The following is a 57,671-nucleotide window of genomic DNA, read 5'->3' as shown; positions in this document are numbered from 1 at the left end:
ACTGAATAAATTTCCCCGGTTAAATTACTGCCTGGAACCGATTCCAGTGTAAACGCAATCTTTTGGCCTTCTTTCACCTTATAAATATCTTTTTCAAAAACCATTAGATCGGCATGAACATGTTCATTATCAACTACCATAAACATACTGGTCTGAGGGTCTACATATTGTCCTACCTGTACCAGTACTTTTTCAATATAACCTCCAATTGGGCTTACTACCGGAATATATTCATATAATTCACCGTCTCTAACCTGGGAAGCATTTAGGTTTAACTGGCGTAACTGTGATTCATACCCCCGCACTTCACCTTGTACAGACTGGTAATCTGATTGGGTTTGTTGAAAAGATTTTCCAGATCCTACCTCTGCTTCATATAAACGTTTCTGTCTTTCAAATTCCTTTTCCAAAAATTGCATCCTACTATATGCATTAATATAATCAGACTGCATTCTGGTTAAATTTGGGTGAGAAAGATAAGCCAACACCTGACCTTTATTTACCTTATCCCCCTCAATAACCTTTATAGAAGTTATATTACCGCCTAAAATTGCCGTAACGGTAGCTTCATATTGTGGCGGCACTTCTAACTGGCCATTGGCTTCCACAATACCCGACAAAGCTTTTTTAGGCAAGGTATCTACTTTAATCCCCAGACTATTGAATTTCATTTCTGAAAGATGTACCGAACGCATCCCACCTTCTTCTTCACCGTGTTCTTCATCTCCTTCCTCACCGTGATTTTCACCTTCTTCGGTATTAGTAGTTGCAGTTTCACTGGAAGCATCTTCCCCTGCCGCAGGATTTTCTTTACATCCAAAGAATATGCTGAGCGTTAAGGCAAGCATTAGAATATTTATTGATCTTGTATTCATATCGATTTTCTTATTTTAATTTTTAATTTGAATTCTTAAGGTAATATTCCAGTTGGTAGCGGCTGTCGAGATAATCGTTAAAAGCACTCCAGGCATTTACCTCGATTCTAATGGCATCTCTTATATTTTGGAGAAATGTCACATAATCGATAGCGCCTTCCTTAAAGGCCAGCACTGATCCACCTTGTTGCTCTTTGGCCAGCGGAAGTGCTTCATCCCTATAATAATTCCATGAGTTTCTCCATTTGATGTAGTCTTCACGCATATTTTTATAGGCGGTTTCCAGTTCGATTTTATCCTGATAAAAGTTTTGCTCTGCAATCTGTCTATTTACTTGTGCTTCCTGTGTACGGCCTAATTCCGGCCCAAAAAACAGCGGAATTTGAATTCCTATTTGATATTGGAAGAAACCCGATTGCCCGGCTATTTCCTGCCTACCGTACTGACCCTGAAATTTGGGCAAAAATTCAGATTTTCGTTCTCTGGTAACCGCTTTGGCAACATCTATCCTTTGTTCCGAAACCTGCAGCAACGGATGATTTTCAAGCGACTCTACCAGAAAGTTTAAAGGTTCGTCTAAAGTTTCAACAGGCAAATCTGGTACATCATAGATTGTGTCACTAACGAACCATAGGTTTAAACGCTGTATTGATTTCAGGTAATCTCGGTACGATTGTTCCAGCTGTATTTTAACCTCATTCCCCTGATTTGAAGTAGCAAGATACTCCAGTTTAGAGGTAGCTTCTGTTTCATACCTGATTCGTGCTGCTCTTTCAATGTCTTCAAAAATTGAATCCATTTTCTTATATACCCGATACCTCTTTTTACTTGTATAAACTGAAGCCCAGGCCCTGCTTACTTCACGTTCCACTTCTAAGGTATTTAGTTCTAAAGCATTTTCAGCAAGGGCCACCCTTTCTTTCTGTAATTTCAAACGGGGAGCTATTCCAAAAACATCTATGCCTTGTTGTTGAACACCAATTTGGGTATAGATCCCATCAGAGCCATTTCCTACCTCTTCTTTTCCTGTAAAGATTTGGGTATTCCCAAAATCATAGGCGGTTTTACGCAATACTTCCTCACTTTCAATTTCAAGTTGGGCAGCTTTTAATTGTGGAAAGTTTTGGATTGCCATTTCTTTAGCCTCTTCCAAACTAATAGTTTGTAAAGAATCCTGTATTGGATTTTCCGATGACATTTCATCAGATTGTGCATTTACGGAAAAGGTTCCGCCTAACATCAAGCCAATTATCAAAATTGTGGCTAAAGATCGTGAATTGGAAGAACCAAGCTTGTTCTGTTCCTTTTTCTCTCGTCTCTTCTCTACAAATGTATAAAGGACAGGAAGAACAACCAGCGTAAGTAAGGTAGCTGTAAGCATGCCACCAATAACAACCGTAGCAAGGGGTCGTTGTACTTCAGCTCCTGCTGACGATGAAAAAGCCATCGGCAGAAATCCAAAAATATCTGTTGTTGCTGTTAACATAATGGGACGTATTCGTTCTTTGGTTCCTGTAAAAATTCTATCTTTTATACTGGTTACCCCTTCTTCTTTTAAGGAATTAAACCTGTTAATAAGCACCAGCCCGTTTAAAACGGCAACCCCAAACAATACAATGAAGCCTACACCAGCTGAAATACTAAACGGCATATCTCTTAACCAAAGAGCAAATATTCCTCCAATAGCCGCCAGTGGAATGGCTATATAGATCATAATTGATTGGGAAAAAGATTGGAGTGCAAAGTACAGAAGCACGAATATCAGAAATAGAGCGATGGGCACTACTATTTGTAAACGCCCTTTTGCTCTTTGAAGGTTTTCAAACTCCCCACCATAAGTAATGTAATATCCTGGAGGTAAATCTAACTCTTCATCCAATTTTTGCTGGATGTCATTTACCACAGATTCCACATCCCTCCCGCGGGCATTAACTCCCACATAGGTTCTTCTAAAGGTGTTATCCCTGGAAATTTGCATAGGACCCGGTACATAACTAATATCAGCTACTTCCTTAATCGGAACCTGGGTTCCATCCGGCAGATCTATATAGAGGGTACGTAAATCATCAATGCTTTGGCGGTGCGCCTCATCAAAACGTATTACCATATCAAACCGCTTTTCCCCTTCAAAGATCACTCCGGCCGTTCCTCCGGCAAAAGCTGCACTTATATAATCGTTAATCTTTTCAATGTCCAATCCATATTGCGCAATTTTTTTACGATTAAACCGCACCGTCATTTGTGGAAGACCAGATGTTCGTTCAGGGTTCACATCTCCTACGCCCGGTATAGTCTGTATTATTTCAGCCATTTTATCAGCTTTTTCAGCAAGAAGGTCTAAATCTTCGCCATATAATTTTACCGCAACATCTTCCCTGACCCCGGTAAGCAGTTCATTAAAACGAAGCTCTACAGGCTGGCTAAAAACCAGGTTGACTCCCGTAAGTTCTTCATTAAGTTTCTCTTTGATCTTTTCTATCAATTCCTCTTTAGAACTTGCCGAAGTCCAATTATCCATATCCTTCTCTAATACAATAAACATATCGGCAATATCCATAGGCATTGGATCAGTAGGGATATCGGCAACCCCAATCCTCGCTACGGCGGTTTCTACTTCCGGGAAATTCTCAAGAAGGATATCTTCTATTTTTGTGGAAACATCGATTGTTTCACTCAACCCACTTCCAGGCCTGATTAACGCCTGCATGGCGATATCCCCTTCATCAAGTTGAGGGACAAATTCCCCTCCCATTCTGGAAAAGATAAAACCGGCTACTATAAGTGAGACAACCGCAGACCCCAATACTATGAACTTCAATCTTAAAGCTCCTTTTAATAAAGGCATGTATCCTTTTTGAATCCCTCCAATAATTTTATCACTAACTTTTTCCAGCCAGCGTTCAAACTTTCCAAACCAGTTCTTTTTATTCTGAATTGGTTTCATAAATAAAGCAGACATCATAGGGACATAGGTAAGGCATAAGAAAATAGCACCTATCATGGCAAAACCAAAAGTAAATGCCATTGGCCGAAACATTTTCCCTTCTACCCCCGTTAGAAAAAGAATGGGCGCAAATACGATAAGAATGATAATTTGTCCAAAAAAGGCGGAACCCATCATCGTACTTCCGGCATCATAGGCTACTTCATCCATTTTAGCCTTATTAAATTTTATTTTGCCGGAACGCATCCGTTTTTGTATTTCATATACCGTACCCTCAATGATGATCACAGCACCGTCTATAATAATTCCAAAGTCAATAGCTCCCAAACTCATTAGATTGGCCCAGACATTAAATTGCTTCATTAATATAAAAGCAAAAAGAAGTGATAAAGGAATGGTAGTCGCTGTTATAAGTCCACCTCTTAAGCTACCTAATAGTATCACCAGGGCAAAAATCACGATTAAAGCACCTTCCAGAAGATTCTGGGTCACGGTACTCGTAGTTCTTTCAATTAAAACACTTCTGTCAAGGAAGGGTTCTATTGATAAACCTTCAGGCAAAGATTGTTCTACCGTCTCCATACGATCCTGAACATTTGCAATTACTTTATTAGGATTTGCACCTTTCAACATGAGCACCATACCGCCAACAGCTTCACGGCCGTCCTGGGTAAAAGCACCATAGCGTACCTGGCTACCAAACTGGACCTCTTCAGCTGCATCTCCAATTGTTACAGGTACTCCATTTTCATTCTTGATAACAATAGATTTTATATCATCTAGTGACCTGATTAAACCCTCACCACGGATAAAATTGGCCATATTATTTTTTTCTATATATGCACCGCCTGTATTAACATTATTTTTTTGCAGGGCATCGAAGACTTGGGAAATAGAAACGTTTAACGCATTCAGTTTTTCGGGATTAATGGCAATTTCATATTGTTTTATAGAGCCCCCAAATGAATTTACCTCTACTACACCTTCGACGAGGGTCATTTGACGCTTTACGATCCAATCCTGGATGGTACGCAATTCCGTAGGGGAATAAACAGTGTCATACTCTTTTTGGGGCTTTATCGTATATTGATAAATCTCACCCAAACCTGTAGTAATGGGCCCCATAGCGGGACTTCCAAATTTTTCAGGTATTTGGTCCCTGACTTCGTTCAGTTTTTCCTGAACCAGTTGACGGGGTTTGTAAATGCCCATATCGTCCTCAAAAACAATTGTAACCACGGAAAGGCCAAACCGGGAAACAGATCGTATTTCCGTAACCCCGGGCAGGTTCCCCATTGAGAGTTCTACAGGATAGGTTACAAATTGTTCAATATCTTCTGTTGCAAGATTAGGTGATTGGGTGATCACCTGAACCTGGTTGTTAGTAATATCTGGCACCGATCCCAGGTTGACGGTCATCATGGACCAAATACCCGTCCCTATCAGCGCTAAGGTAAGTAGTCCAATAATAAATTTATTATTAATGGAAAATGCGATTATCTTATTAATCATATAAATAAAAATTTAATTCAGTTAAAATTCTTGATAATAATTTTGTGCCTAACAAAATCTATCAATAGGACCAAGGATCTAGTATGAGAACCAGGATTTGGTCAAAAAAGGATATAATTATCCTTTAAAAAAACTGAATTATGCCTGTGGTGGCTGTAAAAAGGAAAGAATAGGTTCTTCCACTGAGCTGTCAAAATGGACAAAGGCTTTTGATGGAATTTCAATAATCAAAGCCTTGAAATTTGAAGAACCGAAATCTACTGTATGCACATGGCAGCAATGACAACTACAAAAAGGAGGGCATAAATCTGCTACTTTATCATGTGAATGGTCGATATCTAAATTCTGCGTAGCAACCACTGTTACTTCTGAATCAGAAATCACTTGTGAAGTATCACTATCATTACAGGCTAATAAGTTAAGCCCGAATATATATAGAGATAATATGACAGCGATAATTTTCACACTACAAAGATAAAAAAAAATCAATGCACAGATTGTGCAAAAAGAATAGGAACAGATTTCAAAAGGTTTATCACATAATTTGATAATAATTTCAATTAAAAAATTACCAAGATCTTATACTGAAGAATTAGAACATTGTTTTTTAATAAGCTATTTAATGAAATAGAGAATTATACAAATCCTTCAAATTACTAAGTTACACTTCGAATGAGATAGGAAATATCCCCAAATAATGTTAATTAACATTATTTTCTATTCAAATTTGGCTTTCCAAAAATGTTGTACCTATGTTGTACCCAGTCCATAAAAAAAGGCCTTACATTTCTGTAAAGCCTTGTCATTGCTAGTAGCGGGAACTGGACTCGAACCAGTGACCTTCGGGTTATGAGAATAGGGACAATGCTGAACTGATCCTGCCCTGGCCGAATTAAAGAAATCCTCGCATAGCAAAAATATTAGAAGAGGATATGGGTTATGTGCGCGTCAATTAAATGAAGGAGTTTCCAGGATCTATAGCTCAATGGAAAATTCTATGTTGCCTTTGCCCGAATACAAAGAGGAAAATGGAAATGTATATTTAAGCCTAAGAAATAAAATAAGTGAACATTCGAAAACAATCCACGATAAAGTAGTTTTGAAAATTCAAAATAAGTCGAGTTCCTTTAATCAAACCCAAAGAAAAATTTTAGGCTATTTATTTAGAAATCAAAAATCAATAAAAGAGGACTTAGCCAATTTTTGTAATACGCATATTAACACCATTTCTCACCATTTAAATTATTTTATTGAGGAAGGAATTATCACAAGATTAAGTGAAAAACAAAGAGATCCTAATGCTCTTTTTACTCTTAAGAAACATTAATCCTACTTTAAGCAACGCAAAAGAAAATTTGTTTTTTCCTTATTTTATGGACTATTTCAAAACTTAAGTAACACTCACCTTAAAATAAGCAACAACTTTCTAAATTGATATCTAAATTAAGCCTTCAGGTTTTCCTCTTTTCAAGAATCATTACTGCCCTTACTAAAGGATAAGTTAATTCAAAAGTATAAGAAATTATATATTGCTGCCTTACCCATATCAGAGTATCTGAACATTCCCGCTTTTTGTAAAAAACCATTTTTAAAGGAAGTAAAACTTCCGAATTGAATTCAAAACCAGGCCAATTTTTGAGCTGCCAGTTCCACGCCATGAGCTATAAATTAAATATTACAGCTTAACAGACATCAAAAATATAAGCTATAAAAGTAAGTTTTATAACTCATTGAATCATTAACGGTTAGCAATAGCTAGTCTAAAAATTTTATACATAAATATAAGTCCATATTTTCAGAATCCCTAGCAAATCGAAATAATTACTCTTATTTTCTATGGTTAAAAGTTAAATTTTGTTAAAGCGAGACCAATCCGGTGACCAATTTTTATGCAGCCCTGGAACAACTTATAAATAGAAGGATTTTAAAAATTTGGTCGTTCCCTCCGACTCCACCAAAACACTCCCGAAACTCTAGGAAATTTCGGGAGTATTTTTGTTTTATACATTCCTGATTTTATTTACTACAGTTACCTTCAATAATATCTTGCCTACTCGGATTATATAAATTAGACTCTATAGTAAGGTTACTAATAACATCTATATAGGACTTTAAGATACAGTAATCACTTAAGTTTTTATTATTATTTAAAGTTAGATATCTTATAGATTTTAAGTTTTTAAACCCATCTATTACTTCTAAATTCTTATTTTGATGAACTGAAATATCCAATACTTCCTTGAGATTCTCAAAACCTGCCATTGATCTAAAATTGTTATTATTGTAAATATTCATCCCTCCTAGCTTTTGCAAATTTTGAAAACCACTTATAATTTCTAAATTTGAATTATCATTAAGGGCTATATTTCCTTCCATAGAATCAACTTTATTGAATCCGCTAACGGAAACCAGATTGCTACAGTGTTCTATTTGAATACCATGAAGAGTAGTTAAATTTGAGAGATCCTTAATATCACTAATTACATTAGAATAACTTAAATACAGAAAGCCTGCCTCTGTTAAACTTTCTAAACCATCTAACGATTTTAGATTAATATTATTATTTATTCTAAATGAATATCCTACAGAGGCCAATTTTTCAAGACCTGAAAGAGAAGTCAACTCCCTATTATAACTTATCTCTATTTCGTCTTCTACTGTTTCTAAATTATTTAAACCTGTTAAATCAATAAGTTGATCGTTATCTGATATATATAAATTATATTCAATATTTGTTATATTCTCAAGCCCCTTAAGGCTTCTAATCCCCGTAGCTGCAATGGTTATATTTCTGACATTTTTCAAATTTTTAAATGAAGCTATAGACCGAAGACTAGGACTATCTTGAATTTTTAATCCAGCTCCTATATTAGAAATATTGTTAAAACCGGTAAGGCTATTTAGAGATTTATTCTTCATTGTAAAAAAATCGCCTCCTATTTTTCTCAAGTTCTGAAAGCCTAAAACTGTTTTTAGGTTTTCATTGTCATGTATTTTCAAACTCCCATACACTTCAGTTAGTTTATTAAAACCATCTATAGATATTAAATTTTCATTTTCAGAAATTTCTAAATCTCCATCTACTTTTTCAAGATTGCCAAAATCTGGCAGTGCAATTACAGACTTATTATTTATGATTTTTAATTCATAAAATGTCTTTAAATTTTGAAAAGCATCTAAAGAATTTAAGGCATTATTATCTCTAATTAGAATATTCAAATTCATATTTTTAAGACTTTCTAACCCTGATAGTGATGTGAGCATATGGTTTTTTTCTATATAGATAGAACCATCTTTTATTTCGGTTAGATTGATTAACGCAGCAATAGATTTGAGCTTAGAATTGTCGTAAATTTCCAAACCTCTATTTATATACTCCAAACTCTCCAATCCTTCTAAAGAAACTAAATTATTATTATATTGAAGTCTTAGATAACCGCCTATAGACTTTAAACTATTAAGACCAGACAAATCCGTTAAACCTTCATTATTATATATATCTATATCGCTCTCTGCATTCTTTATTTTATGAAAACCTTCTAGGCTAGTAAGTGATGGGTTTTCTCCCACAACTAAAACATCTGAAAGAGATTCGATATTTTCAAATACCTTCAATGAACTTATCATTCTATTGTTTCTAATAATGATAGCCTGAGTTTCTTTTAAATTCTCTAAAGCAGCTATAGAATTTAAAACAGGATTACTTTCAATGGTAATACTCCCCATCTTTTCAATATTTTCTAAACCATGGAGAGTTTCCAAATTTTCATTATTTTTTAAAGTAACGTAGCCTTTAATTTCGGTAACCGTTTCTAAAAAAGATAAGTCTTTAATTTGCCTATTACTTATATAAACATCCCCATTAATTTTAGAATAGCACCCCATTGTGAATTGATCTATATCCTCCAGATTTTCAATATTAATATTTTTATCATATACCGCTTTGCCACAATCAGTTGTAAAGGTTTTAACTTCGGAAAGTTCACTTTCTAAGGTTTCACAAAGCGTTTTTAAATATACGTCGTAACTCTGGTTCGTTGACAGACCATTTATTGTATAAGGATTTGTAGAAATGATTTCTTTTTTCCCCTGCCCTGGAGTAAAACCATTCTCTCCATATTCTATTTCAATATTTAATTCATTTTCATCTGGATCCCATTGCACAACTGCAGAGCCATCTGTAATCTCTGCAATACTAATATTCCGAGGTAAATCACATGTTGCTACTTCTTCTTCCTGTCGACCATCTTCCCCTGGCGAACATCCAAAAAGCATATTTGCAAAAATAAAAGTGAACAGTATTTTTTTCATATTTGATATCAGAATTAATAAAAATCGACAATAGTTGAATCTCCCTCTCTAGCCTGATAATAGATATATATAGGCGTTGGAATATCTTCATATTTCGCATGATAAGAAGGAAACATGCTATAATTATTTGTAAGTGGAACTCTTAATTCCGTTTTATCTGAGTTAAGTTTTACGTAATGCCCATTGTAGGCATACACCCTACCATTATGTGCGCGGATCAAAACTCCGGGAGCTAAGTTTTCTCCATAAATAATTAATGTGTCACCTCTTACAAAACGTTCTTTATTAACGCCGGTAATCTTTGGAACATCTCCAGAAACTATATCAAACTCTCGTCTATAAGTGCTGAGTGTTTCACCGCTAACTTTGTATTTGAGCTCATAATTATCTACCGAAACTATGTTTTCTGGAAAATGAATTAAAAAATTATTTTCTACACCCAAGAGATCTTCACGATCGTAAGTTTCGTAATTGGAATATTCTAGCACATAAGAATTTTTATCATTCTCAAGTACCAGAGAAGAATTAGGGAGATTTAAGTTAATATTTAATCCGCTAATGAGCGGGATTGCATTACTATAATATATAGTCCTCAAAGAATTAAACCCTATTAGAAATGGATTGTATTGATAATCTACAGTAGATCCATCTTCAGCAATAACCGTAAATATTGCTGGATAACTATAATTAATAAAACCTTCTTCGTAACTATAAGTAAGTGAAGCGCCCTCAGAAATTTCTATATCCACTAATTCTCCTCCCGCATTTAATGGCAGAGTGATATCTATAATTTTATCAACTTGGTCTATCACTGCCTCGTAATTCTTACCCTCGAATTCCATGCTCACACTTAGTATTTCTTTATCTTCAGATAGTGCTCTGGTGTTCGAAGTTATTACACGATAAGTAGATTTTTCACCGTTTTGAGCTGTAACCGTATAATCTACTGGATTCATAAAATCTTGTGGTATTTCTGGATCAGGGCTTATTGATGCAAATTCCGATATTTCAATATCTGCAACTAAATTAGACTCTCTTTCGAGACCTATAGTATTTATTGATATTTCCTTTGAAAAATGATTAACCTGTCCCTGATAGTTTTGACCATCTACAAACAATTCAAAACTTAATATTCTGTTCTCACCACTTTTAGGCTCTTTATCCTTCGAACATCCAAAAATTATCATGAGCGTACAACACAAAATGATTCTGAAAAAACAAAGTGCAACTCTATTTTCACTCTGATTTTTTAACATAATTTTAAAATTTTCCAAATATACATTTTTATATAACCCTTGGGATTAAAAATAAAAAATATAAGGAATCCTGAATTCAAAATTATTTATTTTTTCAAACAATCCTTTAGATAAGGTAGTAACATTAACTTTAAGATATTGCATCTGGAACTAAACTTTGAGGTATTATTGATTTTCAATCAGTTATAAAATGTTTGAAAAATAAGCGAAATAATTTCTTTTTTACATATATTTAACATCTAGGAATAAGCCCATTTCCAAACAATATAAGCACTTAATATTGATTCTAGATTTTCGCTTCACTTAGTTTTTTCGATAAAATCTAAAATAGCGTAATAGAAGGAATTCGAAAATATATGAAAAAGCATCAAGTACTTTTTGCGGTTCTACTTTTTACTGTATGTAATTATAATTTAATAGCACAGCAATACGTGGGAACTTTTAATTCTATTGACGAAATAGTTTCACTAGGAGATAAAGATTATTTCGTAGCAGATGATGGCATACATGGTAAAGGACTCTGGAAAACCGATGCTACGCCTTACGGCACATCGATGGTAAAAGATATTCTAGAAGGGAGCTATGGTAGTGATCCGGAAAATTTATTTGTTTTCAAAAATCATATCTATTTTTCTGCAAATAATGGTATTACTGGCCATGAACTCTGGAAAAGCGACGGCACTAAAGAGGGAACAGTTTTATTAAAAGATATACATCCTTCACATCGTATTGGATCCAATCCAAGAAACTTTACAGTCTACAAAGGCGAACTTTATTTCACGGCATCCAATAAGTACAATAATGGCCCTCAAAAGCTATATAAAACAGATGGAACCTCTAATGGAACAAAACTTGTTTATGCTGACAATAGTTCCAGTTTTGCAAACTTAACCGTAGCCAACAATTTATTATATTTCTCTAATGGCCAAATATTATATCAATATGATGCAAATACGAATAATGCAAAAAAAATAGATATTGATGAATATTATTCGGTAGCAGAATTAAACAGTTTTAATGATAATCTCTATTTTATAACTCACACATCCTATCGTGGTAACATAAGACTTTATCGTATCACAGGATCAGGAGATGTTATATTATTAAAAGAATTTAAACAAAACAAATACGGTAATCAGGACATTCATGACTTTACAAATGTGGGAAATCTTGTTTTCTTTTCTAAAACTGAAGATGATGGCTCTAGCGATTATAAAAATACGCTATGGAAAACCGATGGATCTCCAGAAGGCACCGTGATAATTAAAAGTTATGATTGGCAACGTCATATCTACGGCTCCAGAATTTCTAACTTTATAGAGTACAAAGGAAAACTGTTTTTTAATGGAGGTCGAGAAAATGAGTTTGCCCTTATGCAGTCTGATGGTACAACTGAAGGAACTGTAGCTGTTACGAACGAAAATAAAGTTAATATCAATTTCGATAGTAGGTTTGTAAAAGCGAATGGTCTAATTTACTTTGCTAGCGGTCGTAATGTCTGGTATTCCAATGGTTCTGAAACCAATACAAAAAAAATATCCAATCTTACTTTATCTCGTAAATCTACCGGAGAATTATATTACCTAAAATCTAACGGTCAAGATGTATATTTTAGAGCAAGCTTACCTAACTTACCTAATAATAACTATTACAATCGTAGTGCTTTATATTCTACCAAACCTGGCGCTAATTTAACGGTCTCCAGTAAGTACACCACATTTAATAATGAACAAAAATTAAATTTAGAATCTAAAATCGACAGTGTTCTGAAAATTCAATTTCAACTAACCAATAATGGAAATAGTATTCTTACTTTCTCTAAAATTGAAGTTATAGGAAAAGCATTTTATTTAGATGGCAAAAACCAGCAAAAAAATTTAGAAAATAATCCATCGGGATTTTTTCCCAGGCAATTAGAAAGTGGAAAATCTGCTTATTTTAATCTTTATTATTATCCTGCTGAAAAAGGTCATCATAAAGGAATGCTAAAAATTTTTAGTTCTGATACTCAAACCCCTGAATTCAAAATAAATTTAAAAGCATACGCAAACTCTTCCGAATCAAATGAAAGTTCGGAAACTATGCTTCTTAAAAGAGAAATAACATTTGAACAAAGTAACATTCAACTTTCTTCAAATAGTTTTCGGGAAAATACACCTATATCCAGTATAATAGGAAAGTTTAATGTTAACAAAACTAATGATTACGAATTTAGTTTAATCCAAGGCGATGGCGATTATGACAATTCAGCTTTCAAAATAAATGATAACAATCTAATTCTGAATAAAGATTTTAAAGCGATATATCAAAACACAATAAGTTTAAGGGTAGCTGCTAGAAACAAATCGACAGATGAGATCATTGAAAACATTTTAGTCTTGAGAATTATAGCTGCATCAAATGAGGGTAATACTACAGATAAAGAATGCTCTATAGAAATTGAGAATATTCTGTATAACCTCAACGATGTTGTTCACCTTAAAAATAAGGAGTTTGTCGCTGTAGGTACAAATCAAACTATTTTAAAGACTTATGATGCAGGCGAAACATGGCAAAAAAAACATAAGGGTGACTTTAGAAACCTGCATCAGGTCAAATTCGCGAGCGATAAGATTGGTTATTGCGTAGGAGAACGTGTTTTACTGAAAACTCAAGATGGCGGAGAGACTTGGTTTCCGCTAAATTATCCTGAAGACGATTATCCATATCCAAACAAAGTGGCTTTTATTAATTCGGAAATTGGTTTTTTATATGGCGATGAAGGTAAAATCCTGAAAACTGTTGATGGTGGTAAAAATTGGATTAAAAAAGAGCTTGGCAATGATGATCTTTATTCGGTTTCTTTTATAAACCAAACTACAGGTTATATATGTAGCTCTAATACAAATAAGATACTTAAAACCACCGATACTGGGGAGACCTGGCACTCCATTGATCTAAATATAGATTATAGTTATGGTAGAAAATTTGCTGATATTTATTTTTTAAATGAGCAAAATGGTTATCTATTAAGTAGAGCAGGTGAAGTTTTTATTACTAAAGATGGCGGAAATTCTTGGATTAAAACCAAAAAGAACATAGATGGTACAAGTAAAAAATTATACTTTAATTTAGACAAAACCGGTTATTTATTGTCCAATACAGGGCTATATAAGACCGAAGATCATGGAGAAACGTGGAATAATCTTTTTTATTCCTATAAAATAGATTTTACAGCATTTGCCAATAGTAAAGATGATAATTATTCTATTATAGTTGATGGAGATGATTACTCATTTAATAATGGAATTGCTATCAAAAGTCCTAATAAGGAGTGGAAAATAAGATCAAATATCTCACCCGCTACTGGAAACTACGCAGTTACAGCTTTTGAAGATAATGTTGGAATATATTTATCTAGAAACGAAGCATATCGTACTAAAGATAATGGTTTAACCTGGAGTGAAATAAGTCTACCAAATGAACACGGTATAGTGACCCATGCTGTGATTAGAAAAGGAGTGTACTATGCTACAGGTCGGTATAATTTTTATAAGAGTATAGATCATGGTGAAACATGGATCAAACTGGGAGCTTTAGATTATAGCAGATTTTTTCACTTTATAAATGATCAAACAATAATAGCAATAGGAAAAAGCGAATCAAATGGAATATTAAGATCTGTTGATGGCGGTGAATCATGGAATCTTACCTATGAGGATTTTATTATAGCATATGACCTGGATTTTATAAATGAAAAGGAAGGTGTAGGTGTAGGGCTGAATGGAATTATAAAAACTGTAGATGCCGGGAAAACATGGAGGAAAATAAATATTCCTAAAGGACAAACAGAAACGAGTTCTTTCCTTTATTCGGTTGAATTCTATGAAAACATTGGCATAGCCGGAGCAGAGCAGGGAATTCTGTATAAATCGATCGATAAAGGAAATACCTGGAAAAGAGTTTTTACCACTATTAGCGATAAAACTGAATTTCTATACGCCAAATCGAAGAATGAATGGTATGCTGTAAGTGGCCCAATACTTTATAAAAGTAGCGACGCAGGAGAAACTTGGAATGCTGTTAAAAATATAGGAACCAGTTTAGATAAGTTTTATAAGAATGGTAAGAATTTATATGCAAATAGTACTGATCCTGAAATTTTCAATATTTCTTTGGATAGTAAAAATACTCCCAACATATCAAACATTGACGGGGACCTAGAAGTTGTTGAGGGAACAAAATCAACTTATTCAGTTCTTAATGAAAATGCTATTAATTATAAGTGGAGTGTATCGGGAAATCCAGAAATCAATTTCCAGCAAAACTATGCTGAAGTATTATGGAAAACGCCAGGCACATATACTATAACTGTAACTCCTATAAGCTCCTGTTCAACTGGACCCCAAAAATCAATTGAAGTAAAAGTTCTGGAGAAAAATGATTATGACATTAAAATTACAGGAGACACAAATGTCAAAGAATTTTCCACTAATAAAACTTACAGAGTTTCTGAAAAAGAAGGCATACGATACCAATGGTTTGCCGATGGTGTTGCAAATATCACTCAAAATAAGAATACTATTTCGGTAGATTGGGGACCACATGGTACAGGAACCATTCAAATTATTGAGACCGATATCAAAACCGGCATCAGACATTTTGCTTTTTTAAATATTAATATTGAAGAAATCGAGCTTGGTGCCGCAATTTTAGAGGTTACTAATGCGACTTGTATTGGTAAAAAGAACGGAAAACTAAAAATTAATACAGGAGATTCTTCTATTCCATATACCGCAGTCCTTACCACGGGGAACGAAAGATTTGTAAAAGATTTTGTGAATGATCTTACATTTAAAGAGCTAAAATCCGGAGAATACATGTTATGCCTTACAGCTAAAGTCAATAATTACAGCGATTGCTACACATTTAAAATATTAGAGCCAGAAGTATTCGAGGTTCAAACAAACGCATCCCAATCGAATATTAATAAAACCACAATCAATATGAAGGGAGGAGAAAAACCATATCGCGTATTTTTAAATGGTCACCAAATCGCCAATACGCATAAAGAGAATATTGCCGTAAATACAACTGCAGGGGATTACCTAGAAGTAGTTTCTTCAGGTGATTGTTCTTTATCATATGGGGAGCGTATCAGTACCAACCTAAAAGCAATAGCTTACCCCAATCCCACTTTTAATTCTACTTTTATAAATTTAGAAAAAACAAGGTTTTCAGAAAACAAACTAATTCAAACAAACTTATATTCTTCCGCTGGAAATTTACTATTTGCAGGAAACATTAAAATTAAAAACAAAATACTTGAATTTGATTTTAGTGAATATGCAACTGGTATTTATTTTTTAAAACTTGGAGAAAATAACCCTGAGACAATTAAAATTATTAAAAGATGAGGAAGCTATTAATTTTCATATTATCCATTTTTTGCTTGTTTTCATGTTCACCAGAAAATAGTTCTAATGAAGATCCAAATATTCCAAGCAATCAAGCACCTACTGCTCCTCAATTGATCTATCCAGATGATAACTCTCTTTGCATCAATCAGGATATCGAATTTTCTTGGAATGAAGTTAATGACCCCGATGGCGATAAAGTGAAATATATAATTGAAATCTCTAATAACCGCTCTTTCTCTGACATTTTTAAAACTGAATCTACCACCAGCCTCTCTATTAATATAATTTTCCCTAAGGGCCAAGCTTATTACTGGCGATTATATTCCATGGACAATATGGATAATAAGAGTACCTATTCAAACGCCTATGCTTTTTATGTAGAAGGTGAGGCTGCTAATAATCATATTCCTTTTAAAGCTAAGTTAATAGCTCCCGGCAATAACTCAAACGCTATAAGCGGAACCACTATTTTATTAAATTGGGAGTCATCTGATATAGATGATGATACTCTTACTTATGATATTTATTTTGGAACAGATGGCAATCTCAACCTTATTAAAAAAGATTTAGAACAAAATAATCTAGAAGTTGACATAGAAACTAATAAAAAATACTATTGGATTGTTAATTGTTCTGATGGGAAGTCTACAAGTTTGGGAGATAGATGGACCTTTAGTACTAAATAACGTTAAAATCCACATCATAATAATCCACAGTAGTAGTATCTTCGTATATTTTATAAAATCAATTGGCATAATTGCTGATATACTCTAAAAAATTGCAACTAATGAAAAAGAATTTTTTACTATTACTATTCTTAGCAAGTTTATTATTTTCCTTTAATGCATGCTCTGATGATAGTGATATTATAGAGGAAGATCCCACTGCAGAAGAAAAAGAACAAACAGAAGAAGAGCGAATTGATTTTGAGGTTAAAAGTTTTATTTATCGAGGACTTAATGATATTTATCTTTATAAAGCCGATGTTCCAGAATTGGCTGATGATTATTTTACCAACGATAAAGCAAAAACCGATTTCCTAAACAATTTTAGTACTCCCGAATCACTTTTCGAAAATTTGCTTTCAAGCCAGGATAGATTTAGTTTTATTACGGATGATTATGAGGAACTTGAAAATCAATTCGACGGAATAAGTGGAGCCACCGGAATGGAATTTGGACTCGGAGTAATTAGAGGGACAAATGATGTTTTTGGATATATACAATATATTTTACCGGGAACATCTGCTGAAGAGGAAGGATTATCGAGAGGAACAATTTTTACCGAAGTTGACGGAGAGCAATTAACAACCTCAAATTATACTGAATTATTATCTAAGGATGCTTTTACTATCAATACTGGCTATGTTGAAGACGGCGTAATCCATATGACGGATAATACGGCCAATCTTACCGATGATTACTATACCATGAATCCTGTATTTATTAATAAAGTGATTGAGCTGAATGGAAAAAAAATCGGGTATCTAATGTATAATAGCTTTATAGCAAATTTTGATAAAGAACTTAATACAGCTTTTGGTGAATTTAAAAGCGCAGGTATTACCGATCTTATTTTAGATCTAAGATATAATGGCGGAGGATCTGTCACTACTGCTACAGATCTGGCAAGTATGATCACCGGACAGTTTGAAGGTCAGGTATTTGCCCAGGAGCAATGGAACGAAGATTATCAAAAATACTACGAAGAAAATTTTCCGGATTATCTTATCAATGAATTTGATACTGAACTTAGTACGGGCGAAATAATCAATAGTTTAAATTTAAAGGAAGTTTATATCCTTACTACCGTTTCAACGGCATCTGCAAGTGAACTTATAATTAATGGTCTGGATCCTTATATAAATGTGGTGCAAATTGGTGAAACAACAACTGGTAAATTTCAAGCTTCAATTACACTATATGATAGTCCAACATTTAGCGAAAAAAACAGGAACGACGAGCATACTTATGCTATGCAGCCTCTAGTACTTAAAATAGCCAATAAAAATGGATATACTAATTTTGTAGATGGTTTGATTCCAGATATTCAAATAGAAGAAGATTTAGGCAATTTAGGTATACTGGGCGATCCCGAAGAACCATTTTTATCTCGTGCACTTGACGAAATTCTAGGAAGGTCACAAATTCAAACTAAAAGAATTCAAGAAAATAAAATTGATTTCGCAAAAATTGGGGAGGGTAATATGTTCAAGCCTACATACCAAAAAATGTATATCGATAAAACTCCTTTGAGTAAGTAGTAAATTCATTTATTTTATATTTCTTAAAAGCGATTGTATATAAAAGTACAGTCGCTTTTTTTATGCCTGAAATGAAGAACATCAACCTATATATTTTTGTATAATCTAAAAATTCAATTCTTCGGCACGCTTGTTGTGATTCGAGATATTATCCCCACTACCCTAATTATCAGTACGTCTGATAAGTTCAAGTTGTAACTTTTTTATTAACATAAATTCTTTTCATTATGAAACCAAAGAAAAACCCAAAGGCAGATCTTAGGAAAAAGACCGTTCTATTTTTACAAATTGGACTTATTGCCGTCTTGCTGTTATCCTATTTTATGATTAATCTCAAAACTTATGATCAACAGCAGGCGACGACAGAAAAATGGGATCCCTTGGATATCCCTGAAGAAGAAGCCATCCCTATAACTAAGGTTCAGGAAGACTTACCACCTCCAAAACCTAAAGATCCACCGGTAATCGAGATTACAGAAGATAATTCTTCCGAACCTGAAGACGAAATAGAAACTACAGAAACCAGTCTTGATGATATCGTAGAAGTAGATGATATTATAGAAGTACTTGATAACGAACCTGTAGAGCCGGTTCCATTTGAGTTTATCGAAGATGTCCCTATTTTTCCCGGATGCGAAAACTTAAAGGATAACGAAGAACGAAAGGCCTGTATGAGTGAAAAAATTTCGCGCTTTATAGGTAAAAAGTTTGATACCGGGTTAGGGGAAGATTTAGGTCTAAGCGGTATAAACCGTGTTACGATTATGTTTGAAATAGATAAAAACGGTGAAGTTAAAAATGTAAAGGCAAGAGGACCACACAAACTTCTTGAGGAAGAAGGGAAAAGAGTTATTAATCTTTTACCTAAAATGGAGCCTGGGAAGCAAAGAGGTAAACCTGTACCTGTTCGCTATACTATTCCCATAAACTTTCAAGTACAGAATTAAAAAATTTACGTATTGACAAATTATACTTTTCAAGGGCCGGAAAAAATTCCGGTCTTTTCTTTTTAAAGCATCAAACAAACTGATTTTTAACTTCAAAGATTCAAATAAAAATTGTACATTCATTAGCCATATACTTGATATCATGAGACTTTCAGATTCAAAATATATCGATCAGGTAATCGAGATTATCGACTATGACTTTGGGATTTATTATTTCCTAGACGATATTATCGTTTCTGAAATGCACGAAGGGATTACTTTCAACTGGGCATGTGCTGAAAAAGTAATTGCTGATGCCAAGAGAATTTTAGGTGAGGATTGCCATCCTCATTATATATCTAATCGCATACATCAATATTACACCGTCTCTCATGACTGGCTTAAATTCTTCAATAATCGTTATTTCTTAAAAAGCTTTTCAGTCATTACATCACATCCCTCGGGCATGATGAATCTGATCTTTGAGCGTATGTTTTATAGACGAAAAATTTTTCAATTTTCTTCACTTCACGAAGCCTTTCTGCATATAAAAGAACTTAAGGAAGACAGAATAAAATAACACTGCAATTTCCTTCTAAAACGTTATAGGTTAAAATAAAATCAAACAAATGTTTAATTTAAACAATTGTTTAAATTTGTACCCTGATTTTTTGTAATTCAGGTTATGGAATTAAATGAGAAACAAATACATATTCTAAAGGTTTCAGAAGAATTATTTTCTAAAAATGGTTTTGACGGAACTTCAGTTAGGATGATAGCAAAAACGGCCGGCATTAATATTGCTATGATCTCTTATTACTTTGGAAGTAAAGAAAGACTTCTGGAAACCCTAGTCTCTTACCGAATTTTAAATTTTAAAATTGAAATAGATCAGGTAATTCAGAAGGAAGACACTTTCATGAAAAAGATTGATGCCATAGTTGCTGTCATCATAAATCGTATTCATAATGGTAGAAGGATTCAAAAACTGATACATTTTGAGTTTTCCAGAGAAAATCCTAAAATCGATTTCTCTAATTATCTCCGGGAAAAGCAGGAAAATCTGGAAACCCTTAAAAAATTAGTGGAAGCAGGGCAAAAAGAAGGTGTTTTTAGTAAAAATGTAAACATAGAGCTTATTATCCCAACAATTTTAGGAAGCTATTTTAACCTCTATTATAACAAAAAAATATATTCTAAAGCTCATCGCCTGTTTCAGGAGAATGATTTTGATGAATTTGTAACAACCACCTTAACCCAACATATTCAAAGAACAATTAAAGCACTTTTAACATATGAAGAGTAAATCCTTACTGTTAGTGTGTTGTTTATTTTTTGGTTTTCAGAGTTTTTCCCAGGAGAACAAAACTTTAAGCCTTGAAGAAGCTGTAAGTATCGCTCTTAACAATAGTGACGATGCAAAGCTTGCGGAAACAACTATCAAAACAGCCACAGAAGAACTGAAGGTTACTAAAAATAATCAATATCCAGAGTTTTCTCTATCTGGACAATATCAATACCTTACCAGTCCGAATATCGATCTACAACTTGCGATAGCAAGTGCTGAACCCGCCAATGGAGAAACCGGAGGGTCAGTTAGCCCAGACATTAATCAAATCATGTTAGGACAAGCCAGCATTTCTATGCCTATATTCTCTGGATTTAAACTTAAAAATGCGGTACATGCAAGCCTTAATAATTTTGAAGCAACAAGTCTAGAAGCGACTAGCACCAAAGAACGCATTGCGCTACAAACTATAAGTACTTATCTTAATCTTTATAAGGCCCAGCAAATGGTAGCCGCGGTGAAGGAAAACCTTAAAAGTGCCCATCAACGAGTAAAAGACTTTAGCGCCATGGAACAAAACGGCCTATTAGCCAGAAACGATCTTTTAAAAGCACAGCTTCAGGAGTCAAATATTAATCTTACACTACAGGAAGCCCAGAAAAATGTTAGCATTCTAAATTATAGATTGGCGACTTTTTTAAAACTTCCAGATAACTTTACTTTTAAGTTGCCTGAAGAAACTATTGGTGTCACACCTACTGTGGAACGTATTAGCATTCAACGTGCAGATTTGGAAGCCTTGGATTACAGGCAAAAAGCTTCAGAAAATAGTATCAAAATGGCTAAAGCTGCCTATTATCCTTCTATTGCACTAATTGGTGGATATGCTGCTTTAGATATTCAAAATGCTTTAACAGTAACTAACGCTATAAATATAGGAGTTGGAGTAAGCTATGATATTTCAAAGATTTTTAAAGCAAAGAATGATGTGAAACTCGCACAGCATAAAGCTGAAGAACTTCAATACAATATCGCTAAAGCTAAAGATGACGTAAAAATTCAGGTTAAAAATGCAAAAGAGGAGTATCAGCTTGCTTTGACCCAATTCGAAGTTTATTCACAATCACAGGAACAGGCAGAAGAAAATTACCGCATTGTTAAAGATAAATATGATAACGGGCTCGTAGATACCAATGATCTTTTAGAAGCCGATGTAGAACAGCTTCAGTCTAAAATAAATAAAACAAACGCCCGTGCCGATATCAGCTTAAAATACTATCAATTATTACAAGCTGAAGGTCATTTAACAAACAAATTCAATTTCAAAAACAACTAATCTTTTTAATAAGATGGAAGAAAAGAAAAAAACAAATAAGAAGTTTATCTTCATTATAGGAGCCTTAATACTCGTTGGGATCATATATGGCGGCTATAAATTTATACATTCCCTTTCGCACGAAGAAACCGACGATGCCCAGGTAGAAGCGAATATGAACCCTATTATTCCCCATGTTAGCGGTTATGTTGAGAAGGTTTACGTTAGCGATAATCAAAAAGTAAAAAAAGGAGATACTTTATTAATCATCGATAATCGCGATTATAAAGTAAAGTTACAACAAGCAAAAGCTAATCTTTTAGCTGCCCAAAGTCAGGTTGGAGTTGCTCAAGCCAGTATAGGCTCTTATCAGGCCAACGCTGCGGCATCAAACTCGCAAGTCAAATCTGCCGGTGGAAATATTAAATCTGCGGAAATAAAATTATGGAGAGCTCAGCAGGATTTTAAACGTTACGAAAATCTTTTTGCCAATCATTCTATTACAGAACAGCAGTATGAACAGGCACTTGCCGCAAAACAAGAAGCCGAGCAACAATTAGAAATTCTTAAGAATCAGGAAAAAGCTTCTGCCAGTCAGCGCAATGCGGCGGTATCGCAAACTAAGATTTCAGAAAATCAGGTGAATGTTGCTGAAGCCAATGTAGAAAGTGCAAAAGCTGCGTTGGATGCAGCTTCATTAAATATGGATTACACCATAATCACCGCACCAATAGATGGGCAATTATCTAGTGTAGATATTCAACCGGGACAATTTGTACAACCGGGGCAATCTCTCTTCTATTTAGTCAATACCTATGATAAATGGATCATTGCAAATTTTAAAGAAACTCAGCTGGAAAAAATGCGAATCGGGCAAAAAGTCGGGATTGAGGTTGATGCCTATCCAGATTACGAATTTGAAGGTAAGATTACCGCCTTTTCTCCCGCTACCGGTGCCAGATTCTCTTTACTTCCTCCGGATAATGCCACGGGAAACTTTGTAAAAACAGTACAAAGATTGCCCGTTAAAATTGAATTCTCTGATGAGAATGATAAAGAAAAATTAGATCGTCTACGCTCTGGAATGAACGTGCTGGTCGATGTGCATTTAAAATAAATTATGGCTGAAGATAAAGCTCAAATACAAGACGAAGACAGTCTGGTTGAATATGGATTCCGAAGAGTAATTATTACAATCACTGCCGTTTTATGTGCGCTTCTGGAAATTATTGACACTACGATTGTAAATGTTGCGCTAAATGATATGCGCGGTAGTCTTGGCGCCACTTTAACAGATATAGCATGGGTTATTACCGCTTATGCTATTGCCAATGTAATCATTATCCCAATGACAAGTTGGCTTTCTAAGCAGTTTGGTCGCCGAAATTATTTTGCGGCTTCTATTATCATTTTCACCATCTCTTCTTTTCTATGCGGAAATGCAACTAATATCTGGGAACTGGTAGCCTTTAGGTTTATCCAGGGAATGGGTGGTGGTGCTCTTTTAGTTACGGCACAAACTATTATTACTGAAAGTTATCCTATAGCAAAACGCGGTATGGCTCAGGCCATCTATGGAATGGGCGTTATCGTTGGTCCTACTTTAGGACCACCACTAGGTGGCTATTTAGTAGATCATTTTTCCTGGCCGTATATTTTTTACATTAATATTCCGCTTGGGATTATTGCCACTTTCCTTACTATTCTATTTGTAAGGAGTCCTAAATATGGTGATAAACTCAAAGCAAATCAAGTTGACTGGTGGGGAATTATACTCCTTGCTACTTTTATAGGATCATTACAATTTGTTTTAGAACATGGCCAGCAAGACGACTGGTTTGAAGATGGCACGATTGTTACCTTATCGGTAATGGCCGCTTTTGGACTGGTATTATTTATTTGGAGAGAACTTACTTACAAATACCCAGTGGTAAATCTTAGGGTATTGAGAGATACCAACTTAAGTATTGGTACAGTACTTACCTTTATACTTGGATTTGGGCTTTTTGGTTCCACTTTCATTATTCCTATTTATACCCAATCTATTTTAGGCTGGACAGCTACAGATGCGGGACTTTTACTTATCCCAAGTTCGATCACTACAGGTTTAATGATGCCGATAATCGGTAAACTTTTAGAACGCGGAGTACCTCAAAAAATACTGGCCGCCGCTGGTTTTGGAGTCTTCTTTTTATATAGTTTATGGATGTATTTATTGATGACACCCGATACTGGAGCTGAAAATATGTTTTGGCCACTCGTCGTACGAGGAGTTGGATTAGGATTATTATTTGTACCTATTACTACGCTATCGCTTTCTACTTTAAAAGGCAAGGATATTGGTGACGGTGCTGCTTTTACAGGGATGATGAGACAACTTGGTGGATCTTTTGGTATTGCCATTATAACCACCTTTGTTTCGAGATTTACCCAGCAACACCGGGTAGATTTAATACCAAATATTAGTCTGATCGATTTTCAGGTACAGCAAAGAATACAAGCACTACAACAAAACTTCATTCAAAAAGGATTTAGTATTAATGAATCTTTAGATAAGGCATATACCTTACTAAATGCCAATGTTATGCGACAGGCTACCGTACTTTCGTATATGGACGTTTTTCTTTATCTGGGAATTTTATTCTTGATTTGCGTTCCTTTTGTACTCTTAATTAAAAAAGGATCTGGTAAAGTAGACACTAGTTCTGTTCATTAAAAAATTACTACCCCAAATGCCAAATACTGGCATTTTTAAAGCCGTCGGATACCCCCAATTTCCGATGGCTTTTTTTATCCATTTCCATTCAACTATCGAAAACAACCGTTTAACGACACTAACCCCGAATTAAACGAATGTTATTTAATTTTCACTATTATTATATGAATTTTGTTCACTTAAGACACTAAAATTAAAATGAAAAATAAGCTGACCATCCTTTTTATAGAGGACGATATGATCGAAGTGATGAAATTGAACAGAACGATTTCTTCCCTATCCCTACCTCACCATATCATTGAAGCTAAAAATGGTGAAGAAGCCCTTACGATCTTAAATAAAAAAGATCGACTTCCAGATATTATATTTTTAGATCTGAATATGCCTAAAATGAATGGTATAGAATTTCTTAAAATCTTAAAGGCGGATGACATCTTAAAATATATCCCTACTATTATCCTAACCACTTCCAGTAACCGAAGAGATCTTTTAGAATGCTACAAAATTGGTATTGCAGGATACATTATTAAACCTTTAAAGTACGAAGATTATGTATCTAAATTAAGCAGTGCCCTGGATTATTGGAGCCAGAATGAATTAATTAAAGGATAATCAATTATGAAAGGTATCGTATTTACAGGCTTTCTCGATATGGTCGAGAAGAAATTTGGTATTGAGGTAGTAGACCATATTATAACAGAATCCAAACTACAATCTGAAGGAGTTTATACCTCTGTAGGTACATATGATTTTGTAGAAATGCAAAGTCTTTTAGTAAACCTTAGTAAAAAAGTAGCTATCCCCCTAGACGATCTTATTTATAATTACGGACTTTATTTTTTTGACACCCTCGTAACTATCCATCCGGGAATCTTTGCACTGTATAAAGATCCCATAGAATTACTTTCTTCTATAGAGAATCATATTCATGTTCAGGTAAGAAAATTATATCCAGGAGCAGAACTTCCAACTTTTAAAATTATAAAAAAGCACGAAGATGAATTGGAAATTTTGTACTTTTCAGAGAGAGCGATGTACATGTTCGCCAAAGCCCTAATGGAAAAAACTTTTGAACACTACGACCAGGATTCCCAAATACAATTAGAAAAAATTGAAAATAATGGGACAAAGGTCAGATTCCTCATATCTAAAAAAAATGGAACCTACCAAAAAAATTGAAATATTAGAAAGAGCACTTGAAAGAGAAAAAAAAGCCAGAAAACTGGCTGAAAAAATTTTAGAAGAGAAATCAACCGAACTATATGATCTCTCTGAAGCTCTTCGGCAATCCAATAACCGACTTAAAGAACTTCTAAAGGAAAAAACCTCACAATTAGAAGGGGTATTTGTTAATATTATCGATGCATATATCATTATGGACATTCAGGGGAATGTCTTGAAAATGAATCAGGCCGCTAAAGATATGCTTGGTTATGATAATGAAAAAGAGGTTGTAAACCTACTAAAATTAGTTCATTCAGATTATGTAGAATATACGGCAGCGGCATTTAAACAACTATATCATACCGGTAGTTACAATAATTATAAAGCCCGTATTATTACGAAAGATGGTACTGAAAAAATAGTTCAAATTAATGCAAGCATTATCTATGACCGTGAAGGAAAACCGATAGCTGCACAGGGGGTCGCCAGAGATATTACCGAAGAGATAGAAATTAAAAAACAACTGGAATCTCAAAACAAACAGTTAGACCTCATTTTAGACAACTCCCCTATTGGTATCTCACTTACGCAAACTAATTTTAAAGGTGCGCTTAAAGTGAATAAGGCGCTAATTAATATGTTTGAATATTCTTTAGAAGAATTCAACAATCTTAGCATCAAAGACATTACCCATCCAGAAGATAATGACAGCAGTGAACAATTAAGACAAATGGTCGAAGGGAAAATAGACTCTTATACGATCAACAAACGCTACATCAAGAAAAGTGGTGAAACACTATGGGCCAAAACAAAGGTTGCCGCTATTAGAGACGAAAATGGGAAAATTCTATACCAGGTGGCTACTATAGAAGATATTACCAAAGAAAAAATTGCTAAAGAAAAAATTGAAGAGTCCGAAAATAGACTTTCAACCCTAATTGTTAATCTGCAAACGGGTATTCTACTGGAAGATGAAAACCGTAAAATACTGCTCACCAATACCAAATTTTGTAATCTCTTTGGGATCGAAGCTCCGCCGGAATTATTAAAAGGAGCAGACTGCTCTAACGCAGCTGAAGAAAATAAAAAATATTTTAAAAATCCTGAACAATTTGTACAGAGAATTAGTGAGTTATTACGTAAAAAAGAAACCGTTATTGGAGAAGAATTAGAGCTAGTTAATGGAAGTATTTATGAACGAAGTTACATTCCTATTTATCACGAAGGACGCTACAAAGGCCATCTTTGGAGTTATGATGATATAACTATTCAAAAAAATTATAAAGAAAGTCTTAAGGCTCAAAAAGAAAAATATAGTAGTATCATCGCCAATATGAACCTGGGACTTTTAGAGGTAGATCTTAACGATCAAATCCTGATGGCTAATCAAAGCTTTACTGAGATGAGTGGCTATAGTGAAGAAGAGCTCCTTGGGAAAACCGCATCTGATATTTTTCTAATTCCCGAATCAAAAGCCGACTTTGATAAAAATGACAAAGTTCGAAGAAAAGGAATGTCAAACTCCTATGAAGTACGCCTAAAAACCAAAGACAATAAACTTAAATACTGGTTGGTTAGTGGTGCCCCTAACTATGATGTAAATGGCAAAATGCTTGGCTCTATTGGGATTCACCTGGATATTACAGAAATGAAACTGCTAGAAACTCAAAAAGAGCAATTGCTTAAGAACCTGGAGCAGCAAAACGAACATCTTAATGAATATGCCCATATTGTTTCTCACGATTTAAAATCACCTCTAAGAAATATCTCTGCTCTTTTAAGCTGGACAAAAGAAGACTTTAGAGAAAAGCTTGGTGAAGAAAGCCTGATGAACCTGGATCTTATGCAGGGAAAAGTAGAAAAGATGGATCATCTAATCGAAAATATCTTAAGATATTCCAGTATTGAAGATGGTAATATTCAAAATCAGGAACTGAACCTTCAGGAACTGGTATCAGAAATTATTGAGTTAATTTACATACCAGAGCATATTTCGGTGAGTATTCTTAGAAAATTACCGATAATCTACGGAGATCGCACCCGGATTCAGCAAGTCTTCCAAAACCTGTTAAGCAATGCGGTAAATTATATTGATAAAGAAAAAGGATTTGTAGAAATTGATTATACAGAAAATACGACACATTACACCTTCAGCATTAAAGATAATGGGATAGGTATAAAAAAAGAACATCACCAACGTATTTTCAAGATTTTTAATGCATTAGGAACTCACGAAAAATCTACTGGCGTAGGTTTAAGTATAGTAAAAAAAGTAATCGACTTATATGAAGGAGAAATCTGGCTGGATAGTGAGGTTGGTAAAGGAACCGTATTTTTCTTCAGCTTAAAAAAACAATCATGAAAATAGTTCAGGCATCTAAAGCCATAAGTTCTTCCTGGCAATATAAGGGTAATCACAAAGAACAACTAAGCAATCCTTTGGTTCTGATTTTTGCCGATAGGAAACTGTTGCAGGATCCTGAAATTTTAGAAGATATAAGAGAGGAATTTCCCTATAGACATCTTATTTTCGGAAGCTCGGCGGGAGAAATAATAGGACAAAAGGTAACTGAAAACTCGGTAGCAGTAACCTTAATTGAATTCGAAAAATCTACTTTTGATATCAAGACTGCTAACATTTTAGAATATAATAAAAACGGGGAAGCGCTTGGTTTTGGATTAGCCAGTCGTTTTAAAAAAGAACATCTAAAACATCTTTTTATAGTTTCTGAGGGAAGTTATGTGAATGGCAGTGATTTAATTAAAGGAATTGAAAAATATACCAATCAGGAAATAAGTTTAACAGGGGGACTTTGCGGTGATGGTGACCGGTTTGAAACTACTTTAGCTTCTTATAATGAGAATCCTAAAAAGGGAGAAATTGTTATGATAGGACTCTATGGTGAAAGTTTAGAAATTAGTTATGCCAGCTATGGCGGCTGGATACCCTTTGGCCCCGAAAGAATTATCACAAAATCAAAAGCTAATGTTTTGATGGAACTGGATGATTTACCCGCCTTAGATCTTTATTCAAGATACCTTGGTAATAAAGCCAATCAACTTCCACAAGCCGCATTACTTTATCCTTTAAACATCAAAGAAAAAGGCAAAGAACATAACCTGGTACGCACCATTTTGAATATCGACGTTAAAAACAAAACGATGATTTTAGCCGGTGATGTCCCTGAAGGCTCGCACGCACAATTAATGATGGCAACAGTAGATGGCATTGCTGAAGGAGCCTCTACCGCCGCTGCAATGGCCCTTAAAAAACATACTAAACCGCCACAACTTGCTTTACTGGTAAGTTGTATTGGCCGTAAATTAGTAATGGATCAGCGTGTAGAAGAGGAAATTGAAGAAGTCTCTGAAATTTTGGGAAAGCAGGCTGCTATAGCCGGTTTTTACTCTTACGGAGAAATAGCTCCATTTTTTACGAGCAACGAATGTAACCTGCACAATCAAACCATGACCCTAACCTTAATTAGCGAATAATATTATGAACCGCCTACTAAGCCGACAAATAAGAAAATATTTTCCTGAAGAATTCGCAAAAGAGAAAAGATTTCAAGATTTTTTTAAGGCCGTAGAGGAATCCTACAATACCAACGACGAGCAATTAAGCATGATCCAAAGGGCTATGAAAATAAGCTCAGACGAATTATTTAGTGCTAACCGAAAATTAAAAATAGAGGCCCAAAGCCAAAAGCAAATCTTAGACCGTTTAAGAGCTGTTATTTCTACTTTAGATATTAAAAACTCCACAAGTAAAAACCAACCTGAAGAAGAGCTTAATGTATCAGACCTGGCTACCTATATTGAAGATCAGTCCAGAGAAATAGCTAAAGCACACAAAGAACAAAAAGAGCTCTTGTTACACCTGGAAAAGAAAAATCAGGTATTATCAGACTATGCGCATATGGTTTCACACGATCTAAAATCTCCTCTAAGGAGCATCAACAGTTTAGTCACCTGGCTAAAGGAAGACTACAAAGAGAAAATTGATGAAGGCGGAATTAACCAGTTAGATATGGTTCTTAAAAGTGTGGAAAAAATGGATGCTTTGATTAGTGGAATCCTTAATTACTCGACCATAGATCAGGAAATTTTAGACACTTACGATGTAGATACCTGGCATCTGGTAAACGAAATTATCCAGATTATCTATAAACCTTCACATATAAAAATTGAAATTTCAGACCAGCTTCCAATAATCCAAGGTGATAAATTTAGGTTACAGCAGTTATTCCAGAATTTAATTCAAAATGCGGTCAAAAGCATTGATAAGCCTAAAGGTTTCATCAAGGTCGATGTTAAAGAAAATGATAAATATTGGGAATTCTCAATCCATGACAACGGAAAAGGCATTGATAAAGACCATTTTCAGAAAATTTTTCAGATATTTGAAAAAATTGATAATGATTTTAATTCTACCGGAATTGGATTATCCATCGTAAAAAAGATTATTGATTTTTATGGTGGTCATATCTGGTTAGAAAGTGAGTTATCAAAAGGCACCATTTTCTACTTTACTTTACCTAAATAAACCGACATGGAAGAGAAACCTAACTACTCTTACATAAGCCAGCTATCTGGTGGAGATAAAAATTTTGAAGAACAATTACTGGATGTAGTTCGTTTAGAACTTCCTCTGGAAATAGAAAACTACAAAAATCATTTAAAAACAACTGACTTTATGCGAGCCGGTGACGACGTGCATAAAATTAAACATAAAATTAGTATTTTAGGCTTAGAAAAGAGTTATCAGGTTGCTATAGATCATGAAGACAAGCTTCGGGAAGGAGTTGTAGATCCCGAATTACTTAGCCAATTTGAAAAGATTCTTGACGCAATGACCACGTTTATTCAAAAAGCCTAAAATCTAACCTATGCAATGTATAATTGTTGATGACGAAGCAACTGCAAGAGCTATATTAAAAAAACTTGCTTCAAACAATGAAGAGCTAGAAATACAAGCAGAATTTTCTAATGCCATCCAGGCCATTAAGCATCTTAATCAACATCAAGTTGATCTTATTTTTCTTGATATACATATGCCCGATTTTACCGGTTTCGACTTTATTCAAACCATTAAAAATCCACCAAAAATTATCCTATCCACCTCAGATAGAAATTTTGCGATTGAAGCTTTTGAATATGATTGTATTGTTGATTACCTCGTAAAACCTATCACTCAGGAGCGATTTGATAAGGCTATTAAAAAGGCGCTAAAATTTTCTCCAAAGGATAACATTAACGATATTTCTTCAGAAAAAGTAGAAGCAAACCCTAAAGATTCTGGTAACGATCTTTACGTAAATATTGATCGTAGATTAATCAAAATCGATATTCCCAGTATTTATTTAATTGAAGCCAGGGGTGATTATATTTTGATTAAGACCTCAGCAAAAAACTATACAGTGCATTCTACTATGAAAAAAATTGAAGAGAAATTACCTGATCATCTCTTTTTAAAAATTCATCGATCTTTTATCATAAACGTAGACAGAATCATTGATATTGAAGACAACAGCGTTTTAATCGAAAAAGATGTAATTCCGGTAAGCCGTTCTAGTCGTCCCGAATTGATGAAACGTTTAAATCTTCTATAACTAAGACTTCCAACTACAACTCAACGAAACTTAAGCACCTTCCATCTATACTTTAAAAATCCTCAACGATTTCTTCCAATGCCAGCCTTATTGCTGCTCTATATTTGTCATGTAGTTAAGTGATAAACATATCAGCAAACTACTTGATGATTGACATATTTTTGTTTTTGAGTTTAACAGCTCAGTATCATTCCTATAAATCTAAAAGCCCTACTAATTAGAGAATAGGTTTGACACTGAGTAGGCATTAATCGGTCCGGGAAAGAAATCTCCTCGGTAGATACATGATAAAGAATTAAAGCGACCGCGTTATTGCCTTTCATTAAAAATTGGGATTGGAAGAATTCCCTTTTCAAATAAAAGAAAAGGGAATTTAAAAAATTGTTTAGGCTAATACATTATAGATAGTTGGATTATAAGATTGGTTAGTTGGTTAGGTTAGGTTAGGTTGAAAATGCCGGGAGTGGTTACCCGGCATTTTCTTTTTAAAAAATCTTCCGAAAACAAAAAATAGTAATTGCCAGTCTTATGTAGCTATTCAAAATTTAAAAAGCTTCATTTTTTATATCCGTACTTCTGTATTAAAATCAAACTGTTGTTCATTTTTTTACTTGAGGTATATTTATAAACACCCGAAAAGCAAGTATTTAAATTACATGATGAAGATGTGCGCTGCGCTTATAAAAAGATGATATTCTAACTAATTAGATATAACTTTTAGAAATGGCACCAAATTCATTAAAGAAATGATTTTTTTGTCGCTGATTTTCGAAGTCAAGAAGTTTTGAAATTGAGTGATTTTCATCTGCAACATTCAGCACACCATGCATAAGTGACGCTAGAGCATCGCGATGTGAACTTTTCAATCTTAAAGTATTTACATATAGAGAATTTGATTTAAAAAAGATTTTCTTTTTAGAAAACGGACTGAAAATTGTTTTTACTAAAACTCGTTCTTCAGTCTCAAGAATGGCAAGAAATTCTTCAGACAATTCTTTTTTACAATAGGTCGCTAATAAATTATTGACCTCAGCTTTAAAGAATGGACTAATCAACAATTGATTTGCTCGTTCAACAATGCGGTAAGTTTTTAAATGTTTACCTGAGTAATCTAATTTCATAGGGAATTTAACTCATTTATGGAACATACAATAGAACCATAAAATTTTAGCGTAGGTTATATAAGTAAATTTTGGGATCTCAAAAATAATTAGCTTACGTGTATCACTAAAATCATTTATAACTATTTAATACTTCAAAATGATTTTTTATCGAAATTTTATAATTACCCACGGATAGTCTGGGAAAGCCTCTTAGGTATTAATATAAAATTATTTCTACAACCTCTATTTTGAGTAAAATATTAGAAGTCGATTAAAATCTCTAAAAGTTGATTTTCTGAAATCACCTTAGTACCATTTAATTTTGCTTTACTAAGCTTCGAATTTCCCGCCTGGCTACCGCAAACCAGATAATTGGTCAATCCCGAAACCGAACCAGTAATGCGCCCGCCGTTTTGCACTATAATTTTCTGCATTTCGATTCGGGAGAAATGCTGAAAGTTTCCAGAGATTACAAATCGTAATCCACTCAATAACTGGCTACAACCAGCAAGTGCCTTACGGCGAATTAGTACGTTTTGGCCCTGTTTTTCAGCAATCCAATCTAAATAATCGGAAGGAAAATCCATACCATGTTCTTCCTGTAATTTCAATTCCTCTTCTACTCTATTCAGCTTTAAAAACAATTCACCACAAACAAAAGCATCTTCTAAAGCATTGTGATGCCGGAGCTGCGGAACTTCAAAAAAGTTGGCTAACGAACTTAATTTATAACTCGGTAACGCTACTAGTCTTCTAGCGTGTTGCAGGGTGCAAAAACTGGCATATCTCGGTACATCAATTCCGTAACGTTGTAACGAATAAAGCAATACAGCATTATCGAATTTCGCATTATGAGCCACTAATGTTTTTCCTTCTATAAAAGGAAGCATCGCATCCCACAATTCGGGAAAATTCCTTTCATGCTGTACATCTTCATAGGTTATCCCATGAATTTGGATCGCAAATGGATTAAAGTAAGCTACTTCGGGATTTATTAATTCGTAAAATTCGCGGGATTTCTTACCATTTTTATACTCTACCATTCCCAACGAGCAGGGATTTTTTCCACTCGCGGTTTCAAAATCAAACGCCACAAAGTCTTCTATCATTCAATCATCTTAAAAAATTCTTCTTCACTAATCATGGCAATTCCTTCTTTCTCTGCCTTTACTTTTTTACTTGGACCCATTTTTTCTCCAACAATAAGGTAATTCGTGCTTTTAGATAAAGAACTTAAATTTTTACCCCCATTTTCTTCAATCTGCTTTTTCAGTTCACTTCTAGAAATAGAAAAGGTACCCGAAACAACAAAACTAAGCCCTTCTAATTTGTTAGAACTGGTCTCTTTTTCTTCCATTTCAAACTGCAGGTCTTTTTCCCGTAAGCGTTTTACGATGTCAATGTTTTCCTCATCGGTAAAAAATTCGATGATACTTGCAGCAACACGTTCCCCCACATCACGAAGTTGGATAAGTTCTTCTGTATTCGCCGCCATGAGCTTATCAATATTCCCAAAGTGCTCCGCAATTTTTCGGGCACTTACTTCCCCCACATCACGAATTCCTAAAGCAAATAATACTTTATCGAAAGTTCGTTTTTTAGATTCCTCTACGGAGTTTAATATATTTTCAGTGGTTTTCTTCTGAATGCTGATCCGGCTGCGGTCTGAGATTTTAGTGATAAAATCATCGAATTTTGGGTAGTGCTGAAAGCTTTCATTACGAAGCAATTCATCGATATAATCTGCATTCTTTAATGCTTCTTTTGCCGGCTGGTTTTCCTGATGATCGGGAAATTTCAAGTCGATCAGTAAATTTACTGAAATACAATCTTCCATTGACGTATAATCTGAAATAGCTACCCGTTGTATCGCCGTATTTAACTCCATCAGAAATCGCTTGAATTTCTTTTCGTCTATCCCTGAAATTTCGGCTATGTTTAGACTAAAAATTTCCTCTAAATAAACAATTTCATTTCCTATTTTTTCGGAATCGGCTCTGGTTATACTTCCCCACCCCTGACTAAGCGCATAAATCGCCTGACCTAATTTTACCTGAAGTTCACCTGATTTTTTAATCCCGGCTTCCTCGTTATCCAACCAACGTTCCTGTCCAATAATATCATCGTATGTGAGATAATAGAAATCGGAATAATTATTAATGATTCCATTGTAATATAAGATTTCTATCGTTCCTTTTCCCAAACCATCAATATCCATGGCTTTTCGTGATACAAAATGCTCCATCCTACCAATAATTTGCGGTGGGCACCCTACATAATTCGGACAAAAATGCTGTGCTTCGCCCTCTTTACGTTGTAATTCGGTTCCACATTCCGGGCAATGAATGGCATATGTTGTAGGTTCAGAATCTGGATCGCGTTGTTTAAAATCTACTCCCACGATTTTAGGGATAATTTCCCCTCCTTTTTCTACAAAAACTTTATCGCCTTCCCGAATGTCTAGTTTCGCAATCTGATCGGCATTATGCAAAGACGCCCGTTTCACAATGGTTCCTGCCAATTGCACCGGTTCTAAATTTGCCACCGGTGTAATAGCGCCTGTACGACCAACCTGATAGGTGATTTTATGGAGCTTTGTCGTTTCCTGTTCGGCTTTAAACTTATAGGCCATCGCCCAACGCGGTGATTTTGCGGTATAACCTAACTCTTCCTGCTGGCCAAAATCATTAACTTTCACAACTACCCCATCAGTCTCATAAGGCAAATCATGACGATGGATATCCCAGTAGTTAATATAGCTTAAAACCTCTTCGATATTATTTTTAAGTTCACTTTCTGCGGGAACTTTAAAACCCCAATCTCTGGCTTTCTCTAGACTTTCAAATTGAGATGAAATCGGTAGATTTTCACCTGCAATATTATAAAGCAAACAATCCAATGGCCGTTTCGCCACCTCAGCACTATCCTGTAATTTCAAACTTCCTGACGCCGTATTACGCGGATTCGCATAAGGTTCTTCTCCATTCTCAACACGCTCGGCATTCAACTTCGCGAAACCTTCAAAAGGCAGTACGATCTCACCTCGAATATGAAATTTCTCTGGATAATCCCCTCGTAATTTTAACGGTACCGAGCGAATCGTTTTTACGTTGTTTGTTACATCGTCTCCCTGAAATCCGTCTCCACGTGTTACCGCCTGTACCAATTGCCCCTTGTCATACATAAGACTCATCGACGCGCCATCATACTTCAACTCGCAGGTATATTTTATATCGCCGTCGACTAACTTTCGAATACGCGTTTCCCAATCTTGTAATTCTTCTTTAGAATATGAATTAGAAAGAGAGTACATACGATAATCATGGACCACCGTTGTAAAATTCTTAGTTACGGCGCCCCCTACACGCTGCGTTGGCGAGTTAGGATCATTAAATTCAGGATGCTTTTCTTCTAATTCCTGAAGTTCTTTCAGCTTCATATCAAAATCATAATCGCTAATTTCAGGATTGTCTAAAACATAATATTGATAATTATGATGCTGTAATTCTTCTCGAAGTGTATATATTTTATTTTCGATATCCATGTATACTGAAATTAAAAGAGGCTTATTGTTCTATAAAAATTAATAAAAGTGTAAGTATTGCTGGTAACGCCTGAATAAAGAATATTTTTTTAGTAGCACTTAAGGCTCCATAAATTCCGGCTATGGCTATACATAAAAGAAAAAAGATTGAAATATTGTGTTGCCAATCCCCATTATCTATAAAAAAGGTCCACCCCAAACCGGCCGCTAAAAAGCCATTATACAAACCCTGATTAGCCGCTAAAGATTTTGTTTTAGGGAAAAGATCTGCTGGCAAAGATTTAAAGGTCTTTTTCCCGACGGTTTCCCAGGCAAACATTTCAAACCAGAGAATATAAAAATGTTCTATTACAATGACCGCTTTTAAACCAACAATAACTAGTTCCATACGTATTTTTAAGGCTTATACATCTTTGGATGTAAAACTAAATTCTGAGCCCTGATGGGTGAAATTAACTTTAAAATCGGCTGCAAAAGCAGTTTGATTAGTAGGAAACCAATCTCTGTTGTGTCGATTCACTGCAATTATAAGTCCTTCATCATCACCAATGGCACAAAATCGATCTAAATTTCCATCGTAAATTCCTAAACCGAATTGACGATGTAAATAGGTATAATAAGGCTCAATGATTTCAACCGCTAAACCAATTTCGGAAACTCCTAAGATGGAATTTACGTTAAAACATTTTTTCTGAGATGGATAAAGATCACGTCTGGAAATAAGCTCTAAAATATTATCATCAGGATCTTTAAAATATACTGATTTTGCTTTCCAATTCTTAAAATCTATAATTTCCTCGGTATCATTTTTTTCAATAACAACGCGTTCTTTTAGCCAATTTAAGGCTAAATCTTCCTGATGTGCAGGAATATGAAACGCAATATGATAGGGCTTTGCATCCTTTTTAAACTGAAAACATATTTCTGTAAACCCGGCAGAAAACCTAAAGTTATTTTCAGAATTTCTAGTTATGGAAAACCCAAGCACATCACGATAAAAGTTCAATTGTTCCTTTATCGCCGAAGTATAAATTTCTAAATATTCAATCTTCATTAGGTCTGACTTTTAGTAATCCACTTTGGTGTAGGTTGTGGTTTAAAAAATTTCATCTTTTCGTACAGTTCTTCGATGGTTTCAGCAATAATCAACAAATCGTAATTCTCTTTTTTTAATAAACCTGTTTTTACCATCTTCCTAAGCATCGCCATTAAATCATCATAAAAACCATTGATATTCAGTAATCCAATTGGTTTTTGATGCAAGCCCAGTTGGGCCCAGGTAATAATTTCAAAAAGCTCCTCAAAAGTCCCAAAACCACCGGGAAGTGCGATAAAACCATCACTAAGTTTATGCATGGTGAGTTTTCGCTCATGCATATCCTGGGTGGTAATTAATTTATCCAATTGGGTATGTACCACTTCTTTGGTTTTTAAAAATTCAGGAATAACACCGGTTGCTTTCCCTCCATTTTCATTAACACCGGTAGCTACCTGCCCCATTAATCCAAGTTTGCTTCCACCATACACCAGGCGAATATTATTTTTGGCCAAAAATTCCCCTAATTTTTTAGAGGTTTCAATTATTTCTGAATCAACACCATCGCTGCTGGCACAAAAAACAGCTATGCTTTTTAGGGAACTCTGTGTTTTCTTTTCTTTCAAAACAATAATTTTTTAGCGTTTTTGGGCTTTTAGCATTCTAAAATTACCAAACATATCCTTTCGAAGCTCCGCCCTAAAACCATGCTCTTCAACCATCGTTTTAGTTTCTTCTCCCAGATATTGATTAATTTCAAAAAACAACAACCCATTTTTGGATAGTCCTTCTTGTGCTAATTTCGTGATTTTATTGTAGAAAAGTAAAGGATTTTCATCTTTTACGTAGAGTGCCGTTTCCGGTTCGTATTGCAATACATTCTGCTGCATTTCGGCCTTCTCCAATTCCCGCACATAAGGTGGGTTAGAAACGATGACATCAAATTGCCGTGGAAGTTTTTGTGTGGAAAGAATATCCTGGTGAACTAAATGTACTGAAACTTTATTTTTTTCAGTATTTAGATTAGCCACTTTTAAAGCTTCTTCTGAAATATCTATGGCTGAAATTTGGGCTTTTGGCAGGTGTTTTTTTAAACTAATGGGAATGCAACCACTTCCTGTTCCAATATCCAATATATGTAAATCCTGTTGCTGCTTCGGGGACACCTCATCTAAAATCCATTGCACCAGTTCTTCGGTTTCCGGACGCGGAATTAAAACGCCGGGCGTGACTTTAAAACTCAGACTAAAAAATTCGGTTTCTCCAATAATGTACTGAACAGGTTCGAAAACACGAAGTTTTTCTAAAGCTTCCTCAAATTCACTAACTTCAGTAGCATTTAGTTTTTTATTAGGTTCTAAAGCGATCTGTAACCTGTTTAACTGCAAGAAATGTTCGGCCAATAAATTGAAGAAAGACAGATTTTCTTCTTTAGGATACTTATCATCAAGGTTTTCCAGGAATTTATTTTTAAGTTGAGTGACGGTCATTGCTTACTTTAGTTAAGAGTTTAAGGATTACAGCTTTTAATCAGCCCTTTGCGATCAGCTTGAATTAAATTCAACATTTAAGAATTAAAAACATTCTTAACTCGTGTTTCCATCTCATTCAAAACCCTACATTAAAAATTTAAAATACAAAGTCTAAACTCTATACTCTATTTTTTATTTTCTCGCCTTTTCTATTTTCTAAACCCTAACTTTCAATTATGAAGAGCTTTCAAAAGGCAGAGATAAGCATAGAAATGAGATTATCATTTTCGAGCAAGGCAATAGTTTAGAAAGCTTATTCAAAATCCAACATTCAAAATATAAAATAAAAAACGCTATTCTCTACTTTCTAACTTCTAACTACAAATCCTTTATCAGCCAAACTGTACAATTATAATGTCCTGTATTGCCTAGTGGTTTTTCTAATTCCTCAAAACCGGTTTTCTTATACAATTTACAAGCATCTTTCATATAAGGTAAAGTTTCGATATAACACTTTTTATAACCCTGACTTTTAGCATATTTTAAGCAGGTATCCATCATTTGTGCTCCAAGACCTCTTCCACGAGCTTCTGGTAAAAAATACATCTTTTGTAATTCGCAAATTTTCTCCTCAAATCCAGGTAAAGGACCAATACCACAACAACCTATGATTTGATTATTTTTTTCAATTACAAAATAAGCTTTTCGTTCTGCCTTATATTCCGCCGTCATATCATCAAGGGCTTTATCTTCATATGCGGTTCCTACTTTTGGAACTCCCATTTCTATCAAAACATCCTGGATAACTTTTTTAACCTGCTGATTGTCTTGCTGCTGAATTTCCCTAATTTTAAGCATGCTCATTCTTACTAATTAATCCTATTTTTGTGGCTGTGAATATACACGAAAAATATATAAAACGCTGTTTGCAACTCGCCGAAAACGGATTGGGAAGCACCTATCCAAATCCCATGGTTGGTAGTGTGATTGTTTATAAAAACCAAATTATTGGCGAAGGCTGGCATCAAAAAGCGGGAGAGCCTCATGCCGAGGTTAACGCAGTAAATTCAGTTAAAAACCGAGACCTTTTAAAGAAATCGACCATTTATGTAAGTTTAGAACCTTGCAGCCATTTTGGAAAAACGCCACCTTGTAGTGATTTAATCATTGCGAAAGGGATCAAAAAAGTAGTGGTTGCCACTGTAGATCCTTTTGCTGAAGTTGCCGGACGAGGCATTAAAAAACTAATGGAAGCCGGTTGCGATGTAATGCTGGGCGTTCTTGAACAAGAGGCACAGCACCTTAACAAAAGATTCTTTACGTTTCACAATAAAAAGCGTCCTTATATTATATTAAAATGGGCGCAAAGTGAAGATGGTTTTATCGCCCCGCTGCAACGTGAAGATCGTGCTCCTGTTTGGATCAGCAATCGCTACTCAAAACAACTGGTACACAAATGGCGCGCTGAAGAACAGGCGATTCTCGTGGGAACAAAAACGGCAATCGAAGATAACCCAAAACTCAATACGAGATTATATGCCGGGAACAATCCCGTACGGGTGGTGATCGATCGCTCTGGAAAAATTCCGGCAGCATCGGCTATTTTCGACGGAAGTATCAAAACAATTATTATTACTGAAAATAATCAGAAAATAACGTCAAAAAACCTAGAATATCGGCACGCTGATTTTAGTCAAAATTTACCCGAACAAATTGGGAGTATCTTATTTCAGGAAAATTTACAGTCGGTTATTATTGAAGGGGGATTGCAAACACTTCAAAGTTTTATCGATGCGAAATTATGGGATGAAGCGCGTGTATTTTCGGGAAATGTTCAGTTAAAAATGGGAGTTTCAGCACCTAAATTTCAGGGAAAGTTAATTTCCGAAGAAAAAATAGAAGACAACCTGTTAAAGACCTATTTAAATGATTAAAACCATCATTTTTGATTTTGGCGATATTTTCATCAACCTGGATAAGTCGGCTACCCCGGCACAATTAAAGAAATTCGGAGTTAAAAATTTACCAGATTCCATACTCAGCGCCAACCAGGAATACGAAAAAGGTTTACTATCCTCAGAAGAATTCTTCAACAGCTATAAAAAAGAGTTTACATCTATTGAAAAAGACAATTTTCTGAAAGCCTGGAACGCCATTTTGGTAGATTTTCCTAAATATCGCTTAGAGTTCATTAAAAAATTGGCTGTAGAGAAAGATTATCAGCTTATTCTTTTAAGCAACACTAACGAAATTCATATCGATTGGGTTAAAGAAAATATATCTTTTTTTAACGAATTTCAGCAATGTTTTGATGCGTTCTATTTGTCTTACGAGATCAATTTCAGAAAACCCGATGCTAATATTTACGAATATGTGCTGCAACAGCATAACCTAAAACCAGAAGAATGTCTCTTTATAGACGACACCAGGGAAAATACTGATGCCGCCGCTGCTTTAGGCATCAATATTTGGAATCTGGAACCTACGCGAGAGGATGTAATTGATCTATTTACCACAAAGAAAGAACTATTCTCTTAAGAACTATGCCGTCAAAATTCCTTAGTTTGCCAAAATGAAGGACACTTACAAAACCATAACCAAAGCCTCAGAAGAAGTATTATTTAAAGACCGAAACTCGAAGTTTTTTGGTTATGCCTTTCCTGTCAAAAATGAAGAGGAGGCTAATCTGTATCTGGAAGAATTAAAGTCTAAACATCACAAAGCAAGGCACTGGTGTTATGCCTGGCAAACAGGAAAGGAAGAACAGGATATTTATTATCGTGCTAATGACGATGGCGAACCATCCAACTCGGCAGGGATGCCAATTTACGGGCAAATACAGTCTTTTGAAGTAACGAATGTACTTATTGTTGTGGTTCGTTATTTTGGTGGCGTAAAATTAGGTGTTGGCGGACTTATAAATGCTTACAAAACTGCCGCCCAAATGGCGCTGGAAAACTCAAATATCTTAGAACGTACAATTGACGAAGTTTTTGAAGTTTCTTTTGATTATCCTGAAATGAATATCGTAATGCGGCTCATCAAAGAATATAACCTAAATATTGTTGAACAAAAACTGGAATTAGATTGCAAAATCTATCTATCAGTCCGTAAAAAAGAAGCCGAAGCGATATTTGATAAATTCAATACTACTTATAAAGTAGGAATAAAAAGAGTGGACAGTTAACAAATTCATTGGTCATTCTCAGTTAGCAATCAGTATCCAGTATAATAAGCTATAATTTGTTTTTGCAATCCAAATTCAGAATAAAAAATCTTTACTTAAATATTAAATAGTCAACATCATCTTGACTCCTGATACTTGAATCTTGGTTCCAATCTCATTCAACATTCAAAATAATTGTCTATTCTTTATTTTCTAAAGCTTCTCCAAAACATAATCCGGGCATCGTATGGGGCGCCTAGTTTTTGCATCCATAAAAACTAAAACGGTGTTGGCAGTTGTTAACAATTCCCCGTCCTGATTATAAATTTTATAATCAAAAATTATTTTTACATCCGGTCTCTGTCTAAGACTGGTAAAAATCTTTAATTGGTCGTCAAAAAAAGCCGATTTCTTAAACTTAAAATTCATTTCATAAACTGGTAGCATAATACCGTTTTTTTCCATACTTTTATAGGAAATACCAATTTTTTCAAGCCAGTCAATTCGCGCAATTTCCAGATACTGAGCATAATTACCATGATGCACAACACCCATTTGGTCTGTTTCTGCATATCGTACTTTTAGTATAGATAAATGGTCTTTCATTGGCGAATTTTAAAACTTGAAATAAAATAAATTTTGAGATTTGAGTCATTATAAGTATGAGTAAAATATTCCAAAAATTCAATACCAAATGGGTTTTTTTTTTACATATTTTGTTCACATCTTTGTGCCCCTCCTTTTAAACAGGAGCACTCTTATCAGGAGTAAATTCAAACATTATAATAACCCTAAATAACGCCACACTTAGCATGTCGAAAACTGCGCAATCAGTTTGGAATAGCTGTCTAGCTTTTATAAAAGATAACATTTCGCCGCAGGCCTATAAAACCTGGTTCGAGCCTATACAAGCAGTAAAACTTACCGATTGTGCATTAAGTATACAGGTACCGTCTAAGTTTTTCTATGAGTGGCTTGAAGAGCATTATGTTAAGCTTTTAAAAGTTAGCTTAACAAGAGAGCTTGGTGAAAAAGCAAAATTGGTGTACGTTATCAAAATGGAAAACACCTACGGTAATAAATTACCTTTTACCGAAAAAATTCCTAGTACACAACGAGCTAATATGACCTCACAGGAAGTGGATGTTCCTGTAAAGAATAAAAACCCGGAATTAAAAAATCCATTTGTCATCCCGGGCATTAGAAATGTAAAAATTGAATCACAATTAAACCCGAGTTATAACTTCGAAAATTTCCTTGAAGGTGACTCCAATCGTCTGGCAAGATCTGCTGGTTTGGCCGTCGCTAATAAACCTGGAGGAACATCTTTTAATCCGCTTCTTATTTTTGGAGGCGTTGGTCTTGGAAAAACCCATTTAGCGCATGCCATTGGAGTTGAAATTAAAGACAAATACCCAGAGAAAACCGTCCTTTATATTTCTGCGGAAAAATTTACGCAACAATATATCGAATCTGTTAAAAAAAATAATAGAAATGACTTTATTCACTTCTATCAAATTATCGATGTTTTAATTGTAGATGACATTCAATTACTATCGGGTAAAGCAGGAACGCAGGATGTATTTTTCCACATATTCAACCATTTACATCAAAACGGAAAGCAGGTAATCCTTACCAGTGATAAGGCCCCTGTAGATATGCAGGATATTGAGCAACGCTTGCTTTCTCGATTTAAATGGGGACTTTCAGCTGAATTGCAACATCCAGATTTTGAAACCCGCGTTTCTATCATTAAGAACAAACTTTATCGGGATGGTGTGGAAATGCCGGAAGAGATTGTTGAATTTTTAGCGAATAATATTAAAGCGAATATTCGCGAATTAGAAGGAGCTATTATTTCTTTAATCGCTCATTCTTCTTTCAATAAAAAAGATGTAACCTTAGAACTTGCGAAAAAAATCGTAGATAATTACGTTAAAAATACCAAGCGAGAGGTAAGCATAGATTACATTCAAAAAGTAGTAAGTGATTACTTCCAGATGGATGTGGAAACTTTGCAATCTAAAACAAGAAAGCGCCATATTGTACAGGCCAGGCAACTGGCAATGTTTTTTGCTAAAAAATTTACCAAAGCTTCTTTGGCCAGTATTGGTTCGCAAATAGGAAGCCGTGATCACGCAACGGTTTTACACGCTTGCAAAACAGTAGACAATCTTGCTTCTACAGATAAACAATTCAAGAAATTTGTAGAAGATCTCAATAAAAAATTAACGATTTAAGTTTCAAAAAAGCTCTTTAAAAAGAGCTTTTTTGCTTTAAAATAGCTACTAAACTATGGAAAAGAAAAAAATCCTAATGGTTTGCCTGGGTAACATTTGTCGCTCTCCACTTGCAGAAGGAGTGCTAAAGGCAAAAGTAAATGCAAACGAAGTTTATGTAGATTCTGCCGGTACCAGCAACTATCATATTGGTGATCTGCCCGATCGCCGATCTATCGCTACTGCCAAAAAGCATAATCTAGACATAACCGACCAGCGTGGCCGACAACTTACTAAACAGGATTTAAAAGATTTTGACCATATTTTTGTAATGGATAATTCCAATTTTCGCGATGCTATTGCTTTAGCTGATTCTGAAGAGGAAAAAGCAAAAATAAAACTCATTTTAAACGAGATTTTCCCCGGCGAAAATGTAGATGTTCCCGATCCTTATTATGGTGGTGATCAGGGCTTCGAAAATGTGTATCAAATGCTGGATGAAGCTACAGTGAAAATCGTTGAAAAAATAAAAAACGGAACTTACTAATGGGACAAAACTTTTCATTTTCGGGAAAACTTTATTTAATTCCAACAACACTTGGTGAATCTAACCCCATAGATGTTTTGCCCTTAACGGTAAAAAAGCACGTAGAGCGCATAGATCATTACATTGCTGAAAATGAAAAAACAGCCCGCAGAGCAATAAAAAAACTTGTTCCGCAGAAAAAACAACAAATTTTAAAGTTTAAAACGCTAAATAAATTTACGGAAATCACCGAAATCCCAAACTTTCTGGATGCCTGCAAAGAAGGTTTTGATATGGGACTTATTAGTGAAGCTGGTGTGCCCGGTGTTGCCGATCCAGGTGCCGAAATTGTAAAGTTAGCGCATCAAAATGGAATACAGGTAGTCCCTTTAGTTGGTCCTTCTTCTATATTACTAGCCATGATGGGCAGCGGTATGAATGGTCAGTCATTTAGTTTTAATGGCTACCTGCCTATCGATAAAAAAGAAAAGAAACAGGAGTTAAAAAACCTTGAGCGCATTTCTTCCGAAAAAAATATGGCCCAGGTTTTTATTGAAACACCGTACCGTAATAACAAACTTCTAGAGGATCTTCTCCAAATCTTACATCCAACCACACGGTTGTGCATTGCCTGCGATCTTACGCTACCCACAGAGTTTATCCTTAGCTTATCTATTAATGAATGGAAACAAAAAAAGGTAGATCTTCATAAAAGACCTACCATTTTTGTACTTCAAAAAGACTGATTCCTAAAATCAGGAATTAACAGCTTCTATTTTTGATAAATCTACTCTTGGATTTTTAACGGGTTGGATAAACGATGTATCATAACCTGCAAAACGCTTCATATAGTATTTAATACTGGTTCCAAATGCGTCGTTAAACATTTGCCCACCATAACTTCTTAAATACTTTTTCACGCTACCAGGCCCAGCAAGATGTGCCGCTGCCAGTATTCCAGATTCTGTAACTTCCACCCCGTTTATGTTTTTACCCACGAAGCGCTTAATGTCACGAATAAGGATCCATTTGTTACGAGAAGCATTAGTATAAAAAGTTGCTTCCTGAAGTTCTGGATTATTAAGAAATTCCTGGGTATCGTAAACGCCTAATAAATTAAGGGTTCCTTTACCAAACTGGTATTTTCCCATATATCCATACTCATTGATGCTCTTGTAGTCTCCACGTGATTCTTTAAAACCAATAGCTTCTTTAAACCCTGTGTAAGACTTCCCTAGTCTTGGAAGGGCTTTTAAAGCCACTTCTGAAGTTTTTAACGGTAACGTATCTGGTGAAACCGTATAATCTAATTCAAGATTTGGAGTAGTAAAACCTTCAATCTCTAAATCTGCTGCCTTCTTGGTGCTGAAACTAAAAAATACAGATCCAGCAAGAACTGGCAGCCAAGAAAGTTTAACAATTTTCTTACTCATTACATTTTTTTTCTGAAGAGCTTGTTAAATCAATATTTATTGCTATCTTTATAAAATTGATCTCTCTTCAAATTTGCGAGGGCAAATGTACAACAAATTTTAATAATCTGAATAACAGAGTGTTAAACCTTTCACAAAGAGACTCCTGTCGTTAACAAAACACCAACACACATAATATCAATAAGTTAGACTTTCCTTAATTCTGGAAGTTTCTACCTTTTTATCCCCTTTTTATTAATCCACCGTATATATTCCTGCTTGTTACGGTTGTGCTGGGCAAGGGTCTTCGCGAATTTATGATAACCAAAATTTTCAACATTGGCTACAAAATAGAAATAGTCATGGTCCTCGTAATTTAATACCGCTTCGATTGAAGAAATATCGGGCATACTAATGGGACCCGGCGGAATTGTAGCATATTTATAAGTATTATAAGGAGAATCCAGCTCTAAATCTTTATAAAGAACCCTTTTTATGATCGTGTCAAAGTTTTGAGTTTTTTCTTTGATCGCATAAATTACTGTAGGATCAGCATCTAGTTTCCAACCGTTTTTATAACGATTCATATATACTCCAGCTACTCTTGGACGTTCGTCTACCTTTGCTGTTTCTTTCTGGACGATAGAAGCCATTGTAATGACCTGTGCGGGTGTTAAACCAATTTCTTCTGCTCTTTGCAATCTTGTGTCTGTCCAAAAACGATCGTATTCCTTTTTCATACGACTTCTAAACTCTTCAGCCGATGTATTCCAGAAGAATTCATATTTATTGGGAATATACATTCCCAAAGCAGTAGCATCATCAAAACTGTTCTCAGCAAGAAAATCCTTGCTTTGCATTGCTTCTAATAAACTAAGACTGTCTGCTTCAATTTGAGCTGCCACACGTCCCGCCAAATCCTCAATGCGCTCCTGATTATTGAAAGTCACATTTACAGGCATATTTTTACTACGCAAAGCATTAATAATTTCGTTATTATTCATTCCTTTTTTTAGAATAAACCTTCCTGCTTTTATATTATTGGGGTATTGCTTTTTTTCAGCAACTATATTAAAACTATTTAGGTCTTTAATAAGCGGTTTTAAACTATCTAGCACTGCTGGATAATCAGAATTTGTTGGGATCAAAACCACTTTCTGGCTCGAAGAAAAAGCAGTGTTTATTCCAAAAATGGTTTGATAAATATAATAACTAAATCCACCTACAGCCACCAGTCCTAAAACTGCTATGGCTACTACTATTTTTTTAATGTACATTATTGTTAATTAGTTGATATAAATACTCGTCCTTAAAACGACCATTTACAAACGTCCATTCTTTTTTTAATCCCGCTTTTGTAAAACCTATATTTTCAAAAAGGCGTAAACTCCGCAAATTATCCGCTGTTATGTTGGCATAAACCTGATGTAGGCCTAAATGCTTAAAACAATATTTGCAAACCAGTGATAAACTTTCAGCTCCAAAGCCTTTTTGTCGCTCTTCCGGATTTGCAATAAGAAGTCCGATCGCCGCCCGTCGATCTTTAGGTTCAAAATCAAAAATATCAATCAAACCAATAGGGCGATGGTCCAGATTACAGATAACCAGTCGTAATTGTTTTACTTCATAAATATCAAGATGAGAATTTTCCAGATATTTTTTAAGTATGTATTTCGAAAAAGGAGCCTGGGTTGCACTTACTTCCCAAAACTCCTCGTTATTCTCCAACTCATGAAGAAACTCGAGGTCTTCAGGTTCTAATGCTCTTAGATATAATTTTTCTCCTTTTAAGGTTAGCATGCTATCTCTCCTTTAAAAACAAGCACAGCAGGTCCTTTAAGCCAGACATCGCTATAACTATCGCCATCGCTTTTAAAACTTACCGATAAATTACCACCCGGAACCTGTAATTTCACCTCACTGGCTTTGGTACGATTACTATGATGTGCGGCAATAGCAACAGCAGTTACACCGGTGCCGCAAGCCAAAGTTTCATCTTCTACTCCACGCTCATAAGTCCTTACGATAAAAGTATCCTCTTCATCCGTCTTTTCTACAAAGTTTACATTTGTCCCTTTTTCTTTATAATCGCTAGAATAACGTATAGCCGCTCCCTCTTCTTTTACATCTAGATTTTTTACATCTTCAGTAAACACAATATGATGTGGAGATCCGGTATCCAGAAAAGCTATATTTCCAGATTGGTATATATCAGAGACGTTTTGCATCTGTAAATTCACAACATTGTCCTTGTCTATAAAGGCTTTATGAGGACCATCAATAGCGGTAAATTTAGCCTGGGTTTCGATAATTCCAAGCATTTTTGCAAAAGCCACCAAACATCGACCTCCGTTACCGCACATACTGCTTTGATTACCATCTGCATTAAAATAAACCATTTTAAAATCATCTCCTTCAACATCGGGATGTTCCAAAAGGATTAAGCCATCGGCCCCTATGCCAAATTTTCGGTCGCAGAGCCTGTTGATCAGTTTGGTATCGTTTTTGGATACTACATTATTGCGATTATCAATCATTACAAAATCGTTACCTGTTCCCTGATATTTGAAAAACTGAAGTCCCATTATTTAGCAGATTTTAAAGACGCAAATATACAATTTTAGAAGTGACTTCTGCGTTTTTAAGTATGAGCTGACAAACAGGAAAATAGAATATAATTAGTATAAATTAAAAGTTTAATAAATAAAATTTTTCAGAAGAATATGAGAAAATTAGCAAGTTTACTTATTGTTTCCATCCTGGGTGGAGCATTAACATTAGGTAGCTACAAGCTATTTTTTGAAGAAGAAAATGTTTCCTTCTTGCAAGAAAAGCAAGATGCTACCCAAAGCCTTATTCAAGCAAATTATGATGCCAATCGTACCTATGGTACCAATGTAGATTTTACTGCAGCTGCAGAGAAGACCGTACATGCTGTAGTTCATGTTAAAAATGTTGCGGTATACAGCGGCCCAAGAAGTTGGGCAGATGTAATGCAGGGAAAAACGGAGTCCAGCAAAGCCCTGCGCGGTACTGGATCTGGTGTAATTATCACCCCTGATGGCTACATTGTGACCAACAACCACGTCATCGATGGTGCTAACGAATTAGAGGTAACCTTAAATAACAACAAAACCTATAAGGCAAAAGTTATTGGTACCGATGCCATTTCAGACATTGCCTTAATTAAAGTGGAACCGGAAGAAGACCTTGAATATATTCCTTTTGGAAACTCGAACAATACAAAAGTTGGGGAATGGGTATTAGCCGTTGGTAATCCTTTTAATTTAAAATCGACTGTTACCGCTGGTATTATAAGCGCAAAATCCAGAAACTTGAATCCCAACGCAACAGGACAATCATTTATCCAGACCGATGCTGCAATTAATCCCGGAAACAGCGGGGGGGCCCTTGTAAATATTAACGGTGAATTAATAGGAATTAACACGGCCATCACTTCTATGACGGGTAGTTATGTAGGATATGCATTTGCAGTACCCTCTAATAATGCCAGAAAAATTGTAGAAGATATTATGGAATATGGGGATATCCAACAGGGAATTCTTGGTATTCGTGGAAGCGATTTCAACAGAACTCCAGAGCTTAGTGAAGAATATGGAACCACGCAGGGAGTTTATGTAAGTGAGGTAACTTCTGGAAGCGGAGCTGAAAAAGCCGGAATTAAAGCGAAAGATGTTATCAGAAAAATTGATAATATTAAGGTGAATAAATTCTCAGACCTTACTGGTTATATCAACACCAAACGGCCAAATGATACCGTAAATGTAACAGTATTAAGAAATGGTGTCGAAAAAGAAATCGCCGTAAAATTAACAAAACTTAGCGTTACGCAGCTCCCAATTGGTTTAGAAGTTACCAATGCTTCTAAAGACGAATTGAAGTTTTACCAAACCGAAAATGGTGTAAAAATTAGTAAAACATTGAGCGATCAATATGCTGAAGAAGAATTTGTAGGAGCAATTATTACAGAGATTAACGGCGATAAGATTTATGACATTCGCGATGCAGAAGAAGCTTTTAAATCTTTAGAAAGAGGACAGGGATTAACCATGACTTTTATAGATAAAACCGGCCAAAAGCAGCGTGTAATCTTCAGATAGCCTGCAAACGTTAAAAATACACTTAAAACTCCTGATTTACAGGAGTTTTTTTATTCCTTAATTATTTTACGAAAACGTTTGAAATACATACTTTTGTATTAAATTTAACCACATATTTAAACAAAATGAGCTTAAATAAAGTTTACGAAAGAGAACTTGCATTTCAGGCAGACCGAAGACGTGCCACCGTAGAATTTATTAATATAGTAAGTGACTTATGGTATGATAAATCTATCGAGCTCGTTCTTTTTAGAAATCAGCTTATCAATAAAAATGTTAGCGACATTTTAAACCTTCATGAATATGCAGGTGCTTTTGTACAAAAGCCGATCTCTATTTTCGATTCAGTTGAAATCATCAAAGCTATTAAAGACCTAAACCTTCCTCCTGCAAAATTAGACATTGGGAAACTTACTTATGAGTATCATTTAGAAGATCAAGAGTATACAAATGCCATGGCCTTTGTGTCTGATAAATTAAACGATGCTAAAGATGTAGAAGCAGTAACTCCTAAAGATGTAGTGCTTTATGGATTCGGAAGGATTGGACGCTTAGTTGCCCGCGAATTAATGACTAAAACCGGTAAAGGAAATCAATTAAGACTAAGAGCCATCGTTACTCGAGACAAAATATCTGAAGAAGTCTTAGCTAAAAGAGCTTCTCTTTTAATGAATGATTCGGTTCATGGTGAATTTGCAGGAACAGTTTCCTATAGTATTGAAAAATCTGCATTAATAATTAACGATACAACTGTACATATAATTAGCGCCTCTAATCCTGAGGATATAGATTACACCAAATGGGGTATCAGTGAGGCGTTGATTATCGACAATACTGGTGCTTTCAGAGATAAGGAAGCGCTACAACGACACTTGAAATCTAAAGGAGCAGCCAAGATCTTGCTTACCGCGCCGGGAAAAGGAATTCCGAATATCGTCCACGGGGCAAACCACACGTTATTTAAGCCAGAGGAACATAATATATACTCGGCAGCCAGCTGCACCACAAACGCGATTACTCCAGTTCTAAAAGCCATAGACGAATCTCTGGGAATTATTGACGGACATTTAGAAACCATTCACGCATATACAAACGATCAAAACCTGGTTGATAATATGCATAGTAAATATCGCCGTGGTCGCGCAGCCAGTTTAAATATGGTAATTACGGAAACCGGCGCCGGTAAAGCAGTAGCAAAATGTCTTCCGCAATTGGAAGGAAAATTAACTTCTAATGCGATACGTGTTCCTGTTCCTAACGGATCATTAGCTATTTTACATTTACAGGTGGAAAGTCAAACCTCTGTAGAAGGCGTAAATTCAGTCTTAAAAAAATATGCGCTGGAAGGTGATTTGGTTGAACAAATTAAGTTTTCGATAGATAACGAATTGGTTTCATCAGACATTATCGGTTCTTCAGCTCCCGCCATTTATGACAGCAAAGCAACTATTGTTGCAAACAATGGAAAAAATATCGTCTTATATATATGGTACGATAATGAGTATGGCTATAGTCATCAGGTAATCAGGCTAGCAAAGTATATTGCAAAAGTTAGGCGATATACTTACTACTAAACCTGTATTTTTTCCAATCCCGATACCCGCCAATGGCGGGTATCTTTTTTTGTGATAAACTTAACCCATCGATTTAAGGGCTTTATGCAATTTTGTAAAAAATAAAGCATGAGTTCTAAAAGAAAAAGACGACATCTTAAAAAGAAGCGATATATCGCTCCGGTAATCATTTTAGGAGCTCTTATTGTTTTTCGTCTATTCCTGCCTCTTATCGTTAAAAATTACGTAAACAAAACGCTAAATAATATTCCTGGTTATCATGGCCATGTAGAAGATATTGATATTGCCTTATGGCGAGGTGCTTATACCATAGATTCTTTAGTATTAATAAAAGAAAAGGCGGAAACTGAAACTCCCCTACTCGATTTTCCGGAAACTGATATTTCAATAGAATGGAAGTCCCTGCTAAAGGGTAAGGTAGTAAGCGAAATTGAAATGCATAGTCCCAAATTTAATTATATTTTCGAAGATCAACAGGATACTACTGCTGTGGAAAATCCAAAAACCGAAGATTGGACAAAAGCCTTAACCGATCTTGTACCTATTGACATTAACCACCTTCAGGTATACAATGGCACGGCAAATTTCGTTCAGCTCTCCTCGGATCCTCAGATTGATATGTTTATGCAAAAAGTAAACTTACAGGCAACCAATCTTAGCAATGTAATCAACAATGAAAAGCCATTGCCATCAAACATTCAGGCTACCGCGGTTTCTATTGGAGGTGGTAATGTAAAGCTTCATGGCAATATGAACCTATTAAAGGAAATCCCTGATATGGATATTGATTTCTCCTTACAAAAAGCAAGAGCTACGGGAATTAATGATCTTATCCAACGCTATGCCGGTGTAGATTTTGAAAGCGGAACTTTTGAGCTTTACAGCGAAATTGCCATAAATGATGCCTACCTGAAAGGTTATATTAAACCCATGTTTATTAATACTAAACTTATTGGAAAAGATGAAGAAGGCGGACTTTTCAAAAAGCTCTGGGAAGGATTTGTTGGAGTTTTTAAATTTATCCTTAAAAATCAGGGCACAGATACTTTAGCAACAAAAGTACCACTAGAAGGAGATCTTAAAAATGTAAAAACAGGAGTTTTACCTACCGTATTCAATATTTTTGAAAATGCATGGATTAATGCATTTAAAAATAGCGTGAATGAAGAAATTAATTTCGAGGATGCAAAACAGAAGAAATAAATCACTGCAATAAGGAGGAGAATTCGCAAAGTCTAATAAAGTAACAAGGGAAAATCCTTTCTAAAATTTCTACCAATAAAATTGAAGCTATCGGTGTTGGATGCGCCTAAATGCTCCAGGATAGATTAAAGCTAATATTCTTTGCCCCATATACTTTTTGTTTTGAAAATTACAACCAAAAAAAACACCGTACCCATACAATAAAATAACATTTTAAAGGTTACGTTGGTACTAACAAACACGAAAACTTCATTTTAAAATGAATAAGCTACTAATTACACTATTAATTTTTACCGCATTTACTTTAAAAAGTAATGCCCAGGACAGTATTCTTACCACAAATCCTATTCAACAAAAATTTCAGGAGTTAATTGAATCTTCCAACAATTATCAGGAATATAAGGTGGTTAATTATGATGAACTGGTAGATCTAAGGGACAAGACCAACGATTATATCCAGGAATTAAAAGATCAAATTACGGTTGGCAAAAATACAGCAGACCAACAGGAAGAAGAAATTGCTAATTTAGAAGGTGAATTAAAAACAACACAGCAAAATCTTCAACAAGTTACCGAAGAGAAAGATAATATCGTTTTTTTAGGTATGCCGCTAACAAAAGGAACCTACATGGCGATGATGTGGGGAATTGTTGCCATTCTTATCTTAGCCCTGGTTTTCTTTATTTATAAGTTTAAAAATTCTAATGCGGTAACCAAAGAGGCCAAAAAACGTCTTGATGATACTGAAAAGGAATTTGATACCTATAAGAAAAAAGCCTTAGAAAAAGAGCAACGCCTTGGCCGACTTCTTCAGGATGAAAAAAACAAGGTAAACAAAATGAACACTTAAATTCTGCAATTATTCGCATCTTTACAGTCTTAAAATTGCATTCTTAAATTAAAGCGCCATGCGAATAGATATTATCACAGTTGTTCCTGATATTCTTAAAAGTCCGTTTGAAGCATCAATTCTTAAACGAGCGATCGAAAAAGGACACGTAGAAATCCACATGCATAATTTACGGGATTATGTGACTGATAATTATAAGCAAATTGACGATTACCAATTTGGCGGGGGCGCAGGAATGGTGATGATGATCGAACCTATAGATAAATGCATTACTAAGCTTAAGTCTGAACGAGACTATAACGAAGTAATTTATATGACCCCTGATGGTGCCACCTTAAATCAAAAAATGGCTAATAGAGTTTCAATGATGGAAAATATCATCATTCTTTGCGGTCATTATAAAGGGGTAGATCAGCGGGTACGCGATCATTTTATTACTAAAGAAATTTCAGTAGGTGATTATGTATTGTCTGGTGGAGAATTAGGTGCAGCTATTTTATGTGACGCGGTCATTAGGCTTATCCCGGGAGTTTTAGGCAATGAAACATCAGCATTAACAGATTCGTTTCAGGACAACCTATTAGCTCCTCCTGTATATACCAGACCCGCTGAATATAAAGGATGGAAAGTACCTGAAATTTTAACTACAGGGAATTTTCCAAAGATAGAAGAATGGCGTGAAAATGAAGCATTTAAGCGCACACAAAAGCTTAGACCAGATCTTTTGGAAGAAGATTAAAATTCTTCATTAAAACATGTAATTATAAAAATAAAATTTATAATTTTGCATCCGTTCTAAAATAACCTCTGGCGAGAACCGTGAACGTTGTTTTAGCTTGCATCTTAAATATTTAACTATGGAATCGTTAATTAAATACGTTCAAGACGAATTCGTTACCAAGAAAGATCTTCCTGAATTTTCAGCTGGAGATACTATTACCGTTTATTACGAAATTAAAGAGGGGCAAAAAACCCGTACTCAGTTCTTCCGTGGAGTTGTTATTCAAAAAAGAGGAACAGGTAGCTCACAGACTTTCACTATTAGAAAAATGAGTGGAACTGTAGGTGTAGAGCGTATCTTCCCTGTAAACCTTCCTGCGATCCAAAAGATTGAGATCAACAAAAGAGGTAGCGTTAGAAGAGCTAGAATTTTCTACTTTAGAGAACTTACAGGTAAAAAAGCTCGTATTAAAGAAGCTAAAAGAGCTTAATTTTTACTTTTTACAATACAATTTAAAAACTCCGTTTTCAACGGAGTTTTTTTATGCCTTATTTTTAGTCTTTCTTAACAGGCTTTGCCCGTAAATTGCTAGCTAAAATGTCTAAAAAATAGTATATTGCGAAGACAGCAAACTCTGTATCATTGCAGGGTTGGTACGAAATTTGACAAATCAAAAAAAATTGAATAATGGCAGAAAACACCAAGATTTTTTATACCAAAACAGATGAAGCTCCGGCTTTAGCCACATACTCATTACTTCCCATCGTACAAACTTATACCAAAGCAGCAGATGTAATTCTAGAAACAAAAGATATTTCTCTTGCTGGACGTATTCTTTCTCAATTTCCCGAGTTTTTAGAAGACAACCAAAAAGTTGCAGATGCACTTGCAGAACTTGGTGAATTGGCAAAGAAACCAGAAGCCAACATTATTAAATTACCTAATATTAGTGCTTCTATTCCTCAGTTAAAAGCAGCTATTAAAGAACTTCAGGAAAAAGGATACAAACTTCCTGAATATCCTGATGAACCAGCTACTGAAGAGGAAAAAGAAATTAGAGCAAAATACGATAAAGTAAAAGGTAGTGCAGTAAACCCTGTATTACGTGAAGGTAACTCCGATCGTAGGGCTCCAAAAGCGGTAAAGAATTTCGCAAAGAAAAACCCTCATTCTATGGGGGAATGGAGTTCAGATTCTAAATCTCATGTAGCCACTATGGATAGTGGTGATTTTTACCATAACGAAAAATCTGTTACTTTAAACGAAGATGATAGCGTAGACATCGTTTTTACTTCAGCTTCTGGAGAACAAACTGTACTTAAGAAAGGACTCAAATTACTTGCCGGTGAAATTATTGACGGTACAGTAATGAATATTTCTCAATTAGAGAAATTCTTAAAAGAACAAGTTCAGGATGCTAAGGATAAAGGTGTGCTTTTTTCTCTTCACATGAAAGCCACCATGATGAAGGTTTCAGATCCTATTATTTTTGGTCATGCTGTAAAAGTATTTTTTGCTGATGTATTTGAAAAATATGGTAAGGATATAAAGAAAGCTGGAGGAAATCCAAACAGCGGACTTGGAGACATCTTAAGTGCTATAGAATCTTTACCTGAAGATAAAAGAAAAGAAATAAATGATGCTATTCAGACTGCTATTAAAAACGGTCCTGATTTAGCAATGGTAAATTCTGATAAAGGAATTACCAACCTACATGTTCCAAGTGATGTCATTATTGACGCTTCTATGCCTGCAATGATTAGAACATCCGGACAAATGTGGAATAAAGACAATAAAACTCAGGATACTAAGGCGGTAATCCCAGATAGTAGTTATGCCGGAATTTACCAGGCAACTATAGATTTCTGTAAAGAACATGGTGCTTTTGATCCAACTACTATGGGAACTGTACCTAATGTAGGACTTATGGCCCAAAAAGCAGAAGAGTATGGTTCACATGATAAAACTTTTGAAATTCCAGAAGTTGGTACAGTTAAAGTTGTAGATCTTAAAGGAGACACTTTAATGGAGCATGAAGTTGAAGAAGGGGACATCTGGAGAATGTGCCAGGTAAAAGATGCTCCTATACAGGATTGGATAAAATTGGCTGTAAATCGCGGTAAAGAAAGTGGAATGCCAATTGTATTCTGGTTAGATAACGAAAGAGCTCATGATGCCCAATTGATTGAGAAAGTACAAAAGTATCTTCCAGAACATGATACTAAAGGACTTCAAATTGAAATCATGTCTCCGTTGAAAGCAACTGAATTTACATTAAAAAGAGTAAAAGACGGAAAAGATACCATCTCTGTAACCGGTAATGTACTTAGAGATTATTTAACGGATTTATTCCCAATTTTAGAATTAGGAACAAGTGCGAAAATGCTTTCTATTGTACCGCTAATGAATGGAGGTGGACTATTTGAAACCGGTGCTGGCGGATCAGCACCTAAACATGTACAACAATTTGTTGAAGAAGGGCATTTAAGATGGGATTCTTTAGGAGAGTTTCTTGCTTTAGCTGTTTCTTTAGAGCATTTAGGCAATAAATATAATAATAAAAGAGCTCTCGTTTTATCAGACACCCTGGACAAAGCAACAGAGAAGTTTCTTGAAAATGGTAAATCTCCGTCTAGAAAGGTGAATGAACTTGATAACCGTGGAAGTCACTTCTATCTTGCACTTTATTGGGCCGAAGCCTTAGCAAATCAAGATAAAGATGCCGATTTAAAAGAGCATTTCGAAAAAATTGCTTCTGAACTTGAAGCTAATGAAGCCAAAATTATTGAAGAACTTAATGGAGCCCAGGGATCTCCTCAAGATATTGGTGGGTACTATAAAATGGACGATCATAAAACAAGTAGTGCAATGCTACCTAGCGAAACACTAAATAAAATTTTAGGAAATTAAATACTTTAAAAATAGAAAAAACAAAGGCCGAAATTCTTCAATTTCGGCCTTTGTTTTTATACTGTTATTCTCCATGAATAGATTGCATCTGTCAAAACATAAAATGAAATCTATTAATCTTAGGTTAAACCTGATCTTCATAGTTTCAAAAACTATTTTCTTACCGAAATTTGTAGAATGAAATATACCCCAGGAGAAAGAAATAAGAAAAAAGAATATATCATTTTATTAGT

Annotated in this window: 49 protein-coding genes (2 of these 49 only partly in view); 31 read left to right on the top strand and 18 right to left on the bottom strand. The window is 35.0% G+C overall.

What is annotated here, in order from left to right:
- The 3 genes from AC13DP_RS16285 to AC13DP_RS16275 form a co-directional block, all read right to left on the bottom strand.
- On the bottom strand, window positions 1-875 hold the 5' portion of the coding sequence (locus AC13DP_RS16285) for an efflux RND transporter periplasmic adaptor subunit (RefSeq protein WP_190324899.1). The gene continues 376 nt to the left of window position 1, outside the view; only the first 875 of its 1,251 coding nucleotides appear in the window; the start codon lies at window positions 873-875; the stop codon falls past the left edge of the window.
- Between the two features lie 22 nt (window positions 876-897).
- Window positions 898-5,331, bottom strand: a complete 4,434-nt coding sequence (locus AC13DP_RS16280) for a CusA/CzcA family heavy metal efflux RND transporter (protein ID WP_008613766.1) — start codon at window positions 5,329-5,331, stop codon at window positions 898-900.
- Window positions 5,332-5,469: 138 nt separating this feature from the next.
- Window positions 5,470-5,796 carry a DUF6660 family protein gene (locus tag AC13DP_RS16275; protein ID WP_483068124.1) on the bottom strand — a complete coding sequence of 109 codons (327 nt, stop codon included), beginning with the start codon at window positions 5,794-5,796 and terminating at the stop codon, window positions 5,470-5,472.
- A gap of 520 nt (window positions 5,797-6,316) precedes the next feature.
- Here AC13DP_RS16275 and AC13DP_RS16270 point away from each other — a divergent pair.
- Window positions 6,317-6,658: a putative DNA binding domain-containing protein gene (locus AC13DP_RS16270; protein WP_223090229.1), complete on the top strand. Its 342-nt coding sequence runs from the start codon at window positions 6,317-6,319 to the stop codon at window positions 6,656-6,658.
- A 689-nt stretch (window positions 6,659-7,347) separates the two neighbouring features.
- Here the strand turns inward: AC13DP_RS16270 and AC13DP_RS16265 are convergent.
- Window positions 7,348-9,642 carry a hypothetical protein gene (locus tag AC13DP_RS16265; RefSeq protein ID WP_347406654.1) on the bottom strand — a complete coding sequence of 765 codons (2,295 nt, stop codon included), beginning with the start codon at window positions 9,640-9,642 and terminating at the stop codon, window positions 7,348-7,350.
- 14 nt (window positions 9,643-9,656) lie between these two features.
- On the bottom strand, window positions 9,657-10,844 hold the full coding sequence (locus AC13DP_RS16260; protein ID WP_347406655.1) for a DUF5018 domain-containing protein: 1,188 nt from the start codon (window positions 10,842-10,844) through the stop codon (window positions 9,657-9,659).
- A 410-nt stretch (window positions 10,845-11,254) separates the two neighbouring features.
- Here AC13DP_RS16260 and AC13DP_RS16255 point away from each other — a divergent pair, with 410 nt between their 5' ends.
- The 16 genes from AC13DP_RS16255 to AC13DP_RS16180 all read left to right on the top strand — a co-directional run bounded on the left by AC13DP_RS16255 (window position 11,255) and on the right by AC13DP_RS16180 (window position 31,581).
- The gene (locus AC13DP_RS16255) at window positions 11,255-16,294 is read left to right on the top strand and encodes an ELWxxDGT repeat protein (protein WP_347406656.1); all 5,040 of its coding nucleotides are present in this window, start codon (window positions 11,255-11,257) and stop codon (window positions 16,292-16,294) included.
- Entirely contained in the window at window positions 16,291-16,983 is a 693-nt protein-coding gene (locus tag AC13DP_RS16250; protein WP_347406657.1) for a fibronectin type III domain-containing protein, read from the top strand. The genes AC13DP_RS16255 and AC13DP_RS16250 overlap by 4 nt, the downstream gene beginning before the upstream one ends.
- 101 nt (window positions 16,984-17,084) lie before the next feature.
- Window positions 17,085-18,560, top strand: a complete 1,476-nt coding sequence (locus AC13DP_RS16245) for a S41 family peptidase (RefSeq protein ID WP_483068123.1) — start codon at window positions 17,085-17,087, stop codon at window positions 18,558-18,560.
- 227 nt (window positions 18,561-18,787) lie between these two features.
- The gene (locus tag AC13DP_RS16240) at window positions 18,788-19,507 is read left to right on the top strand and encodes an energy transducer TonB (RefSeq protein ID WP_347406659.1); all 720 of its coding nucleotides are present in this window, start codon (window positions 18,788-18,790) and stop codon (window positions 19,505-19,507) included.
- A gap of 142 nt (window positions 19,508-19,649) precedes the next feature.
- Window positions 19,650-20,066: a hypothetical protein gene (locus AC13DP_RS16235; protein WP_228252251.1), complete on the top strand. Its 417-nt coding sequence runs from the start codon at window positions 19,650-19,652 to the stop codon at window positions 20,064-20,066.
- A gap of 105 nt (window positions 20,067-20,171) precedes the next feature.
- Entirely contained in the window at window positions 20,172-20,792 is a 621-nt protein-coding gene (locus AC13DP_RS16230; protein ID WP_228252250.1) for a TetR family transcriptional regulator, read from the top strand.
- A complete protein-coding gene (locus tag AC13DP_RS16225) occupies window positions 20,782-22,110 on the top strand; it encodes a TolC family protein (protein WP_347406660.1) in 1,329 nt (442 codons plus the stop codon). Before AC13DP_RS16230 ends, AC13DP_RS16225 begins: the two co-directional genes overlap by 11 nt.
- 13 nt (window positions 22,111-22,123) lie before the next feature.
- Window positions 22,124-23,206 carry an HlyD family secretion protein gene (locus AC13DP_RS16220; protein WP_347406661.1) on the top strand — a complete coding sequence of 361 codons (1,083 nt, stop codon included), beginning with the start codon at window positions 22,124-22,126 and terminating at the stop codon, window positions 23,204-23,206.
- A gap of 3 nt (window positions 23,207-23,209) precedes the next feature.
- Window positions 23,210-24,805 carry an MDR family MFS transporter gene (locus tag AC13DP_RS16215; protein ID WP_339810865.1) on the top strand — a complete coding sequence of 532 codons (1,596 nt, stop codon included), beginning with the start codon at window positions 23,210-23,212 and terminating at the stop codon, window positions 24,803-24,805.
- Window positions 24,806-25,003: 198 nt separating this feature from the next.
- On the top strand, window positions 25,004-25,417 hold the full coding sequence (locus AC13DP_RS16210) for a response regulator (protein ID WP_013072970.1): 414 nt from the start codon (window positions 25,004-25,006) through the stop codon (window positions 25,415-25,417).
- A 6-nt stretch (window positions 25,418-25,423) separates the two neighbouring features.
- Window positions 25,424-25,984 carry a heme NO-binding domain-containing protein gene (locus tag AC13DP_RS16205; RefSeq protein ID WP_347406662.1) on the top strand — a complete coding sequence of 187 codons (561 nt, stop codon included), beginning with the start codon at window positions 25,424-25,426 and terminating at the stop codon, window positions 25,982-25,984.
- Window positions 25,962-28,331, top strand: a complete 2,370-nt coding sequence (locus AC13DP_RS16200; RefSeq protein WP_347406663.1) for a PAS domain S-box protein — start codon at window positions 25,962-25,964, stop codon at window positions 28,329-28,331. The genes AC13DP_RS16205 and AC13DP_RS16200 overlap by 23 nt, the downstream gene beginning before the upstream one ends.
- On the top strand, window positions 28,328-29,464 hold the full coding sequence (locus tag AC13DP_RS16195) for an FIST signal transduction protein (RefSeq protein WP_483068122.1): 1,137 nt from the start codon (window positions 28,328-28,330) through the stop codon (window positions 29,462-29,464). Before AC13DP_RS16200 ends, AC13DP_RS16195 begins: the two co-directional genes overlap by 4 nt.
- Window positions 29,465-29,468: 4 nt before the next feature.
- Window positions 29,469-30,515, top strand: a complete 1,047-nt coding sequence (locus tag AC13DP_RS16190; protein ID WP_483068121.1) for a sensor histidine kinase — start codon at window positions 29,469-29,471, stop codon at window positions 30,513-30,515.
- A 6-nt stretch (window positions 30,516-30,521) separates the two neighbouring features.
- Complete coding sequence (locus AC13DP_RS16185) at window positions 30,522-30,848, top strand: Hpt domain-containing protein (protein ID WP_483068120.1); 327 nt, start codon at window positions 30,522-30,524, stop codon at window positions 30,846-30,848.
- Window positions 30,849-30,858: 10 nt separating this feature from the next.
- Window positions 30,859-31,581: a LytR/AlgR family response regulator transcription factor gene (locus AC13DP_RS16180; RefSeq protein ID WP_272957565.1), complete on the top strand. Its 723-nt coding sequence runs from the start codon at window positions 30,859-30,861 to the stop codon at window positions 31,579-31,581.
- Between the two features lie 704 nt (window positions 31,582-32,285).
- Here the strand turns inward: AC13DP_RS16180 and AC13DP_RS16175 are convergent.
- The 8 genes from AC13DP_RS16175 to AC13DP_RS16140 form a co-directional block, all read right to left on the bottom strand.
- The gene (locus tag AC13DP_RS16175) at window positions 32,286-32,702 is read right to left on the bottom strand and encodes a hypothetical protein (RefSeq protein WP_013072977.1); all 417 of its coding nucleotides are present in this window, start codon (window positions 32,700-32,702) and stop codon (window positions 32,286-32,288) included.
- 242 nt (window positions 32,703-32,944) lie between these two features.
- Window positions 32,945-33,793, bottom strand: coding sequence for an exonuclease domain-containing protein (locus AC13DP_RS16170; protein WP_483068119.1), 849 nt, complete (start codon window positions 33,791-33,793; stop codon window positions 32,945-32,947).
- Window positions 33,790-36,228, bottom strand: coding sequence for an NAD-dependent DNA ligase LigA (gene ligA, locus AC13DP_RS16165; protein ID WP_483068118.1), 2,439 nt, complete (start codon window positions 36,226-36,228; stop codon window positions 33,790-33,792). The genes AC13DP_RS16170 and ligA overlap by 4 nt, the downstream gene beginning before the upstream one ends.
- A 22-nt stretch (window positions 36,229-36,250) precedes the next feature.
- The gene (locus AC13DP_RS16160) at window positions 36,251-36,616 is read right to left on the bottom strand and encodes a DUF1304 domain-containing protein (protein ID WP_483068117.1); all 366 of its coding nucleotides are present in this window, start codon (window positions 36,614-36,616) and stop codon (window positions 36,251-36,253) included.
- A gap of 15 nt (window positions 36,617-36,631) precedes the next feature.
- Window positions 36,632-37,282: a VOC family protein gene (locus tag AC13DP_RS16155; protein WP_483068116.1), complete on the bottom strand. Its 651-nt coding sequence runs from the start codon at window positions 37,280-37,282 to the stop codon at window positions 36,632-36,634.
- The gene (locus tag AC13DP_RS16150) at window positions 37,282-37,890 is read right to left on the bottom strand and encodes an LOG family protein (RefSeq protein ID WP_483068115.1); all 609 of its coding nucleotides are present in this window, start codon (window positions 37,888-37,890) and stop codon (window positions 37,282-37,284) included. The genes AC13DP_RS16155 and AC13DP_RS16150 overlap by 1 nt, the downstream gene beginning before the upstream one ends.
- A gap of 12 nt (window positions 37,891-37,902) precedes the next feature.
- On the bottom strand, window positions 37,903-38,754 hold the full coding sequence (prmC, locus tag AC13DP_RS16145; RefSeq protein WP_483068114.1) for a peptide chain release factor N(5)-glutamine methyltransferase: 852 nt from the start codon (window positions 38,752-38,754) through the stop codon (window positions 37,903-37,905).
- 360 nt (window positions 38,755-39,114) lie between these two features.
- Window positions 39,115-39,600 (bottom strand): GNAT family N-acetyltransferase, encoded by a 486-nt coding sequence (locus tag AC13DP_RS16140; protein ID WP_483068113.1) that lies wholly within the window; start codon window positions 39,598-39,600, stop codon window positions 39,115-39,117.
- Window positions 39,601-39,629: 29 nt separating this feature from the next.
- Between AC13DP_RS16140 and ribD the strand changes: the two genes are divergently transcribed.
- The 3 genes from ribD to AC13DP_RS16125 are packed head-to-tail and all read left to right on the top strand — an operon-like array spanning window position 39,630 to window position 41,923.
- Window positions 39,630-40,670 (top strand): bifunctional diaminohydroxyphosphoribosylaminopyrimidine deaminase/5-amino-6-(5-phosphoribosylamino)uracil reductase RibD, encoded by a 1,041-nt coding sequence (gene ribD, locus AC13DP_RS16135; RefSeq protein WP_483068112.1) that lies wholly within the window; start codon window positions 39,630-39,632, stop codon window positions 40,668-40,670.
- The gene (locus AC13DP_RS16130; protein WP_483068111.1) at window positions 40,663-41,274 is read left to right on the top strand and encodes an HAD family hydrolase; all 612 of its coding nucleotides are present in this window, start codon (window positions 40,663-40,665) and stop codon (window positions 41,272-41,274) included. Before ribD ends, AC13DP_RS16130 begins: the two co-directional genes overlap by 8 nt.
- 34 nt (window positions 41,275-41,308) lie before the next feature.
- Window positions 41,309-41,923: an IMPACT family protein gene (locus AC13DP_RS16125; RefSeq protein WP_483068110.1), complete on the top strand. Its 615-nt coding sequence runs from the start codon at window positions 41,309-41,311 to the stop codon at window positions 41,921-41,923.
- Window positions 41,924-42,115: 192 nt separating this feature from the next.
- Here the strand turns inward: AC13DP_RS16125 and AC13DP_RS16120 are convergent, their stop codons facing one another.
- The gene (locus tag AC13DP_RS16120) at window positions 42,116-42,508 is read right to left on the bottom strand and encodes an acyl-CoA thioesterase (RefSeq protein WP_041579044.1); all 393 of its coding nucleotides are present in this window, start codon (window positions 42,506-42,508) and stop codon (window positions 42,116-42,118) included.
- 206 nt (window positions 42,509-42,714) lie between these two features.
- Here AC13DP_RS16120 and dnaA point away from each other — a divergent pair, with 206 nt between their 5' ends.
- The 3 genes from dnaA to AC13DP_RS16105 are packed head-to-tail and all read left to right on the top strand — an operon-like array spanning window position 42,715 to window position 45,393.
- Complete coding sequence (dnaA, locus tag AC13DP_RS16115; protein WP_228252236.1) at window positions 42,715-44,142, top strand: chromosomal replication initiator protein DnaA; 1,428 nt, start codon at window positions 42,715-42,717, stop codon at window positions 44,140-44,142.
- 55 nt (window positions 44,143-44,197) lie between these two features.
- Window positions 44,198-44,668 carry a low molecular weight protein-tyrosine-phosphatase gene (locus AC13DP_RS16110; RefSeq protein WP_272957575.1) on the top strand — a complete coding sequence of 157 codons (471 nt, stop codon included), beginning with the start codon at window positions 44,198-44,200 and terminating at the stop codon, window positions 44,666-44,668.
- Complete coding sequence (locus tag AC13DP_RS16105) at window positions 44,668-45,393, top strand: SAM-dependent methyltransferase (protein WP_013072991.1); 726 nt, start codon at window positions 44,668-44,670, stop codon at window positions 45,391-45,393. The genes AC13DP_RS16110 and AC13DP_RS16105 overlap by 1 nt, the downstream gene beginning before the upstream one ends.
- 9 nt (window positions 45,394-45,402) lie before the next feature.
- On the opposite strand, the gene AC13DP_RS16100 is transcribed toward AC13DP_RS16105, so the two are convergent.
- The 4 genes from AC13DP_RS16100 to dapF all read right to left on the bottom strand — a co-directional run bounded on the left by AC13DP_RS16100 (window position 45,403) and on the right by dapF (window position 48,644).
- Entirely contained in the window at window positions 45,403-46,080 is a 678-nt protein-coding gene (locus tag AC13DP_RS16100; protein WP_228252234.1) for a peptidoglycan-binding protein LysM, read from the bottom strand.
- Window positions 46,081-46,292: 212 nt separating this feature from the next.
- Window positions 46,293-47,336, bottom strand: a complete 1,044-nt coding sequence (mltG, locus tag AC13DP_RS16095) for an endolytic transglycosylase MltG (RefSeq protein ID WP_483068109.1) — start codon at window positions 47,334-47,336, stop codon at window positions 46,293-46,295.
- Window positions 47,326-47,859 carry a GNAT family N-acetyltransferase gene (locus AC13DP_RS16090; RefSeq protein WP_013072994.1) on the bottom strand — a complete coding sequence of 178 codons (534 nt, stop codon included), beginning with the start codon at window positions 47,857-47,859 and terminating at the stop codon, window positions 47,326-47,328. The genes mltG and AC13DP_RS16090 overlap by 11 nt, the downstream gene beginning before the upstream one ends.
- Window positions 47,853-48,644, bottom strand: a complete 792-nt coding sequence (gene dapF, locus AC13DP_RS16085) for a diaminopimelate epimerase (protein WP_347406676.1) — start codon at window positions 48,642-48,644, stop codon at window positions 47,853-47,855. The genes AC13DP_RS16090 and dapF overlap by 7 nt, the downstream gene beginning before the upstream one ends.
- Before the next feature lie 138 nt (window positions 48,645-48,782).
- On the opposite strand from dapF, the gene AC13DP_RS16080 reads away from it, so the two are divergent.
- The 8 genes from AC13DP_RS16080 to AC13DP_RS16045 all read left to right on the top strand — a co-directional run.
- Window positions 48,783-50,180 carry a S1C family serine protease gene (locus AC13DP_RS16080; RefSeq protein WP_013072996.1) on the top strand — a complete coding sequence of 466 codons (1,398 nt, stop codon included), beginning with the start codon at window positions 48,783-48,785 and terminating at the stop codon, window positions 50,178-50,180.
- A 125-nt stretch (window positions 50,181-50,305) separates the two neighbouring features.
- Complete coding sequence (locus AC13DP_RS16075; RefSeq protein ID WP_483068108.1) at window positions 50,306-51,754, top strand: glyceraldehyde-3-phosphate dehydrogenase; 1,449 nt, start codon at window positions 50,306-50,308, stop codon at window positions 51,752-51,754.
- A gap of 108 nt (window positions 51,755-51,862) precedes the next feature.
- Window positions 51,863-52,957, top strand: a complete 1,095-nt coding sequence (locus AC13DP_RS16070) for a DUF748 domain-containing protein (protein ID WP_483068107.1) — start codon at window positions 51,863-51,865, stop codon at window positions 52,955-52,957.
- A 259-nt stretch (window positions 52,958-53,216) separates the two neighbouring features.
- Window positions 53,217-53,807: a hypothetical protein gene (locus AC13DP_RS16065; protein WP_013073000.1), complete on the top strand. Its 591-nt coding sequence runs from the start codon at window positions 53,217-53,219 to the stop codon at window positions 53,805-53,807.
- A gap of 58 nt (window positions 53,808-53,865) precedes the next feature.
- Window positions 53,866-54,546 carry a tRNA (guanosine(37)-N1)-methyltransferase TrmD gene (trmD, locus tag AC13DP_RS16060; RefSeq protein ID WP_013073001.1) on the top strand — a complete coding sequence of 227 codons (681 nt, stop codon included), beginning with the start codon at window positions 53,866-53,868 and terminating at the stop codon, window positions 54,544-54,546.
- A 118-nt stretch (window positions 54,547-54,664) separates the two neighbouring features.
- Window positions 54,665-55,018, top strand: coding sequence for a 50S ribosomal protein L19 (gene rplS / locus AC13DP_RS16055; RefSeq protein WP_013073002.1), 354 nt, complete (start codon window positions 54,665-54,667; stop codon window positions 55,016-55,018).
- Window positions 55,019-55,215: 197 nt separating this feature from the next.
- Window positions 55,216-57,438: an NADP-dependent isocitrate dehydrogenase gene (locus tag AC13DP_RS16050; RefSeq protein WP_483068106.1), complete on the top strand. Its 2,223-nt coding sequence runs from the start codon at window positions 55,216-55,218 to the stop codon at window positions 57,436-57,438.
- A gap of 177 nt (window positions 57,439-57,615) precedes the next feature.
- Window positions 57,616-57,671, top strand: partial view of a multidrug effflux MFS transporter gene (locus AC13DP_RS16045; RefSeq protein WP_013073004.1) — the start only. 1,162 nt of this gene lie beyond the right edge of the window; 56 of the gene's 1,218 nt are visible here — the first part of the coding sequence; the start codon lies at window positions 57,616-57,618; the stop codon falls past the right edge of the window.

The sequence above is a fragment of the Zunongwangia sp. L-65 genome (assembly GCF_056859415.1).
Note: the sequence above shows the minus strand (reverse complement) of the source record. Positions and strands in the feature narration are given on the sequence as shown.

Bases quoted from the DNA above. Each gene is read 5' to 3' on its own strand.
- AC13DP_RS16270 (WP_223090229.1), top strand. From the start codon at position 6,317: ATGGAAAATTCTATGTTGCCTTTGCCCGAATACAAAGAGGAAAATGGA.
- AC13DP_RS16215 (WP_339810865.1), top strand. From the start codon at position 23,210: ATGGCTGAAGATAAAGCTCAAATACAAGACGAAGACAGTCTGGTTGAA.
- AC13DP_RS16185 (WP_483068120.1), top strand. From the start codon at position 30,522: ATGGAAGAGAAACCTAACTACTCTTACATAAGCCAGCTATCTGGTGGA.
- AC13DP_RS16210 (WP_013072970.1), top strand. From the start codon at position 25,004: ATGAAAAATAAGCTGACCATCCTTTTTATAGAGGACGATATGATCGAA.
- AC13DP_RS16080 (WP_013072996.1), top strand. From the start codon at position 48,783: ATGAGAAAATTAGCAAGTTTACTTATTGTTTCCATCCTGGGTGGAGCA.
- dnaA (WP_228252236.1), top strand. From the start codon at position 42,715: ATGTCGAAAACTGCGCAATCAGTTTGGAATAGCTGTCTAGCTTTTATA.
- AC13DP_RS16235 (WP_228252251.1), top strand. From the start codon at position 19,650: ATGAGACTTTCAGATTCAAAATATATCGATCAGGTAATCGAGATTATC.
- AC13DP_RS16175 (WP_013072977.1), bottom strand. From the start codon at position 32,702: ATGAAATTAGATTACTCAGGTAAACATTTAAAAACTTACCGCATTGTT.
- AC13DP_RS16195 (WP_483068122.1), top strand. From the start codon at position 28,328: ATGAAAATAGTTCAGGCATCTAAAGCCATAAGTTCTTCCTGGCAATAT.
- AC13DP_RS16140 (WP_483068113.1), bottom strand. From the start codon at position 39,600: ATGAGCATGCTTAAAATTAGGGAAATTCAGCAGCAAGACAATCAGCAG.
- AC13DP_RS16075 (WP_483068108.1), top strand. From the start codon at position 50,306: ATGAGCTTAAATAAAGTTTACGAAAGAGAACTTGCATTTCAGGCAGAC.
- prmC (WP_483068114.1), bottom strand. From the start codon at position 38,754: ATGACCGTCACTCAACTTAAAAATAAATTCCTGGAAAACCTTGATGAT.
- AC13DP_RS16160 (WP_483068117.1), bottom strand. From the start codon at position 36,616: ATGGAACTAGTTATTGTTGGTTTAAAAGCGGTCATTGTAATAGAACAT.
- AC13DP_RS16070 (WP_483068107.1), top strand. From the start codon at position 51,863: ATGAGTTCTAAAAGAAAAAGACGACATCTTAAAAAGAAGCGATATATC.
- AC13DP_RS16065 (WP_013073000.1), top strand. From the start codon at position 53,217: ATGAATAAGCTACTAATTACACTATTAATTTTTACCGCATTTACTTTA.
- AC13DP_RS16190 (WP_483068121.1), top strand. From the start codon at position 29,469: ATGAACCGCCTACTAAGCCGACAAATAAGAAAATATTTTCCTGAAGAA.
- AC13DP_RS16230 (WP_228252250.1), top strand. From the start codon at position 20,172: ATGGAATTAAATGAGAAACAAATACATATTCTAAAGGTTTCAGAAGAA.
- AC13DP_RS16100 (WP_228252234.1), bottom strand. From the start codon at position 46,080: ATGAGTAAGAAAATTGTTAAACTTTCTTGGCTGCCAGTTCTTGCTGGA.
- AC13DP_RS16245 (WP_483068123.1), top strand. From the start codon at position 17,085: ATGAAAAAGAATTTTTTACTATTACTATTCTTAGCAAGTTTATTATTT.
- AC13DP_RS16200 (WP_347406663.1), top strand. From the start codon at position 25,962: ATGGAACCTACCAAAAAAATTGAAATATTAGAAAGAGCACTTGAAAGA.
- AC13DP_RS16205 (WP_347406662.1), top strand. From the start codon at position 25,424: ATGAAAGGTATCGTATTTACAGGCTTTCTCGATATGGTCGAGAAGAAA.
- AC13DP_RS16125 (WP_483068110.1), top strand. From the start codon at position 41,309: ATGAAGGACACTTACAAAACCATAACCAAAGCCTCAGAAGAAGTATTA.
- ligA (WP_483068118.1), bottom strand. From the start codon at position 36,228: ATGGATATCGAAAATAAAATATATACACTTCGAGAAGAATTACAGCAT.
- AC13DP_RS16120 (WP_041579044.1), bottom strand. From the start codon at position 42,508: ATGAAAGACCATTTATCTATACTAAAAGTACGATATGCAGAAACAGAC.
- AC13DP_RS16280 (WP_008613766.1), bottom strand. From the start codon at position 5,331: ATGATTAATAAGATAATCGCATTTTCCATTAATAATAAATTTATTATT.
- AC13DP_RS16220 (WP_347406661.1), top strand. From the start codon at position 22,124: ATGGAAGAAAAGAAAAAAACAAATAAGAAGTTTATCTTCATTATAGGA.
- AC13DP_RS16255 (WP_347406656.1), top strand. From the start codon at position 11,255: ATGAAAAAGCATCAAGTACTTTTTGCGGTTCTACTTTTTACTGTATGT.
- AC13DP_RS16265 (WP_347406654.1), bottom strand. From the start codon at position 9,642: ATGAAAAAAATACTGTTCACTTTTATTTTTGCAAATATGCTTTTTGGA.
- AC13DP_RS16130 (WP_483068111.1), top strand. From the start codon at position 40,663: ATGATTAAAACCATCATTTTTGATTTTGGCGATATTTTCATCAACCTG.
- AC13DP_RS16105 (WP_013072991.1), top strand. From the start codon at position 44,668: ATGGGACAAAACTTTTCATTTTCGGGAAAACTTTATTTAATTCCAACA.
- rplS (WP_013073002.1), top strand. From the start codon at position 54,665: ATGGAATCGTTAATTAAATACGTTCAAGACGAATTCGTTACCAAGAAA.
- AC13DP_RS16050 (WP_483068106.1), top strand. From the start codon at position 55,216: ATGGCAGAAAACACCAAGATTTTTTATACCAAAACAGATGAAGCTCCG.
- AC13DP_RS16090 (WP_013072994.1), bottom strand. From the start codon at position 47,859: ATGCTAACCTTAAAAGGAGAAAAATTATATCTAAGAGCATTAGAACCT.
- dapF (WP_347406676.1), bottom strand. From the start codon at position 48,644: ATGGGACTTCAGTTTTTCAAATATCAGGGAACAGGTAACGATTTTGTA.
- AC13DP_RS16155 (WP_483068116.1), bottom strand. From the start codon at position 37,282: ATGAAGATTGAATATTTAGAAATTTATACTTCGGCGATAAAGGAACAA.
- AC13DP_RS16180 (WP_272957565.1), top strand. From the start codon at position 30,859: ATGCAATGTATAATTGTTGATGACGAAGCAACTGCAAGAGCTATATTA.
- trmD (WP_013073001.1), top strand. From the start codon at position 53,866: ATGCGAATAGATATTATCACAGTTGTTCCTGATATTCTTAAAAGTCCG.
- AC13DP_RS16250 (WP_347406657.1), top strand. From the start codon at position 16,291: ATGAGGAAGCTATTAATTTTCATATTATCCATTTTTTGCTTGTTTTCA.
- AC13DP_RS16110 (WP_272957575.1), top strand. From the start codon at position 44,198: ATGGAAAAGAAAAAAATCCTAATGGTTTGCCTGGGTAACATTTGTCGC.
- mltG (WP_483068109.1), bottom strand. From the start codon at position 47,336: ATGTACATTAAAAAAATAGTAGTAGCCATAGCAGTTTTAGGACTGGTG.
- AC13DP_RS16225 (WP_347406660.1), top strand. From the start codon at position 20,782: ATGAAGAGTAAATCCTTACTGTTAGTGTGTTGTTTATTTTTTGGTTTT.
- AC13DP_RS16240 (WP_347406659.1), top strand. From the start codon at position 18,788: ATGAAACCAAAGAAAAACCCAAAGGCAGATCTTAGGAAAAAGACCGTT.
- AC13DP_RS16170 (WP_483068119.1), bottom strand. From the start codon at position 33,793: ATGATAGAAGACTTTGTGGCGTTTGATTTTGAAACCGCGAGTGGAAAA.